The following is a 57,223-nucleotide window of genomic DNA, read 5'->3' as shown; positions in this document are numbered from 1 at the left end:
TTTGATAATGCGCGCCGGGTTTCCGACAGCGACCGAGTACGGCGGGATATCCTTCGTCACGACGGCCCCGGCCGCTACCACCGAATGCCGGCCAATGGTAACGCCTGCGGTGACAACGGCGTTGGCGCCGATCCAGCATTCGTCCCCGATGACGATCGGGGCTATGCTTACGCCTTGTTTATGAATGGGTTGCCGGATGTCCTGGTAGTTGTGGTTGAGGCCGCTGACAACGATATGCTGCGCGAGGATCACGTCGTTGCCGATTGTCACCGGACCGATTATGACATTGCCCAGGCCGACCAGGGAGTTGGCGCCGATGTGTACCGCCCCCACGCCATTGTTGATTGTGCTGAAATCTTCGATCATCGAATTATCGCCGATCGAAAACGGATTGAATGGCAGCACATCCATTCTGACCCGCCTGCGGATGACGACATTTTTGCCCTTATGATGAAAAAAGCGGTTCAGGAAAACCCGGACCCACCACCTGGGCCGCGCCTGATTGGTCGGGACCAGCATCCAGTGGACAAATTTTTTCAGTCCCGGACTGCTCCGGATTTGGTCAGGTAAGGACATTTTACCTAGATTAGTGAGATGTAGTAATATTTTTATCCAAAAGTATTTTGTATTACTACAAAGTCAATGAAAGTGATTTATAAATAATGATAGTTCCCTGATATGCCGATTAAATATGCCGCTTTGGGGCTCCTGCTTTTATGCTCGGTCCCGAGCGCCCGTGCCCAGGAATCTTTGAGCAAAGACGTCGATTATGCCTACCTCGACAAGCTGATCGCGATCTGCAAGGCCAATTATCCGAAGATCAAGATGTACCAGGCACATGTCGACGCGGCTGAAACGGGCGTCAGAAAAGCGAAGCTTTCCTATTTCGATATCTTCAATTTCTCCTACCTGTACAATCCAAAAAATAACGGAACGCCGGTATCCGCCTCATTTCCTTTTACTTATCAGTTTGGTTTTTTCGTCAATATCGGGGCCATATTGCAAAAGCCGGCATTGGTGAAGCAGGCCCGGAGCGAGCTTGCCTCTGCGGAGTACGACAAGCAGTCGTTCGACCTGAATATGGAAGCCGAGGTGAAGAAGCGCTATTTTACCTATATCCAGAAAAAAGCGGTGTACCGCGTGCGCTCGAATGCCGCGCTCGATGTCGAAAGTATGCTCGACCATGTGAAAAAGCGCTTCGAAACGGGACAGGAGACATTGGAGAAGTATAACCAGGTGCTCATCATGCAAACCGACCACGCACAGAACCTGCTGAATTCCGAAAGCGAGGTACTGGTTGCCAAGAGCAGCCTGGAAGAATTGTTGGGACAAAAACTAGAAGATATCAAATGACCGAGGTTGTACAGTTTTTGAGGTTGTTGCAAAGGAATAAGCTCGCGCTGATCCTCGTTCCGCTGATTACCGTCATCGTCTGCTATTTCCTCGTGAGACGGCTGCCGGACACCTACGAATCGCACGCCCGCATCGCCACGGGGCTGGTCGACAAGACCGACCAGGTGGTAACACGCGCCAGGGATGAGCAGGACCAGCAGATCGCACGCAAGTTCGAGAGCCTGATCCAGGTAATGCGTCTGAAGAGAACCCTAGATCAGGTATCCTACCGGTTGATCCTTAACGATTTGAAAGGCTCGAAAGACTCAACCTGGCGCGAGCCGGTGCGCGAACTGGAAGAGATGGGCAAGGCGGAAAAAGCCAGGGCCATGGCGCTCATCGGCGAGAAATACCGGAAACGGGAGGAGCTGTTCCTGTGGAAGCCGGAGGAGAAAAAGCTTAACGACATTATCGTGGACATGGGCTACGGAGCCAATGCGCTTCGCGAGAAGCTGATTATTTACCGCACGGGGGTAAGCGACTATATCGATGTCGAATACGAAGCGGAACACCCCGATCTGGCTGCCTATGTGGTCAATACGCTTGCGCAGGAGTTCATTTCGGACAATTCGTCACGCGTGGTGGGCAACAACAAAAGAACCATCGACTTTCTTCACAGTTTTATGCAACGGAAGCTCGATGTGCTGAACGAGCGGATGAATACTTTGAAAAATTTTAAAATCCAAAACCGGGTGCTTAACCTGAACGAGCAGGCCAAGAGCATTTACGGGCAAATGGCTGATTTTGAGACCCGCCGACAGATTGCGCAGAAGGACATTATCGCCTATACGGCCGCTATCGGCAATATCGACAAGCGTTTCAATCCCACGGAACGCAAGTACTTCGAAAGCGCGCTCACCGACATTAACCAGAAGATTATCGCCACCAAAAGCAACCTGAAAGCCCTGAACGAGCGCTACATTTTGAGCAATTTCGACAGTCGCATCAAATTCAGCCTCGATTCGCTGCGCAGCCGGCTATCGGAGGAAATCGATGAGGCTGCGGATAAATACGCCTACAATCCGATGGCTGTTAAACAAGACCTGGTAACGCAGAAACTGGGCATGGAGATTTCGCTCGAATTGGCCAGGAACAGCGTATCGTCCATCCAGGCCGAGCTCGATCGCCTTAACCGAAAGTTCGACGGGCTGGTGCCCAACGAGGCGAAAATCCAGGAATTCGAAACTTCGATCGACATCGCCAGCAAAGAATATATCGAGGCGTTACAGCGCTACAACGAAGCCAGCCTGGAATTCAGTTTCCCCGTATACCTCCGCCTGATCGAACGTGCGATGCCCGGCGAAGTCCAGGCGTCGAAGAAAATGGTCCTGGTGATCCTGTCCGGGGTGATCAGCTTCACATTCTGCGTATTCGTGTTCTTTATCCTTTTCTACCTCGACAAATCGATCCGCTACCCGTTACAGCTGGCGAACGAAACCGGCAAGCCTGTACTGGGGTATCTGAATGCGTTGGATAAGGATTCGAACCTCAGCCTGTCGGGAATGAATGCATCGGACGACAAGTCTGTCAGGCTCTATAAAAACCTGGTGCGGTCCATTCGGTACGAGCTCGATAACGAAATGGCCGATCCCAAGATCATTGCAGTTACGAGCCTGGGCTATGACGTGGGCAAAACGGCGTTTGTGATCGCATTGGCATGGGCATTTTCCAAAATCAATAAGACCGTACTGATCATCGACGGTAACTTCGGCCAGCCGGACATTTCCCGGCTGAACCCGGATAGTACGCCATTTGAAAATTTCATAAAATCAAACAACCTGCCGGAGGCGATGCGGGGCCAGATCAGCATCCTCGGCGCGAAGCCCGGCGACATCTCGGTGCTCGAACTGGCCGAAGAGAAAGTGATCGGCGAGCGGTTGCAGGCATTGAAAGCCCGTTTCGACATTGTCCTTATTGAAACCGATTCGCTGATGGCCATGAACCGCGCCAAGGAATGGGTGATGTTCTCGGATTTGGTGGTTGCGGTTTTCGCGGCGGGACGGTCGATAGGACCGGGAGACCAGTCGAAGATTCAGTATCTCAACGGCTTGCATGGAAAATTTGCTGGTTGGGTATTGACCAACACCGGGGATATTCCCGAACAGGCCGGAAAGGTGGCTAAACCCGTGGAAGCATGAAAATCTTGGAATGGACAGGATGGGCGATCCAGCTCATGGTCGGGTACAATCTCGTGTTCCCGGTGTTTTTATTGCTGCTTTATGGTTTAAGGAAAACGGCGGGACCGCGGCATACGTGCCAGGCAACGGCCGGTATGCCCGATTACGGCATTATCGTGACGGCCTATGAATACACTGCGCAGCTGCCTGCGGTTGTCGCTTCGCTGCTCCGGCTGGATTACGACCGTTACCATATTTACGTGGTCGCCGACAAATGCGATATCAGCAACCTGAATTTTCAGGATGATAAAGTGCTTTTGTTGCGCCCCGACAAGGTTTTGGGCAGTAATACCCGCTCGCATTTCTACGCAATACGCCGCTTTGTGCGCCCGCACACGCACCTGACCATCATCGATAGCGATAATCTCGCCGATCCGGGCTACCTGAACGAGCTGAATGTGTATTTCAACAGGGGGTACGAAGCTGTACAGGGCGTTCGCGAAGCGAAAAACCTGGACACGACTTATGCCTGCCTCGACGCGGCGCGCGACATCTATTACCATTTCTACGACGGCAAAGTATTGTTCGGGGCCGGTTCTTCAGCCACGCTGGCCGGTTCGGGGATGGCGTTCACGACGGCATTGTATGAAAGCGTGCTCGGGCCCCTGGACGTAACCGGCGCGGGTTTCGACAAGGTGCTGCAGAAAGGCATCGTAAGCCGCGGTTACCGCATTGCATTTGCCGAAAAAGCTATTATTTACGACGAGAAAACCACCGGTTCCGACCAGCTCGTGAAGCAGCGGGCAAGATGGCTCAACACGTGGTTCCGGTATTTCGGATACGGTTTCAAACTGTTTTTCAAAGGCATAATACGCTTCGACTTAAACCGGACGCTGTTCGGATTGGTGTTACTGCGGCCACCGTTGTTCCTGTTTCTGCTGCTTTCGATGTTTTTTATGATGGCCAACCTGCTGATCTCGCCGATCGTATCGCTGATCTGGCTGGCTGCACTCATGATATTCGTGATGGGATTTTACATTTCGCTGAAAAGCTCGCCTACCGACCCGAGGATTTACCAATCGCTGGTGAATATTCCCAGGTTCATGTTTTATCAGCTTACCGCGCTGATGAACGTGCGGCGGGCCAACAGGATTTCGGTGGCTACCCGCGGGGAAAACGAAAGTACCGGCGATTAACGCAACACTGTTATGAAAATTTATCCCGAAAAAAAGGTTAGCGGGCGGGCATCCGATTTGAGCGGGCTTACGCCTTTGCAACGCACAGCACGCCTGGCGGCCCTGTTGCTGGCGCTGGCGAGCGTGTTCGTGTGGTTTTTTAAAATCCTTTTCTTTTAATGAAAGATATTCGGATACATATTCCCGGAAAGAGTCACGAGCGCCTCGGCGGCATCGAAAAGCTGCGCGTGCTGCTTGACGGCCGGTTGGCGGGGCTGGTTGTGTTGCTGCTCATTTCACTGGTATTCGGCGTGTTAATCGCTTACAAGGGCATAGTGGCCGGTGCGGGCATTCTGGCGCTGATGATCGGGCCGCCGGTTGTGTATGGTATTGTAGCCTATCCCGAATTCGGCATTACCGTATTGCTGACCCTCGCTTATCTGCTGTTTTTCATCGGCCGGCTGGGTATCGACTTCCCGCTCGGAACGGTCATGGACGGAGTACAGTGCCTGCTCATTCTCGGTTTTTTTATACATCAGAAACGACGTCCCGACTGGAAGGTATTCGGCGGGCCGGTCAGCGTGATGATCCTCGTCTGGATCGTGTATAACATTGCCCAGGTCGCCAACCCGGCCGCGGAATCACGGCTGGCGTGGGTGTACACCATCCGGGCTGTGGCGATCGTGATGCTGACCTACTTTGTATTTATGTATCAGATCCGAAGCATCCGGTTCCTGCGGTTTATCTTCAAATTATGGCTTGGTCTGGCGCTGTTTGCGGCATTGTATGCCTACAAGCAGGAATATATCGGTTTTTCGGCAGCCGAAGACGCGTGGCTCCATTCTGAAGGCGTCGAGGATTTGCTCTTTATCGCCGGGCACTGGCGTAAATTCTCCATTTTTTCCGACCCGGTCGCATTTTCCTACAATATGGTGGCAAGCAGCATTATCTGTATTGCGCTGCTGACCTTCGTGAAGAAAACCTGGCAGAAACTATTGCTGGTGCTGATGCTGGCGCTGTTTTTCTCGTCGATGCTTTTTTCCGGCACGCGGGGCGCCTATGTGCTTATCCCGGCAGCGATGGTACTTTTTGTGATCCTTCGCATTAACCGACGCGTTTTGTTTTTTACCGGTATAGCGGCGCTGTTCTTTTTGTTCCTCGTTTTTGTACCCACCACCAATTCCAACATTGTAAGGTTCCAGACCGCCTTTAAACCGAACGACGACATTTCGTTCCAGGTGCGGAAAAACAACCAGAAGCGCATTCGACCCTACATTCTCACACATCCGATCGGCGGCGGGCTGGGGGCGACAGGGGCCTGGGGACAACGGTTTGCGCCTCAATCCTACCTGGCTAATTTCCCGCCGGACAGCGGTTATGTCCGCATTGCGGTCGAGCTGGGGTGGGTGGGGCTGCTCCTGTTCTGCCTGCTTATGTTCTTTATTCTGAGGGAAGGTATCGGCAACTATTTCCTGATCGATAACCCCGAGCTGAAAACCTATTGCCTTGCGATGGTTTTAGTGATATTTGCTTATAATATAGGTAATTACCCGCAAGAGGCGCTGGTGCAGTTCCCTTCGAATATTTACTTCTATCTGGCCGCCGCGATTATCAACATTACCCGCATCCTGGACGAACGGGAGCGGCAGAAGCCTGTGGTATGAAAATAGCCCATCTGATACTCGCGCATTCCGCCCCGGCGCAGCTGGCGAGGCTGATCGGCGCACTGGAAGATCCCGATGCCTGTATTTTTGTACACCTCGACCGCAAAACCGACCTGGCTGCATTCCCTTTCCTGACAAACGGGGAGCGCATGACGCTTGTCGCCGACCGCGTAAATGTGGCCTGGGGCGCTTACAGCATTGTGGAAGCCACGGTACGGGGTTTTAAGGCCATTGCCCGGTCCGGCCAGGATTTCGATTATGTGAATCTCCTCAGCGGGGCGGATTATCCGGTCAGGAGCGGCAGCGAAATCAGTGATTTTTTCGCCCGAAACCATGGAAAGAATTTCATGGAATATTCTCCCGTACATCAGGACTGGCAGGAAGCGATTCCCAGAATTACGGAATACCATCTCACCAATTACCATTTTGCGGGTAAATATCTGGCCCAGAAATGGCTTAACAGGCTGCTTCACGCGCGTAAGATGCCAGCCGGCCTGGAACCTGTGGGGCGGTCGCAATGGATGAGCCTGACGATGGATGCCGTCCGGTACGTTCTGGAATACCTTGCAAACCATCCGGAGGTTGTACGTTTTTTCAAACTCACCTGGGCACCCGACGAGATGATATTTCAAACTATTTTGTATAATTCGCCTTTCCTGCCTTCTCTGGTCAATGATAATTTGCGGTATATTGACTGGTCGAAAGGCCAGCCGAGCCCGAAGATATTGACGGAAGAGGATTTGGAACGGGTCCTGGCGTCGGGGAAACTATATGCGCGGAAATTCGACCTGGCCCGTTTCCCCGCCGTGCTGGATGCCCTCGACGGGGCGATCCGGCACCGCCAACCATAAGTAATTCCCAACGAAAGCGGGGAGCACCCGCGCATTAGCCGCAGCAATATGGACATTGTCATTACCGGGCAACAGGCCTGGGATGTTGAAATTGGAAGCAATTGCAAGAACATCGCGCTGGAGTTCGCCAAAAACCACAGGGTATTGTATGTCAATTCCCCGCTCGACCGCATCAGTCTGCTCAAAAATGGCGATGATCCCAAGATTGTCAGGCGGAGGGCGGTGGTTCACGGTAAGGCCGACGGTCTCGAAGAAGCGGGAGAGAACCTCTGGATCCTTTACCCCGACAAGATGATCGAGTCGATCAACTGGCTGCCGGACATGCTGTTCGATATTCTCAACAAAAGGAACAACCAGCTTTTCGCCGGTTCGATCGCCCGTGCAACGCGAAGGCTCGGTTTTACGAACTATATTCATTTCAACGACAATGATATGTTCCGGAGCTTTTTCCTGAAAGAACTGCTCAACCCCCGCCTTTCTATTTACTATTCCCGTGATTTTATGCTGGCCGTCGACTACTGGCGGAAGCACGGCGCGCGCCTGGAACCGCGGCTCATCGCCAAAAGCGACCTTTGCGTAACCAATTCCACCTACCTGGCCAACTATTGTGCCGGATACAACAGGCATTCTTACTACGTGGGCCAGGGTTGCGACCTCGGCATCTTCATGGCCGGCAACGAAACCCCGGAGCCGGCCGATATCCGGCCTATCGCCCGCCCGCGCATCGGGTATGTGGGCGCATTGCAGAGTATCCGGCTGGACATGGAATTACTGCTATACATTGCCGAAACCCGTCCAGGCTGGAACATCGTGCTGGTAGGCCCGGAAGACAATGAATTTCTTCAAAGCAGCCTGCACAAGCTGCCCAATGTAACCTTTACCGGTTCCCGCAGCATCGCCGATCTGCCGGCGTACATCAACGCATTCGACGTATGCTTGAATCCGCAGTTGCTCAACGAGGTCACAATCGGCAACTACCCGCGTAAAATCGACGAATATCTGGCCGTTGGCAAACCGGTCGTAGCTACTGCCACCGACGCCATGAGCGTATTCGCCGGGCATGTGTACCTGGGTAAAAGCAAGGAGGATTATGTGAAGCTGATCGAACGGGCGTTGGCCGAAAATTCGGACGAGCTCGCAGCCGCCCGCCGGTCGTTCGCGAGCTCGCATACCTGGGAGAACAGCGTAGGAGAAATCTACAAGGCGATCAGCAAGGCGGGTGCTTCCCTGTGACCCATTACGACAGGTTTTTAAGCTGCGACAGCCCCGTTTCGGATTCGGCTTTCAGGTCGGTCAGTTTCTGGTCGAGCTCGCTATTCCATTCGCCTTGTTTCAGAATGGCTTCCAGTTCCTTGTACTGATTGGCGGTGTTCAGTAACCCTACCGAAAACAGCGATGACCGGAATTTGTGAATGGCCTGGCGGAGCCGCTCGGGATCATTGTCCCGGGCTGCCCCGGCGATATTGGCGAGCTGGACCTGGCTGTCTTTTTCAAACATGGCAATCAGTTCGTCGCGGAGCTCCTGGTCGCCTCCGGTGATTTCCGTGAGGTACTCGAGATTGAGAATTGAGTCTGTCATTTTAGTTACAGGAGGTTGTTGAGCAAAGTCTTTGCTTTGTGATGTTCCGTAGTTTTCCTTGTTTCCAAGATGTGCAATGGCGTATAAAAGTTCGCTTTCCTTAAACGGTTTCGAAATATAGCTGTTCGCGCCGATACTCAGGCATTCTTCTTTTTCGCCAACCATCGCGTGGGCCGTCATGGTGATGATCGGAAGGGTGGGGGGAAATGGTCCGCCTGATCTCCCTGATGGCCGTGTAGCCGTCCATTACCGGCATTTGAATATCCATCAGCACCATGTCGAAGGTTTCCTCGCGCAGCTTGCCGAGTGCTTCCTGACCATTGTTGACGATGGTTAACGGAATGTTCAGGCGTTCGAATATCGCCTTCAATAGTTTCTGATTGAGTGTATTATCCTCCGCGGCTAGAATGTGCAGCGACGTTACCGAAGCATTGATATCGATCTCCTGCTCGATCTCCTCCTGACGGTCGGCGTTCTTTACCACTTTGAAAGGGAAATCCATCGTGAATACCGAACCTTTGCCCAATTCGCTTTCCAGATTTAACGTGCCGTCAAAAAGTTGTACGAGGGATTTTACGATGCTCAGCCCCAGTCCGGTCCCGCCGAATACCCGCGTTGTGCTTTCGGTGGCCTGTACGAACCGGTTGAAGACCTCCTCGATCTTGTCCTTTGGAATGCCTATGCCGGTATCCCTGACCTCGAAACGGATATTCTGGATGTTGTTCACCGCTTCGCCGACGGGCGTGACACAGAGTTTTACACTGCCATGCTCGGTGAATTTGACAGCATTGCCACATACATTGAGCAATATCTGTGTCAGCCGCAGCTTGTCGGTTTCGATGTATTCCGGCAGGCCTTCTTTGAGAACAGCCTCGTAAGCAATGCCTTTTTCGACCGCGCGGTGGTGCATAATCGCTGAAATCGAATCGGCAAGTTCCCGGATGGACACGGGCGCTTTTTCCAGGTGCACCTGCCCGGCCTCGATCTTCGAGAAGTCGAGAATGTCGTTGATAAGTTCGAGCAGGTTTTTGCCCGCATATTGAATATAACCTACATATTCGAGGCTCTTCTGGTCGGTTACCTCGCCCAGGAGCAGGTTTGTAAACCCGATGATCGCATTCAGCGGCGTCCGGATCTCGTGACTTACATTGGAAAGGAAAATGTCCTTTACGCGCACCGACTTTTCGGCCAGGATGCGCGCTTTTTCCAGCGCTGCCTCGTAATTGGCGCGTTCGGTAATGTCCCTGAAAACAGTAATGGCGCTGGTAATCCCGCCGTCGAGACCGATTACCGGCTGTACATTTGTTTCAAGGTGGTAAATTTTGTCGTTCTTGACCAGGTCGATCTTGTTGCCGGTCAGTTTTTCGCCCTGCAATGCACGGGTCACAGGCAATGTGTCGGCCGAAAAACGTACATGGTAATGCGTCGGGTCGAGCAACTTAAGGCGTTTTACCTGTTCTTCGAGTGTTTCGGGTCTTTCGCCCTCCACACCGAGGATTTCCCTGCCCGATTGGTTCAACACCTCGATCTTCCGTTCTTTATTGATCACCATGACGCCGTCGGGGATGGCTTCGAGATACTGGCTTACAGTCCGTTCCTTTTCGTTGATTTCCTTTTGTAAAAGCTGCTGCTTGCGTTTGTCGAGGTTCAGGAAAATAATGGAAAGGATCGTGAGTACGAACCCGACGGCGCCGGTGACGAAAATGAACATGACCGAGTTCTGCTGCGTATCGGAAACCAGCTTGCGCCGCTGGTCCAGGTTATGTTTTTCATAATCGTCTATTTCGTTGATTTTGCGCGAGAGCAGGTTATTGAGCCGTATTCCTTCGCCTTCCTGGATTTTGGCGAATGCCTGGTCGCTTCCCTGCGTACGGTAAATGCTGATGATGTTCTGCGAATAGGCGACGATCTGCCCCGAAATATGCAGCAATTCCTTCACCCGCCCCGTCTGGACCGGATCTGTCTTGACGAGGTTGAACAGCGTGTCGGTAATGCCCACGAGCTGGATTTTCTTATTGTAATTGTCCGAAAGCAGCTGCTCGCTCTGCGTGATCAGGTACCCGCGCATATTCGACTGGAAATCCTTGGTTACCAGCCCGAAATTGGCCGTCTGGTTCAACACGCCGATCGTCACATTCAGCCGCTCGTTATTCAGCGAGAGATCGCGGACGTTCTTGTAGGTAAAATACTGGGAACCGAAAATGAGTGCCAGTCCAAGGTAAATACTCGCGTAATACCATCTGAATGAATCGTTTCTGGGGCTGGTCGGCATATGTCAGGGAATGGGATGTTGTAGGTTGAATGAGATCGGGTTCAGTATGAACCGACAGGATATTCAGGTCAGGTAGTCAAAATTAAATTTCAGGTGCCGGTAAAGGTGCCGCATTTGCGTCAGGAAGAAGTTACTGCTTTCGCGGAGCCTGTTTCTCCTCATCGTGCTGGGTTCCGCTTCGGAGTTCTTCTGTACAAACAAACCGGTGAAATCCTTGTAAAAATAGGCTTTGCCCTTGTTTTTAAGGAACGACATCATCATCCGGTACTCGGTGACATCACCCTTCCGGCCTTCCGCGTATCTCCCGAACCTTTCAAAAAAGTTGCTCCTGCGCAAGTGCGGGTGGTCGCTGTACGCGTAAAATTTGCGGTAGCCGGGCTTCCAGAGGCGGAAATCCATCTGGTAATACCCGTGCTCGTGATTGCGCAGGTAGGGATATTCGAAATAGGCGTAAAACCGTACCACATCGGTTTCCGGTTTCTCCCGCATAATGTCCAGCGCGTGCACGAAACTGCCGGGAAAAATGGCGGTGGGCGTAAAATCCTCCTGCACGTACAGCGTCAGGGGCGTCTGTACGGCATCCTGGCCTTTGTTGATATTGTTGCCTAAACCTTTGTTCTGTGGTGTGGTAATGAGCCTGAACCCGTATTTTTTCTGTAACCGGAGCAGGTAATCGATGTGCTCCGCCTTGCTGCCGTCGTCGGACACGACAATGTCGCCAAAGCGGCAATGCAGCGCTTCGAACGAAAGGAGCAGCTGTTCCAACGACTGGCTCCGGTTGTAATGCGTAATGAGCAGTGTCACTTCGCCGAAGAAATATTCCTTGTTCATACGGGTTATGGCAGGTTTATTTCATGAAAACCAGGTCCAGGGTATTCTTCACCCAGCGGTAGCGCAGGTAGCCCAGGCGGGCAAGCCTGACGAACGGGTTTTCACTGAGCTTCCAGTCGGCGCGCTTCATGGTACTGGGTTCGTCGGATGAGTTTTTCTGGTAAAACAGTTTTGTGAAATCGTTGAAAAATAGGCCCTTGCCTTTTTTTGCAAAAAACGGACAGCCATTTTGTATTCGGTCAGGTCGCCTTTGATGCCTTCCGGGTACCGGCCGAATTTTTCCGGAAAAGTGCTCCGCCGCAAGTGAGGATGGTCGCTGTAACAGTAAAATTTCAGATGGTTCATGTCCCAAAAGCGGTACACCATTTCCGAATACCCTTTTTTGAATGGTTTCAGCGTCGGGTAGGCGAAATAGGCGTAAAAACGGACAATGTCCCATTTCGAGTCCTCGCGCATGAATGTAAGCGCGTCCCTGAAATGCGCGGGGAAAATGTCGGACGGTTGGAAATCCTCCTGTACATATAATGTGTATTCCGATTGCACGGCGTCCTGGCCTTTGTTGATATTATTGCCCAGGCCGCGGTTTTCAGGCGTGGTAACGAGCCGGAAGTTGTAACGACCGCCAAGTGCCCGCACTTTTTCGAGGTGTTCCGGCCTGCTGCCGTCATCGGACACGACGATGTCGGCAAACCGGCATTCCAGGGACTCAAAAGTCGCCAGCAGCCGTTCGAGCGAGCCGCTGCGGTTATAATGGGTGATCAACAACGTTGTGTCGGGAAACTGGTATTGCATAATGCCCTGGTATTACGAGAGATAGTCACGCATGCCTTGCAATTGCCGCCTGGCCCGGTTGAAAAACGCCCTGGAAATGCTGCCGTCGTCGAGCAGGCGACGCGGCGATGTAAAAACCGTGGCTTTCGGGCTGGTGACCTGTTTCAGGTCGCCTTCTTTTTTGAGGTTCAACGCCATACGGCCGTCCTCGGCCTCGTTTTCGAAATCACTGCCGACAATATTGGCATAAACCCTGGAACCACTTACCTTGAAACCGCCCGTCCGGCGGCCTACTTCCGTCACGAAGCCCATATTGAAGCCATAGACGTTGAGGTATTCCCGGTTTTTCTTTCGGATTTTGATCATCAGTCCTGCAAATTTTTCGTAAAGCCAAAGGCCGAGCCGTCCCTGCCCGGGAGGCGGAATGAAGGCGTAGTTGCCATACACGCCAGTAATCCGGGGATCGTTGGCCATCGGGGCCACCATCAGATCGATCCAGTCGGGCGGGTAGAACGTGTCGGAGTCGGCGCAGAGGTGGAACCTGCCACGGGCGTGATCGAGGCCCATTTGCCGCGCAAATGGCGTTCCCTGCACGGTTTGCAGGTAATTGCGGACGCCCAGCGCGTCGAGCACCTTCTGGGTGCCATCGGTAGAGTTGTTGTTGACAACGACGATTTCGACCCTGTATGCCGTGTTGCTGGCCGAAAGCGACGACAGTGTCCGATAGATATTGTTCTCTTCGTTCCAGGCGGGGATTACCACCGAAACTTCCGGCTCTTCGTCCTTGAAGCGGCCGATACGTTCCCGCAACGCCCGGATTTCGCTCCCGGTAAGGTCTTCGAATCGCTTGTTTGTAAAAAGGTGCGGTAAAATCCATTCAGGTAAGCCCAATAAACCCATATTCCGGTAATCAACGGTTCGTACTTTTACAAGCAGGCAGTCCCGTGTGCGGGAGTACGAGGAAAGTTAAAACATTATTCCAGCTTAGTGCAAAAATATTGTAAAATTACTTCGCATATTGCGTTTGGCTCCAACTTCGGGAAAAGTTAAGTGATCGGATGGCCATTCAGCTGTTACAGAAATTACGGAACAAGCATTTTCTTTCGCTCGCCGGAAACGGGATCATGTCGGTATTGGGAATGCTCAACATGATCATCCTGTACCGTGCGTTGCCTGTTACGGGCATCGGGATGTGGGTGTTCTTTCTGTCGATCCTGCTGCTGGTGGATACGTTCCGTTCGGGGTTCCTGACGACGGCCTTTATCAAATTCTACGCGGGCGCGACCGCCGCACGCAAGCGCGAGGTAGTCGGTTCGGCCTGGTTCATCGGTGGGGCCATCACCGGCATTCTGGCGTTGATCAACATTCCCGCGTTCCTGTTTTCGGGTTGGTTCAAAAATCCGTCGGTGATATTGTTCGTGGAGTGGTTCGGCATTATCTACATCGCATCGTTGCCCTATTTTATCGCTTCCTGTGTAGTGCAGGCCGAGCAGCGGTTCGACCAGCTGCTTTGTATCCGCTTCCTGAGCCAGGGGTTTTTCATCCTTTTCGTGATGGTCATGGCATTTACCGAAACCGCCGACTTACAAAATATCATTTACGCATACCTGGGTGGTGCCGCGTTGACGAGCATTTTCACGATCGCGATGGGCTGGGCAAGGGTCGGCGATTTCAGGTACCGTACCGGCGGCTGCATCCGGGAAATCTTCCATTTCGGTAAGTTTTCCGTGGGCACCACATTGAGTTCCAATCTTTTCGGAACGTCCAATACGATGATCATCAACTTCATGCTCGGCCCGGCCGCCCTGGCGGTATTCAACCTCGGACAGCGGCTGATGGAAATCATCGAAATACCCCTTCGAAGCTTCGCCGCTACCGGTATGCCCGAGCTCTCGGCCGCCTACAACGAGGGAAACCGGCCCAAAGTGATCGAAACCATGAAACGATATGCCGGGCTTATTACCATGGCATTGTTACCGGCCTGCATCGGGGCGGTAATCCTCGCGGACGTAGCGATCCACATCATAGGCGGCGAAAAATACGTGGGTTCCGAAGCTGCCAACATCATGCGCCTGTATATGACATTCGCGCTCCTGTACCCGCTCGACCGCTTTTTTGCATTGACACTCGATGTGATCCATCAGCCCCAGATCAATTTTATCAAAGTCCTGATCATGCTCGCAGGCAGCGTGATTGCCTCGGTAGCGGGTATTTATATTACCGGCAGCATTTACGGCGTGGCCATGGCCGGCGTTGTCCCGACACTCATCGGCGTAGGCATTGGTTACTGGGGACTCAGCCGTTTCCAGCCATTCAGCGTCCTGAGCGTGTTCACCACGGGCTGGGCCGAAGCCGCGGGCCTGGCGAAGGTATGGTGGAGAAAGCTCAGGGCGTATGGTAAAAATTTCTAAATTACAGGTTAAACGCCGGAAGCCCGCATGGTCCGGTACCGGTGTAAACCTCTTGAATACGCTCTGCCAATGAAACTGAAAGGACATCAGATTCTGATCCTGGGCTTTCCCCGATTTGACGCGTCCGTCCGTTCCGTCAGCTACGCGACAGCGAGGTTGCTTGCCCGGGAGAATGAGGTGTATTACATCGAGCACCCGTTTACGCTGGGGGGATTTTAGAACGGCGCGGCGTGCGCATTTTCCGAACACCGGGCATTCTGTGGTCGAAACCGATATATCGACCCTGAAAGTGATCATTCCGCCGTTGCTGCTACCGGCGGGCTTTCTTCCGGAGAGCGGGCTCTTTCGTGCCGTGCTGCGTTTCAACGAGTTTCTGATTCGGACGAAGCTCAAAAGCATTTTCGAGGTGCACAGGATCAGAGATTATATTTTTATCAATTCTACCAATTATCATTACCCCTCACTGACCGACGGCCTCACACCCGCGCTGAAAGTTTACCAATGCCCCGATGGTCCGGCGCAATCGTTTCACAGGCACAGAACTGTTTCGGAGGATATTCTGGTAAGACAGAGCGATGTGGTCATTTGCGGCGACAGGCAGTCGTTTGAGGAGAAAAAGAAGCGGAACGCATCGACCTACCTAGTGGCCGGCGCGGCCGATCTGGGCCATAGCAGCAAGGCTTTGAATGAGAATTTACCGGTTTATCCGGCGATTGCGGCATTAAAAAGGCCGGTCATAGGGTATTTCGGTGCCATCGATCGCCGGCTGGACTACGAGTTGCTGCAAAAAGTAGCCGAGGCGAACCCCGACAAGAGCTTTGCGTTCGTCGGCCCGGTTTCCAAAGGGGCTGTACCGGGTTGGTTTTTCACCGCCGGTAATGTCCATTTTCCCGGTCAGGCCGGGTATGACGATATGCCGGCGGTTGTCAAGGGTTTTGACGTAGCGCTCGTGCCGTTCAGGAAGGACGTAAACCGCGACATCGTACCGCCGGAAATGTTCGAATACCTCGGCGCCGGCAAATCCGTCGTTGCTACGGATTTCAATCCCGATTTAAAGGAGCTTACCAAAGGCACGGTCGCATTTTGCCTGAATGCGGAAAGCTTTTCGGGGGCGATCGGCACCGCATTGCGGGCCGACCATGCCGGGCTGCGCAAGAACCGCCTGGCCATTGCGGCGGAAAATAGCTGGGAAACCCGCATCGAAGCTGTCGCCGACATCATCGACTACCATCTCGAACAGGTGATCCAGCCTTGAAAGGCGCTATTTGCGGGCTATTTCTCCTTCATGTACTTTTTTAGGTGATTTGTACTGAAAGCGCATTTCGATATGCCTGTACGTCCACGCCGATACGAAGTAAATCAGCAGGAAATTGAATAGAAAAAGGTAAGAATACGCTTCCGGCGGAAATTTGAGTATCCTGATGAAAAGTACATTAAAGAGGCTGATCAGCAGCGCGTGCGTCATATAGATCGAGTAGGAGTATTGCCCAAGCCTGTGCAGCACTTTCGCGCTTTTCAGCGCTTTTGAAATAATCCCTTTTTCGAATGAGAATGTGTAAATGCAAATGAAGAAGAGTATTTCAAATGCGGCGCCCCAGGGCTTCATCGCCTCGCCGTTATAAATACTGAGACCTATCAGGAGCAAAGCCGTTATTTCTGCAACCGAAAACCATGCAGCTGGCCATTCCCGCACGCCCGTATGCGTGTGGCTGAACAGGTTGAAGCAGAGCACACCGGTAAAAAATCCCAGAATACCCCGCAAAAAGCCGTAATCGAAGCTGTAATTGATCCGAAAGCTGTTTGAAACCGACCATAATAGGGTGAGCGAAACGACGATCGTCAGGGCGTACCAGGCATTCCGGGCGCGGAATTGTCCGCTCCGGTGGAGGTAAACCACCAGGCCTCCGAAAACGAGGTAAGCCATCATTTCGGCGCTGATTGACCAGCTGGGAATGTTCCAGCTTACATCTTTTACCCCTGGTACCGGTGTGGAATTGATCAGAAAAAGCGAAGTGAAGAATGTGTAAATGTTGTTCGCCGGATTCACCAGATTGTTGACCCTGATGTACGGAGCAAGCAGGTTTTTGGCCATTTCCATTCCCACAAATGCGAGCAGCATGAACAAATGCAGCGGATAAATGCGATAGAACCGCTTTTTAAGAAAGAGTCCGAACTGCGTCTGATTGGCGAGCGACTGATAACTGTACGCGATGACGAAGCCGCTGAGTACGAAGAAGAAATCCACGAACATGTCGGAATTTTCGACAAAGCGGTTGTTAAGAACAGGCGTGTTCGCGAATGGTCCGAGGTGGAACAGGAAAACGAGCGACGCGAACAGCCCCCGGAAAATGTCGAGAACTTCGAAACGGTGTTTCATGCCGGAGGATTGAGGTAGAATATGCTGATAAAGCGGTTGAGGCCCGTGTCGGGATCGTGTTCGTAGGCAAATTCGTCGGAGGCTTTGGTCATGATCAGCAGCCCGAAATGCTCGCTGGTGTCGGACAACAACGCGGGCATTTCCATTTCGGCCAGTTGCTCGATAAAGAATACCGCCCGGCCCGATTGATCGGTACGCACGCACAGCGAATCCATGCCATTATGGTAAATAGGGAAGTCGACCGGCCGCGCCAGGTGTTCGAGCGGCCACATGATTTTCTTTTTATCCTGCCCTACAAGTATGAGAGGCTTGCCGTAATCCTCTTTTTCGAGGATGAGCGCGTCCGCTGTGAGCCCGATTTTAAGCACCGTTTCCCGCTCGCCCGAATGCTTGACGGCATTGGTAAGCAGCTCCATGATCACCCATTTTATTTTGGCCATCAGATCTTCGCCGGGTTGCGAAGCGCCGGCTTTTCGCCGGATATGGTCGAGGCACAGGTTCAACGTACCCGGAATCGCCTCCCGGCTGCTCTTGAAAACTATTCGAATGTGATCAGAATCCTCCCTCATACGTTAGCCCAGTGATCCCATCGCCTCTTCGAAGTTGCTGAATATCCTGAATACCTTGTCCATCCGGATGAGCGTCAGCAGGTTCTTAACGTCCGGTTTCAGAGAAACCAGGTAAATGTCCACATTGCGGGGCATGGCGTATTTCAGCGCGACCACCAGGCTGCCCAGGAACGAGCTGTCAATGTAGTTCACATTTTCAAAACTGACGATTACCAGGCGAATCCCCCGTCCGATAACCGAGATCATCTCTTCCTTGAAAGCATCCGCATTTCCCAGACTTGCTTCTTCCGGCAAAATCGTGGCTTGTACCACGCGGTTCATTTCCTCAACTTTCAGTATCATAAAGAACTATTGTTTTTCTATAAAAATGATGCTCGCATCGTCCATCTGGTTGCTGTCGTCGATAAGGTCCAGAACGTGCTTGCTGATCAGCTCGAAACTATCGGCCTGCCCCAGATAAGGGGTTATTTTTTCTACAAAAAACGGGTAGTCGCTTTTCTTCGAACCGTTAGCGGGAATGTCGATCATGCCATCGGTAAAAATTGCAAGCTGGTCGCCGGGTTGCATCCGGATAACCCGACTGTCGTAGCGTCCGTCTTCCAGCAGCCCGAGCAGTAATCCTGCCGATTGAATTGTGGAAGTCCGTCCGTTCTTCGGAGAATGGCTGACCAGCGGCAGGTCGCCCGCGCCCGTGTAATGCACCTCGCCCGTGCGCGTGTCGAGCAGGAGCAGGGAAAGGCTTGAAAGGATATTCTGAAGGCTTTCGTCGAGATAGATCAGCTTATTGATCTTCTGGACGATAGTCGCGAGGTCGAAATCCTGATCGAGTACGCAGAAGCGGATCGCCGCCCGGATGTAGCTCAGGAAGCCGAATGTGAAAAACCACGCCTTCCATTTTTTACCCATAATATCGCCCAGAAACGCGAAGCAATAGCGGCTGTCGACTTGCACGAAGTCGATAAAATCCCCGCCGGGATAGCCACGGTAACCCCGGTGCCAATAGCGGATCCGGTAGCCGCTTACGACGGGCGCTTGGGTAGGGACCGACTTTACATTCAGCGCCTCGGCCGCCACTTTTAACTCCCTTATCGACCTTACGTGTTCGTTTTCAAGGGTTTTGATAATGTTATTCAGCTTGGAAATGATCACCGGGATTGGTGTTTCCTTGTTGATGAAATCCAGTGCCGACATATTCAGGCCTTCGAGCACCAGCTTGTTGTCTGTAAACGATGTAAGGAACACAAACGGGATGTCGCTGATATCGGGGTTCAGCAGCACGGCCTGCCGGAAGTCGAAGCCGTTCATTTCGGGCATATCGTAATCCGAAAGTATCAGATCGGGCGTTTCTTCGTGCAGTAGTTCCAGGGCTTTGGTCGCAGATTCGCTCAGGACGCAAATGTACCCCGCTTTTACCAGCGCATTTTCCACCACCTTGCGGAACAGCAGGTTGTCCTCTACGAGCAGGATCTTCTTGACGGTGGCCGGCGGGTCGGGGAAACTGGTCATTTCCAGTTGAAATTTAATACAAACATGAGCACGCCACCGAATATGACCAGCAGTGACACGAGGTCCATAATCGTTACACCGTCGTCGACATTGAAGTAATATACCGTGAAAAGCTCGAAACTGGGCGGGGCGGGCATGATGATCATCGCAAACCCGGAAACGATCAAAAGAATCGCGATAACGAACATCAGGCCTTTTTGTACGATTTTCCCCCGTTTGGGGGCGTTCATCCGGCTATCGATCCGGTGCTCGGCCAGCAGTTTTTCCAGGCCTTCGAGCAGCTCCTCCCGGGAAAGATTATTATCCTGATCGAATTCCCTGAACGGCGCGATCCTTTTCCGGGTTTCGGACGAGCGCTGGAACGCATCCGCGATCCGTCGCTGGTATTGCCGCGAATGGTGCGCGTCGATGCCAGCCTGCTCTATCACTTCTATCAGTTCCGCTACCTTCTTTTCCACGCGCACCAGGTCCTGTCCTTGCGGACCGGGCCGGTTGTCGCCGGGTTCGGGGTCGTTGAGCAGACGGTTGAGTTTCACGCTGGGAAATCGTTTGCCGACCGGGAGGCCGTCGGGAATGCTTTCGGAAATGTTTTTTACAAAAACGGGCAGGTAACCCCGGATTTCGGTTAAAGCTATGGTTTTATTGTTAAATTTGAAATAATTCTACAAATCAATTAAAATATTCGTTCATTTCGGCGCTTTACCGGCCTGTTAGTGTGCATGAAAAAAGTTTCCATCGTGACGGTGAATTTCAACCAGCCGGAGGTTACCGAGGACTTGCTGAGATCGCTGGCGGGAGTCAATGCTTATCCCGATCTGGAAATCATCGTGGTCGATAATGGCAGCAGAGTAAATCCTGTGCCGGATTGGGAGAAGCGTTATCCGGGCATGACATTCATCAGGTCGGAGTTAAATACGGGCTTCGCGGGCGGCAACAACATCGGCATGGCGCGGGCAACGGGCGATTACCTTTTCCTGATCAACAACGACACCGAAGTGACCGCCGACCTCATCGGCAAGCTTGTGAGCTCGATGGAGGCCAATCCCGGAATCGGTATAATTTCACCGAAAATCCACTATTTCGACCAGCCCGGAATGCTGCAATATACCGGATATACCCCTATGGATTACTACACATGCCGAAACGCATGTATCGGGCAGTTCGAGCAGGACCGCGGGCAATACGATGCCCTTACCGGCCCGACCGGCTACGCGCACGGGGCAGCCATGATGATCAGCCGCGATGCCTGGCAGAAGGCCGGTGGAATGGCCGAAAACTATTTCCTTTACTACGAAGAGCTCGACTGGTGCGAGCGCGTCAGGAAAGCGGGCTACGAAATCCATGTTAACCCCGACGCATTGATTTACCACAAGGAATCGGTGTCGGTGGGCAAGCGTACCGCCCTGAAAGAGTTTTTTATGAACCGGAACCGCATTCTGTTTATCCGCAGAAATGCGCCGGGCCGCACGTTCTTCGTCTTCTGCTGCTATTTTATGCTGGCCGTTGTGCCGAGGAATGTCATTCGGTATATCAAAAACAGGGAATACCATTTCATTCCGGTACTGTTCAGGGCCATTGCCTGGCATTTCAGAAATAAACCCGATAGCGAAAACCCCGGCTTTCCATTGCCCCGCTGATTTATGAAGATACTTTTCTGGCTCAGCCTGTTCATCGTTTTCTATACGTTCCTCGGTTACGGCATCGTGCTGTATGTGCTGGTGCGCATTCGCAGGGTATTCAAAGGCAAAAGACGGGTGCCGGAAACGGCCGGGGATTTTCCGACACTCACGCTGGTAATCGCCGCTTACAACGAGGAGGACATCATTGAAGAGAAAATCGTCAATACGCTTGGTCTGGCGTACCCGGCGGGCAGACTCAGATTGCTGTTCGTCACCGACGGATCTTCCGACCGTACCCCCCGAACTCGTGGCTAAATATCCCGGGATCAGGCTCATGCATACGCCTGTGCGAAGCGGGAAAATCCTCGCCATGCACCGCGCAATGGACGAAGTGGATACCGAAGTGGTGGTATTTACGGACGCCAATACGCTTCTCATCAAGGACGCATTGCTGCTCATCGCCAGGCACTACGCCGACCCGCGGGTAGGAGCGGTGTCGGGTGAAAAACGGGTAATGCACGACACGCTTTCGGATGCGACTGCCGGTGAGGGTTTTTATTGGAAATACGAATCGACATTGAAAAAGTGGGACTCTGAGCTGTATTCGGTGGTGGGAGCGGCGGGAGAGTTGTTCAGCGTGAGGCGATCGCTCTACCGGCCGGTAGAGCGGGATACGATCCTGGACGACTTCATGATTTCCATGCTCATCGCAGAAAAGGGTTATCGTATCGTATATGAACCGGATGCCTATGCGTCGGAGCTTTCATCGGAGAACATTAAGGAGGAATTGAAACGGAAAGTGCGCATTGCGGCCGGCGGCATTCAGTCGATCCTCAGGCTGAAAAAACTCATGAACCCGTTCAGTAACCCGTTGCTCTCGTTCCAGTTCATTAGCCATCGCGTGTTGCGCTGGACGGTTACTCCGTTTCTCATGGTTGCGGCTTTGGTATTGAACGGCATTATAGTATTCACTTCCGGGGGTGTTATTTACCAGGTCCTGCTGGCGGGACAGGTGCTATTTTACCTGCTGGCATTGGCAGGGTGGGGGCTCGAACGACGGAGGATCAAGGTAAAGGCGCTTTTTGTGCCTTATTATTTTTGCATGATGAATTATGCCGTACTGGCGGGCATTAACCGGTATTTCAGAGGCTTGCAAAGCGCGGCCTGGGAGAAGGCGAAAAGGAAAAGCGCATAGCCTTCCGGCAATGCGCCCCTATTTCCCGAATGGTATTTTTTATAACTGTTTCAACCGCTCCGACTCCGATTCCAGAATAGGGGCCAATTCGTCGATCTCCGCCGAAATCGACCGGTACATCTCCATCAGCTTTTCGGCCGGTTCGTCGTTTTTGATGGCTTTTTCGAGCTCTTCTACTTTCGGTCTCAAGTAGGTAAGCCCTGTCATCGTAAACGAGGGTTTCAGTCCATGCACAATGCTGGCCGATTCCTGGAGATCGCCGGCTTCCAGCGCGTTTTGCAGCGAATGCCATCGCGGGAGGGAGTCGCTCAGGAACGCGTCAAAAATCATGTACAGGATTACAGGGTCTTCTCCGTAGGCCTGGTCGATGTAGGCGAGGTCCAGGGCGGGATTGAGTTGTAAGGCCATCGGTTTGTGTTAAAAGTTTTCAGAAGCTCGATTAGCGGGAGTAAGGTTTCGAAGAAATGCTTCGATCACATAACCTGTTTCCGCAAAACTATCACATTTATTGGTTCTCCTGCTCTTTTACGTCCTCTTTGGCCGGTTGCTTGGCTTCTTCTTTTGCTTTTTTGCGGAAATATCTGCGGAAAAGGAAGTTCGAACGCAACGCGGTCATGTTTTCGTCCAGCTTTTCTGTGGTGCTTTCCAGGTTTTTCAATGTCTCTTTCAAGTTCGCGGCGGTGGCTTCATCATGCAACAGCACACCCAGCGGACTGGTTTTGTTGGAATTGAGATCGGCGCTGGCGGTTTTCAGATTGTTCACCATCACATTCGCCGATGAAACCGTTTCGTTCAGCCTGGCAATGCTGCTGCGCAGGTCTTTCATGATCACCGTGTCGGTCGCAAAGTCGTTGGCGAGCCCGCCCTTTTCGTTCAGTTTGGCAGTATAGCCGGCCAGCGAGGCGGTCAGTGCCTGCGCATTGACGGATGCTTTTTTCATGGCGCCTAACGTCTGGTCGAGGTCGTTGTACAAACGTTCGTCGTTAAGCAGCATGCCCACGGTACCTTTTCCTGCGAGAATATTCTTGCTGATGGTCTTGAACGCGCTGGTGATGCCCAGCAGGTTTTTGTTGTTTTCCGAAAGCACGGCCAGCATTTCTTCGGTACTTTCGATTTTCTCGACGAGCAGTTCGTCGCCGTCTTCGATGGAAGGCACTTTTTGTGTGCCGCCGTAGATCACGATGATCTTGTTACCGATCAGTCCGTCGGTGCTTACCTTGGCTTTCGCGTTTTTACGCACGAACTCCTTTGACTTTTCCTCGATGTTCAGCATCACTTCCACCTTCGAGTTGGTCAGGAACCGGATGCTTTTCACCGTCCCGATCTTCACCCCCGAATACCAGATGTTGTTGCCGGCTTTGAGACCGTTTACATCGTCGAAGATGGTTTTTACGGTAATAGTGGAAGAAAAAACCTTTTTCATGCTACCGATAGTGAGTATTCCCACCACGAAAATGAGAATACCTATGACGACGAAAAGGCCTACTTTAACAGATCTTTGGGTTGATGTTGCCATTACTACTGGATAAAATTATAATCGTAAAAACTCTTGATCCGCTCTTCGTCGGTATCGAATACTTCTTCAAAAGTGCCCGTTTTCAGGAACTTGCCGTCGAGGAGCATTGCAATGCGGTCGCCCGTCGCCCTCGCGCATGTGAGATCGTGTGTGATGATGATCGAGGTGGTCTGGTACTTCTCCTTTACCTCGTTGATCAGCTCGTTGATTTCCAGGCAGGTAATGGGGTCGAGTCCGGCCGTCGGTTCGTCGTAGAGAATAATCTCCGGTTTCAGGATCAGCGTCCGTGCGATGCCTATCCGTTTGCGCTGGCCGCCCGAAAGCTCGGCCGGGACCTGGTTGATCGTCTGGAGCAAGCCTACGGCGTCGAGCACATATTCCACCTGCTCGTCGATTTCCGCTCGGCTAAGGTTCGGGATATTCCGGACGAGCGGGAATTCGAGGTTTTCGCGTACCGTCATACTGTCGTATAAAGCACTGTTCTGGAAAGAAAACCCGATTTTCAGGCGCAGGTCGCGCAAATCGCCGCCCGACAGGTTGGAGACTTCTTTCCCCAGTACCACACATTGCCCCCGGTCTTGTTTGAGCAACCCCACCATTATTTTGATCAATACCGATTTCCCCGTGCCCGACCGGCCCAGTACAACCATATTTTCGCCTTTATTGACGGTCAGGTCCACGCCTTGCAGCACATGCAGATCGCCAAACGATTTATACAGGTCGCGTACCTCGATTACCGGCTCGCCGGGTTTGAAATCTTCTTCCATTTTAAACTCTGAAATAATTGGATACCTGTACGATGATCACTTCCTCGATGAAAATGAGGAACATCGAGATCACCACGGCCGAGTTAGCCGCCTTACCGACGCCTTCCGTGCCCTTGTTCGCGTTATATCCCTGGTAGCTGCCCACGATGCCGATCGTAAAACCGTAGGCGATCGCTTTCGCAACCGATGTCCAGATGTCCAGGAAGGTGATTTGTTCGAATGCATTCTGGAAAAACGCTATGAAACTCGTGCCTTCGTTCAGGGTAACGTTCAGGAATGCACCCAGCAGGCTCACCAGCGCGCAATAGAACATCAGCACGGGAATAGCGACCGTACATGCGATCACCCGGGTGACAACCAGGAATTTAAACGGATTTACAGCCGACACTTCCATCGCGTCGATCTGCTCGGTTACCCGCATCGAACCCAGCTCGGCACCAATACTCGACCCGATCTTGCCGGCACTGATGAGCGCCGTCACCAGCGGCGCGAGCGCCCGTACGATTGCGATGGCGACAAGGGAAGGCAGCCAGGAAGTCGCCCCGAACTCGGATAGCGAAGGGCGGGATTGCTTGGTAAACACCATCCCGGTAATAAAGCCGGTGAGGCTGATCAGTACCAGAGACCGGTTGCCGATGGCGTAGCATTGTCTGACGATTTCCTGGAATTCCATTCTGCCGCGAAAGATCTCGCGAAAGAAGCGGATGAAGAAAATATATCCATTATAAACTGCCAGAAGGCCGTTATCCAGACTTTTGCCGTATATGTACTGCTTTTTCTTAGCGCTCATTCAATGGGTTACAAATTGCATTTAACTTAGTTTATCGGGTTGTCGGGGAAAGCAGTGTTCTTTCTCCTCCCGGCATCCGCTCTTCGAACCACCGCATCCGGTAGGCATTCATAGCGTTTTTCCCGAGCTGGTCGAGGAGGCGGTAATTCACGATCACGCCTACGGCCGCGCCGATCCCCGGGATCAGCTGCGCCATTTTCGCGAGGTCGATGTAATCACGGTATTCCTGCTGGAATGTCTTCCAGTTAAACTGGTGAATGTCGTCGGGCAGCTCCCTGCTGCGCTCGTCCCACCGGATCATTTGCGAAAATACCTGTTGCCTTCCTTTCTGGCTCGAAAAAGTCAGCTGGAAAATGTGGAGTATAAAAAGCCGTTCCCGGTAGTCGTTAACTGGCCTGCCGTAGAGCGCGGCTATTTCAAAAAGCAACTTGATTTTGATGCCTATCAGGATCGGGAACTCGGCCAGGGCCAGCCAGAATCCGCCCGCACCGGTAATACCCCCTTCGGCCGCCCCCGCCTTTTTATAGAAATCGATTTTTCTGCGGACAGCGGTTTCGATCTCTTCGAGCGAAGCGCCGGGAGTGCTTTGTGTGGTAGTGTACTCAGCGCCGGTCAGCACGCCGCGGACCATCTGTTTGATCGTGCCTGTGATTACCTGATGTACCTTGTCGGGAATGATGTCGTTGATTTTGTCCTGAACTTTCTTGGAGGTCCTGTCGATGAAATTAGGCCGCTTTTGCATTTTGAGTTGCCATTTGGTCAACTCGGGTTCAATCTGTTCTTCATATCTGCTGATGTGCATGTCGTTCAGGGCTAATGTCGGACGGGTAGAGAAACGGTGGTTTTGCCATTGTCAGCAAAAATCATTCCAATAACGTATAAAGTCAAAAACAGCCATAAGAATTCCCGGTACAGGCTGCACGTTACAGGTTTTCGGCCGTTTCCGCCGCGGCAACGCTTATTGTTATATGTTTAAATTACCTGACCCATAGTTTTTTAGCAAAAACCCGGTTCCCTTTTTCAAACTGGATAAAGTGTACTCCCGTAACATGCCGCGGGACGGTGAGCCTGCTTTCTCCGCCCGAAACCTTTTGCCCCGATAAATAACGGCCATGCAGGTCGAAGAGGCCGATAAGGCCCGTCGCCGGCGTCGCAAATTTAATAGTGACAGTTTCACCGCGCTGCGCCGGATTCGGAAATACTGTAAAATTTGCCACCGGATCTTCTTCCGTTCCCAAAATCAGCGTCGGTGCTACTTCGGCATAAGCCGGCCCGGCCGATTCCGACACCTCGCTCACCGCAGTAATGCGGTAGGTGATCGTCAGATGCGTTTCGCCCGGCGTGTCAGTCCATTCGGCGACATTACCCGCCACCCGGGCGAGCATTGAAAAATGGGTCGCATCGCCAAATTTCCGTTCCAGAATATATCCCGTGGCGCCGGGCACCGCATGCCAAGAAAGCTTAACGCCCCCGCTGCTGTCGCTCCGGGCGGTCAGAACGGTCCCGTCCAGCGCGTTGGCGATGGGGAAGTTGAAAAACGTGAAAGCGCGCATGCCCGTTGCGTTGGTAATACACGGGCCCAGGAATGGGAAATACGGCCCTCCCTGCTCGACATAAAGCGGCAGGTAGTTGAGCGTAGAGGCATTTTGCGGGCTGCTCAGGTCGAGGGTGACCCGGTTGCCCTCTGCCCGCCCGCCAGTAACAGCCCCCGCCTGGCCATTCAGGAAGAAGAAGTCTTTCATGTCCAGTAACGGGCCGTCTTTGTGCTTGTAAGGTTCCGGGTATTTCAATTGCTGACTTTCGTCGAATACGAGCGTGAGCCTATTTTTTTGTGAAGAATAAAAGACTTTTTTAATGCTCGGCGACGTGATGTTGAACGTGTCGGCCGATGCGTAAAAGTCGCGAAGCATAAGTCTCGAAAGCTCGACTCCGCTTTGTTTGTTGCCTTCGCGGTTATAATGCAGGCCGTCGAAACCGGTGGTGCCGACCGTGGCGAGCGTGACGATGTCGGGATAAATATCAGGCAACCGGCGCTGGTAATCGCGCAGGATGGCTCCTGCAAACGACGGGTAGTAAATGACATCGATTTGAAAGACATAAAACTTTTGCAATGCCGGAAAATCGGATTTGAGGTGTTTATACAAAATATCGAAATTCCCTTCCCAATCGCCGCCCTCGTTGTAGGCTTCGCTTTCGCCCTGTCTGAAAATATATGCTTTTACCGCGTGGTCAACGCCCGCTTTCCGGGCGCGGTAGAGCATGCGGCCGTAGCCGTTCGTGAGGTCTGTAGGGTTGTTTTCTGTCCGGCGGGAATGGGAATAGGCCGATGACCAGTGGTAGCCCGCGTTGATGAGGCAATTGGGTATTCCCGAATGCTCCATCAGTTGTTTCTGGATTTCAAAGCCCATTGTTCCTACGCCGTTATTGTAGGAATGCATATTCGAAAGCGTCCAGAGCGTGTCGGCGGGGTCGTATGTCGCGGTATTGAGGATATCGGTAATTTTTCCGAAAGTCCTGCAAAACATGCTGGTATCCGGCTCACCGAAAAAACAGGTGGCATTGGACTGGCCCGAGAGAATATACACGTCGCCGCTTACCACCCGGGTACGTGTGACGACCAGCGTCGAGTCGGTGTCTTTGCAGAGGTATACCTTGAAATCATAATTGGCCCGCTCGGCCCTGATGGTCGCCTCCGTGCCGAAAACACCTTTTTCGCCGGATCCGTATTGAATATTTCCCTTGCAATATTGGAAGGGTTGGTTATTGCGGAATACCTGTACCGAAACATACTTCCAGCCCGGAGTTTCCACCACTCCCGCTATGGGCACTTTTGCCTCGCTGTTACCGTCGCGCGGATAAAGCTGGTAGTCTTGCGGCAGTTTACCGAAAAGCACCGCATCGAAACGCTGCCCCGCACCATAAGTAACTGCAAGGAGCATTAAAACGGCCGATAACAGGAGGGTGGCGGCGGGGCCCTTTGCCGGGGACACGCTTCGGTAGAGATTTTTCAGCACAGGGTTTAGTTCAGTTTAAACGAACGGCTTTGACGCCCTCTTTGGTGATTTTCACCGGGTTGATCATGCCCTTTTCGTCGAATGTCATCACATCGATACAAGTTTCACGGTGGTTGCCGTCCGTCTCGGTCAACGGGCGGCGGTGGTAAACGATATACCACTCATCTTTTCCCGGCACCTGGATGACGGAATGGTGACCGGCACCGGTTGCTACTTTGGGGTCCTGTTGCAGGATTTTCCCCACGCGCTCAAACGGCCCGAAAGGCGAATCCGCCACTGCGTATGCCACCGAGTAATCGGGGCCGGTCCAGCCGCCTTCCGACCACATGAAATAGTATTTGCCGTTACGGATAAACATGAACGGGCCTTCCACATAGCCTTTGGGGGTGATTTCGCGGAATATGGTACCATCCTCGAAGGGAATAAAGCCGGTAAAATCGCTTTTCAGCCGGGCTACGTTACAATGCCGCCAGCCGCCATAGAAAAGGTAATGCTGGCCGTCCTTGTCTTTAAACACAAACTGATCGATAGGCTGCGCGCCGTTATGGAACTTGTCGATCAGGGGTTTACCGAGGTAATCCCTGAATGGTCCCTCGGGTCGGTCGGCCACCGCTACGCCGATACCGCCCTTTTCATTGTCGTTCTGGATGTCGTTGGCCCCGAAAAACAGGTAATATTTCTTGTCTTTTTCTATGATTGAGGGGGCCCACATAGCCCTTTTGGCCCATTTGATGGCCGAAGTGTCGATAATGCCGGAATGTTTGGTCCAGGTGATGAGGTCCTTCGAAGAGAATGCGTCCATATGCACCTGCTTGTTGTAAGGTGCTGAATAAGTAGGGTAAATCCAGAATGTTTTGTTAAAAATGATTCCCTCCGGGTCGGCGTACCAGCCGGGGAATACGGGATTCCCCGATGTTTTGGATTGTGCGAAAGTTTGGAAGCAAATCAGGTTCAGAAGCGTTAATGCAAACAGTTTTTTCATGATAAGGTTTCGGTATGTAACTGCCGCAAGTTCCAAATTTTTACCCAATTAATAAACCTCACCTGCACCCCCGCCACCGAAATTGCCCCCGCCGAATTCAAGTCCCTGTTCACCGGGCGAGACCCCGAGTTGCTGTGCCGCGATGATTGCCTGAAGATTTGCCAGGCTATTCCTGCGATCCTGCTCGTCGGAAATTCCACCTCTGGGTGTTTTCAAATATTTAATGAGTGCTATTGCGGCGGAGATCAGGAGTGTTCCCGCGAGCACAAGCTCCTGCGAGGCGCTGAGCGGGCTGAAATAGTTAAGATAGGTATAAGCGGAAAAGGCGAATGCGACCAGCCCGACGATCAAAAGTATACGGTCGGCATTCTTTAATCCGAATATTACGTACGCTACCGGGATAACGAACGTAAAGAAATAGAACAACGGGGCAAAGGCGATTTGCGGTGCAACGGATAAGTTCAGGCCGTTGATCACCGCATTCAATTCCCTTACCACGAGATAGTTGCCGCCGAGATAGAATGTGGCGAGCGACAGCACTTCCAAAATCTGACGACATTCTTTATAATAAATATCCCTGCTTTGCCGTGCCAGCACATAAATGCTTCCCGACAAAATCATTACCGCAAACGGCAAAAGGGCTTTGCCTGCCGTAAACTTCATCATCAGCTCGGCCACGATCGTGAATACCAGGCCAAAAATGGCAATCGGGCCGAGAAGGTCGGCGTAGCGTAATGTGGCCGGGATGACGAGAGCCAGCGCGATAACGCAGTACAGCCACAGCGGCGCATGTTCAAAAAGCAGGAAAACAGGCACCATGGCGGCAACGACGGCGGCATACAACAATGCATTATCGACGCCCGAATGAAAGAGATTTTTGGTTCTAATCAGATATTCGAGATAGAAAAGGAAGCAGGCGCAGCAGATCAGGCTCGCGGTGGAGAAACTGACATCGGAGCCCGTGTCACCCACGAACAGAGACAGCAAACCGGCGAAAAACGAGCAGGCGATAACAGCGAAGAAAAACAAGCCGATTTTCACAAAAATGCCCGGGCGGTAAAACTTTTCGGGTAGCAGCGCCTTTACCTGCTCTTCCTGGTCGGCGGTAAGGAGATTTTTAGATTTCCATTCCGAGGCCCGGCGCTGAATGTGCAGGTTTTCAACCCAGGTTTGGTTGTATGCCTTTATCATTTTTTAATTCCCAGGAATTTTTTAAAGTTCAACAGAAAGTAGATTACGCCCACACTCGAAAAGAGGAAATAGAAAATCCCCAGACCCAACGCCGCATCCGCCCCGAGATTGGTGAAGATGACATATGTGACAATACAATAACCGTAAACAGTGCCCATGAGCAGGAACAGCAGCGACTGGGCCCGACGGGCTCGCAGCACAAAGAAACAGCATAGGGCTATGCCGATAAAAAAATATAACAGTTTCGCGCTATGGTTGAACAGTTCGATCTGCGCGGCAATGCACGCCAGATTGCCGCCCATGAGCATGTACGTGAACGCGAAGTGTTTTTTTACGTTTTGCTCCTCCGAAATCCAGCCCACGGCCGTCAGCACGGAGCCCAGTGCAATGGCCGGGATAATCAGTTTGCCGTCCGAAAAATCATTGGCCGACAGCACGGAAAGCGGCGCGATTGTGAGTCCAAGCCATGATGCGAGGCCGGTAATCGCCATCGACAATGCACCGCGGTGATCGAAACGATAGGCACAGAAGAAAAAAAGGGCCGTGGGAATAATGGCCGCAAGGCCATAGCGCGTTCCGAAAAGGTTATACTGGAATTGCAGATAACCTTCCAGCCCCAAAAACGTCGAACAGCCCAGCAAAAGCACATAGCCGACCAGCTTGTTCGGGTCGTCGGCCTGCCCGTGGGTATAGGGTTGGCTGTGCTTGTAGGTGTAATAAAAACAGCCGGCCGTAATGAGGGCGATCGCGGCGATAATGGCCTGATGCCCGATGGTGTCGATGTTTTCATAGATCAGGACGCCAGCGCCCGAACTGAAAAGCAGAATCCCCACATACAGGATAGCGCGCAATTCGCCGTGAACGGAAAAAGCTTTTTCGCCTTCGAACGAGGCAATGCTGTCCGCCTGCTGTGCGGAAATGATTCCCTTGCCGGTGAGGGAGTTAAGGATGGATTTTGTAGTCATGGAAGTTGAGACGAGAGGCGCAAAATAGCAAACTTTGCCATGAACCCGGCTTCGCTCAGCGTCTGTAATTATCCAACGGAATGTCTTAATATTTAACGGTAAAATATTAAAATCTGAGCGTGAAGTTCTCCTTCGCTTGCTCGCTCCGAAAGAACACCAGTCCGATCCAGAACAGGTCGACTGTTACAGTTACTTTGGGATGTGCTTTGATATATTCCCAGGCCTGTGTCATCTCAGCGGACCAATATATGTCGTCAAAAATGAACAGCGAGCCGTTCTGAATGTGCGGAAGACATTGCTCGAAGTAGCGGACGGTCGGTTCGTACCGGTGGTTGGCGTCGAAATACGCGAAGTCGATGGGGCGGTCGAGCGATGCGAGGCGCGCGGGCAAGGTCTCGTCGATATTGCCCAGCACTACTTCGATATTAGTCGCATTCTGCCGCCTGAAATGCTCCTGCGCCTTGCGCGCGGTTTGGGGGCAACCCTCGAAGGTGATCAGCTGCGCGTCGGGCCCGGCTTTGGACATATATAATGTAGTCAACCCCAGGGAGGTGCCGAGTTCGAGGATCGTCGCCGGTTGAAAACGCCGGATTAGCCGGTAGAAAAGGCGGCCGAATTTTGCGGGTTTTTCTGCGTTTTTTGCGATCGTTTTAATCTCCCGCAGGTTCGATTTGTTGATGCGCGAGCCTGCGCCGAGGTCGAGGATTTCGATTTGCTCCCCGGAGCGCAGCAGCTCCCTGCGCAGCGAGCGGATCGCCTCATATGCCGGATTGGTGTCCCTGCGGACGGCGATCACATTGTTGTAAAGCTCAAACAGGAAGGGAGAATGAATGGAATGCTCGTTGCCCGAGCGCAAAAGGTACTTAATGTAAGCAGCAATCAATGCAGTGGAAATTTAGGATCGGATTCCCCGATGATTCAGTTGAGGCGATAAGGCGCTACGAGCGAGAATGCGGGAATGACGACGCGGAACTGCCGGCCGTCGAGCACGCGCTCCATCAGGTAAGTCCCCGCCATCTTGCCCATGTCTGTCCGCAGGTTGCAGCCCGAAACGTAATCGTGCACATCGCCGGGTTCCAGCACCGGTTGGAGACCCACAATGCCCGCGCCCTCGACCTCGCGCACGGTTCCGTTGGCGTCGTAAATCAGCCAATGCCTTCTGAGAAGCTTCACGGTATGCTCGCTGTGGTTCTCGATCAGGATTTTGTAGGTAAACACAAAATGATCCTGACCCGGATTGGAGTAGTCGGGCTGATATTCCGTTAAAACGGTGACTTTGACACCATCTGTAACTTTGGAAACCATATGGGTCGAGGGTGTTGTAAACGACTGGGACTATATGAGCAGCGGCAAATATACCGGTTTGCGCCTCACTGTTAACGAAAATAGTAATCAATTGCTGATAAAACCAAATCAAAAAACACATAATTTGGTTTCGAAAACAAAATCGATAGCATGGATGTAAAAATTGAGCAGTCGTGGAAAGAGCGGCTCGCTCCCGAGTTTGAGAAGCCCTATTTCGCCTCGCTCACGGCTTTTGTAAGGGAAGAATACCGGACAAAACAGATATTCCCGCCTGCCAGGCAGATATTCAACGCATTCAATTATTGCAGTTTCGACGATTGTAAAGTGGTGATTCTCGGTCAGGATCCCTATCACGGGCCCGGGCAGGCGCACGGCTTGTGCTTTTCGGTAAACGATGGCGTCCGTATGCCGCCTTCGCTGATCAACATTTTCAAGGAAATCCAGGAGGACCTGGGCAAACCATTCCCACAATCAGGCAATCTCGAACGCTGGGCGAAACAGGGAGTGCTGCTTCTGAATGCGACCTTGACCGTGCAAAGCGGTGCGGCGGGTTCTCACCAGGGCCGCGGCTGGGAGCAGTTTACCGATGCCGTCATTAAATGCGTTTCTGACGGGAAAAGTAATGTCGTCTTCATGCTATGGGGCAGGTACGCGCAAGAAAAAGGTGCGGTGATCGACGCTTCGAAGCATTATGTATTGAAGGCGAAACATCCCTCGCCGATGTCGGCAAACGGGGGCGGCTGGTTCGGGACGAGGCATTTCAGCAAGGCAAACGCCTATCTGGTCAGCAAGGGGCTCGACCCGATCGAATGGTAGGAACGTCAAAAAAAGAGAGCCGGGATGCCCGGCTCTCTTTAAGATTTTCACTCCTATTACTATTATTAATTACTTTTCGATATTGGAATTCATCTCCAATACTTTGTCCCATTGACCTTCGTTCGCCTTCACAAATGCCAGCCTGTCGGCATTTTTAGTGTATTCCTGCGCGGCTTCGTTCGTGCGGAAAGTGAGGTAATGGATCACGTCAAATTCCCCGCTGCCGTTATCCGACTTCTGAACGTGCCCTGCTGAATACGCTACGACATCCTTCACCGCTTTTTTCATCGTCGCAAAGTCGCGCATGTGTTTTTCGACTTCCTGCGTGGTAGTACCAGGTTTAAACTTGATACAAACCACACGCTGGATTTCGGCGGGCTTGTGTGGTACGTAGGCTCCGTAAATGACCAGCATGAACACGCAGAGCGCGAAGATAGGGACTAAATAGCCCAATGTTTTATTTCCGGTTCTCATTATAGCAAATCAATAAAATGCGCTTGTTTATTTCCTTGCTACAAATGTAAAACATTATCTCATAATTGCATTATTTGAATAATAAATATAAATAATTTTGAAAATTTAATATTTAAGAAAAGAAACAACCCTTGAAAATCTACTTTCCGAAATATTATTTGGAGAATATTTTTTTGTAAAATTTACGAGAAGTGCTGTCTAATCAGCGAGCAGGGATGATCAATAGCGCTAAAAATCGACCGTTTGAAAAAAATTGGTGTCAAAAAATCGGATTTACGTTACTTTTTTTGCAAATGACGTCTCAATAGGTGTAAAAACGTTAACAAACACCTTCCGAATATTGTATGGCGTCACCAATCCGGTTAAAGGAAAAAAAATCCGGAAAAATCCGGTGTTTTTTCAAAAATGTGCTGAATTTCAGCCTGCTTGTTGTATTCCTAATGTTTCAAAGCGGTGCAAAAACCCATTGGGGCTTTTGGGCACATAAGCGGATCAACCGCCTGGCGGTGTTCCGGCTCCCCGCGGAAATGCAGGTTTTCTACAAGAAGCATATCGACTATCTTTCTGAAAACGCCGTGAATCCCGATAAGCGAAGGTACGCTGTGGTGGGCGAAGCGGAGCGGCATTTTATCGATCTGGATGTGTACGGCGATAGTGCACTAGTGACCCTTCCGAAGTATTGGCAGGCCGCGGTGGCGAAAATGGGGGAGGACAGCCTGCGCAAGCATGGCATCGTGCCGTGGCACATTCAAATCGCCGCTTCGCAGCTGACGAACGCATTCAGGGAGAAGAGCGCCAGCCGTATTCTCCGGATTTCAGCCGATCTGGGGCATTATGTCGCCGACGCGCACGTGCCCTTGCACACCACCCGTAACTACAACGGCCAGCTGACCGGCCAGGATGGTGTCCATGGTTTTTGGGAGTCGCGGCTGCCGGAGCTTTTTGCGGAGCAATACGACATGTGGCTCGGATCGGCCGTGTACAGAAATGACCTTGCCGGCGATACCTGGCAGGCCATAAAAAACTCACATTGGGCAATGGATTCCGTATTGCGTTTTGAGAAACAGCTTACGGAAGATTTCAAAACCGATAAAAAATATAGCTTCGAGCTCAGGAACAATGTTCTCACCCGCATGCATTCGCGCGAGTTTTCGGAAAAATACCATCGGATGCTTGCCGGGCAGGTCGAACGGCGGATGCGAGCCTCGGTGCGAATGGTGGCGGATGCATGGTACACCTGCTGGGTGAATGCCGGGCAGCCGGATCTTGAACAAGTCATGAAAGCTGCGCCGGAAGGCACGGAGGAAAAAACAGAAACCGCCGAAAGGCAAAGCTGGTTGCAACGGCTTCTGCATGTCAGACCCGAGCCCGACGACGGGAATTGAGGGGCGGCCGGTCTTACGTCAATGATCGGCGATGAGTACTTTCGCCGTAACCAGCAGCTGCCCTACATGCCGCTGCGTGTGTTCGGCGGCATGAAACAGCAGGCCCAGGTGCGTCGATGGCACCATTGCCCGTCCCACGTAGCGGATTTCGGTTAATGTCTCCGGATCGGTTTCGCGAAGTTGTTTCAATGCAATGTCGAGCTGTGCACCGAACTGGTCCAGAAGATGACTGTACGTGCATTCCTCATAGGGCTCTCTGCCCTCGCTTTTGAGGTAGGCCATCTGACTTTCGCTCAGCGATTCCCCGCGTGCGTAGGTAAACAGGCGGTCAAGTACCCCTGCGAGGTGCTGCAAATGGAAGCCTACCGAGGCCACGCCCGCCGGTTTTTCCCAGAGTAGTTTGTTAGGAAATGTGTTGGTGAATATGCCCAGCTCCTCGCGCGCCTGTAACAATGCATGCGCGACGGGTTGGAGCAAATCGGGAACGCCGGGAAGTGGTCCCCGGAGCCATACTTCGAGTTGATCGTTGTTTTGCATGGCTGAAAATAAACGAAAAAGGGACCCTTTTACAAGTCCCTTTTCGCACTAATTAATTGTTGTCAGAATTTATTTTGCAATGTCGATCTGCACCGGCTTGCCCTTGATGGTGTTGCCGTCCATCGCACGCAGTACCGCGCGCGCGTCGCGCTCAGGTACGTCCACGAACGTGAATTTGTCATAAATATCGATGGCGCCGATGGTTTTGCCCGGGATATTGGCTTCTCCGGCAATGGCCCCCACAATGTCCTTCGGCATAATGTGGTCCTTGCGGCCGAGGCTCAGGAACAAGCGGGTCATGCCCGGCTCGGGAGCGGATTGACGGCGTTCGCCACGGTCACCGCGCTCGCCACGGGCGAAACGGTCACCTCCGCGATCTCCCCGGCGGTCGTCACCGAAACGGCTACCTTCGCGACGGTCGCCAAAGCGGCCGCCTTCGCGACGGTCGCCGCGTCCAAATCGGTCGTTACCGCCTTCGCGACGGTCGCTGCGACGTTCTTCCCATGCGAGGTTGCTGTCGGAATACTCGTTTTTCTGAACACCCATGATCTGTTTCGCCATTGCGCCCACGATCTGCTCGGTGGTAAAGCCGCTGTGGTGCAGCATTTCGAGTACGTCGTTGTAGAGATCCTGGTCGTCGCTGTCTTTGATGGAGTTCGAAATATTCTCTACAAAACGTGCTTTACGAACGCCCACGATGTCTTCGAATGAAGGGATAACGCCTTTCTCGATCTTTACTTTGGTATAGCTTTCGATGGATTTCAGACGGTATTTTTCGTCGCGTGCCACTAGGGAGAATGCCTTTCCGGACATCCCCGCACGGCCTGTACGGCCGATCCGGTGTACGTAATATTCTTCGTCCATCGGAATGTCGTAGTTGATTACTCCGTCCAGGCCGCTGACGTCGATACCTCGGGCGGCAACGTCGGTTGCAACCAGAATGGTGGTTACGCCAGCCTTGAATTTGCTCATCACATTGCTGCGTTGCTGCTGGCGCAAATCGCCGTGGATACCCTCGGAGGCATAACCGCGCAATTGCAGGTCTTCCACGATCTCGTCCACTTTGCGTTTGGTATTACAGAAAACCAGCAGGGATTTGATGTGGTACATATCGATCAGACGGGTCATTACCTCGACTTTCGCCTGTGGTTTCACTTCGAAATAAACCTGCTCGATATTCTGGTTGGTCAGCTCGTTGCGAACTACCTTTATTAACGTTGGGTCGTTCAGGAAGCGCTTGGTGATGGACATGATCGGCTTCGACATCGTTGCCGAGAAAAGGATCGTCTGGCGGTCCTCCGGCATATCGGCCAGAATGCTCTCGATATCCTCGCGGAAACCCATATCGAGCATTTCGTCGGCCTCATCGAGCACCATCATGCGTACCTCGTCGAATTTCAGGGTGCGGCGCTCCATATGGTCCATGACACGGCCCGGAGTTCCTACTACTATATGTACCCCTTTTTTGAGGGAACGGATCTGCCGGTCGATCGAATCGCCGCCGTAGATGGCTTCGATGCGCACGCCACGCATAAACTTGGACAGGCGTCCCAACTCTTCGGACACCTGCACCGCCAGTTCGCGGGTAGGGCAGAGGACCAGGGCCTGAACTGCGTTAACAGACGGATCTATTCTTTCCAGCACGGGAATACCGAATGCCGCAGTTTTACCGGTACCGGTCTGTGCCTGACCAATCACGTCAGATCCAGCCAAAACTGCCGGGATTCCCTGTGCCTGTATCGGTGAGGGTTTTTCAAAACCCATTTCTTGCAAGGCTTTCAGGATGTTTTCGTTGAGTCCGAGCTCTTCGAAAGTTTGAAAAGTTTCAGTTGTCATTCTATTGCTTTTAGTATTAATTCTTGATTTGAACGAATAAACCGGATGGAGGGCGATAGCGGTTCGGTATAACGCAACGACCTGCGGGATAAAGCCCAACACGTGCATTGGTTCCAATCCAGTTGGAGCATATTACCAGCATTCCGGGTGTAATCGGTAAATAATTGAAAGGGATCGCGCAAAGCCCACCACAAACCATCCGTGGGGCTCTGCATGTGAACGGTAGGTCCAACCGGGACAAATTTCTAAGGTTGGCAGGTGATCGAAAAAGTGCTAAACCGTTTATGAAGCAGAGAAGCGAACGGATGTTCCTTCAAATTTGATGCAAAATTAAGAACAATTTTTCGCAATCGCAATGCACTCAGGAAAGTAATTGTAATATTTTTAGAAGACAAAAACCCGGCACATGCAAAATGGCCGGGTTGGTTTAGTCAGGTTTGCTGATTCAGAATAATTCTTTGACGTCCATGTAAGGCAAATGCCAAGCCTCGGCGACGCCTTTAAATACTACTTTTCCGTGAACAACATTCAGTCCTTTCCGCAGTTCCTCATTGGTTGAGCACGCTTGTTTCCAACCCTGGTTGGCCAGTTGCAGCGCATAGGGAAGGGTGGCATTGGTAAGTGCCAATGTGGAAGTGTAAGGCACCGCGCCCGGCATATTCGCGACGCAGTAATGTACTACGCCGTCGACTTCATAGATAGGATTCTCGTGCGTGGTCGGTTTCGACGTTTCGAAGCAACCGCCCTGGTCGATCGCCACATCCACCATCACGGTACCGGGTTTCATCAGTTTGAGCATATCGCGGGTAATGAGAGACGGCGCTTTGGCGCCGGGGATCAGCACGCCGCCGATGATCAGGTTGGCACTCTGGATCAGTTCGCGGATGTTGTATTCATTGGACATGACGGTGTCCACATTCGCCGGCATAATGTCTTCCAGGTAACGCAGCCGTGCGAGGCTGATATCGACGATCGTCACATTTGCGCCCAGTCCCGCGGCCATTTTCGCGGCTTGCGTTCCTACGATTCCGCCTCCGAGCACGAGCACATTCGCCGGTTTTACGCCAGCCACGCCGCCCAGCAGGATACCGAAGCCACCCATTGGTTTTTCGAGGTATTTGGCGCCCTCCTGGATCGCCATGCGCCCGGCCACTTCGCTCATCGGAACGAGCAACGGAAGGCTCCGGTCCGTTTTCTCGACGGTTTCGTAAGCGAGGCAAACGGCCTTGCGTGCAATCATGGCGTGGGTGAGGGGCTCGGAGGAAGCGAAGTGGAAGTAAGTGAAGAGGAGTTGACCTTCCTTAATAAGCGGGTATTCGCTTTCGATAGGTTCTTTGACCTTGATGATCATTTCGGCGACCCTGTAAACTTCTTCGATCGTGGGGAGAATGACGGCTCCTGCGTGTGTGTATTGTTCGTCGGTAAAACCGCTGCCTTTTCCGGCTTCCGTCTGCACGTACACCGTGTGTCCGTGCTTACGCAGCTCTGTGGCTCCTGCGGGCGTTAAAGCTACCCGGTTCTCGTTGTTTTTGATTTCTTTCGGAACACCAATGACCATCGGTATGTGTAGTGTTTATAGTTTAGATTAATGAGGTCAAAATTAAACTGCGGCAGAAAAACATACCAGAACGGCGTAAAAAGAGAGAAAAGAAAACTATTTTTGATCCAGCCTGTAAGAAAAAGATCTCCCGGGAACGTAAACACCCTATACATAGCCATAAAAAATACTTTATGCAGCCCGACCAGACCGACCGTAAAATCCTGGACCTGTTACAAAATAACTCCCAGCTGACGATCAAGGAGATCGCCAGCAAGATCAACTTGTCGGTCACACCCGTACACGAGCGCATACGAAAGCTTGAAAAAGAGGGGTTTATCGATAAATATGTGTGCCTGCTCAACCGGCGGAAGCTGGGGAAGAGCCTGGTCGTTTATTGCAATGTGACCCTGGACAAACAGCGGAAAGAAAGCTTCGAGGATTTTAACCAGGCCATTGTGCATATGCCCGAAGTACTCGAATGCTCGGTCGTTTCGGGGAACTTCGATTATATGCTGAAAGTGGTTGTGGAAGACGGCGAGGCCTACAATCAGTTCTACCAGCATAAACTTTCTGCCCTGTCGAGCGTGTTACACATCAGCAGTTATTTCGTAATTTCCGAGATCAAGTACACGACGGGAATCGCTGTATTGTAATTACCAACGCTATTTAAACTGATCGTCAGGCCCGTAGGCACGCGCTGATCGTTGAATGCCCAGCATATGAACAAGAATTTTAAGGATGGCCTGAACCTGATGTCGAAGGTGACCGTGAAGCGCGCCTGGAATGCGATGCAGATATTGGGGAGCTATTTTTATTCCAAAATGACCGGAAACCCGGTGCATTGGGGAATGCCGATAGCCATTTCTTTCGAACCCACCACATCCTGTAACCTCCGCTGCCCCGAATGCCCCAGTGGCCTGCGCTCGTTCACCCGGCCGACGGGGATGATGGAAGAAAAGTTGTACAAAAGGACCATCGACGAGCTCGCGGATACCTTGCTGTACCTGATATTCTACTTCCAGGGCGAGCCCTATCTGCATCCCAAATTCTTCGAACTGGTTAAATACGCCCACGACAAGGGCATTTATACCGCCACTTCCACCAATGCGCATTACCTGACTGACGAGAAAGCACGCAAAACCGTTGAATCGGGGCTGGACCGGCTGATTATTTCTATCGACGGTACCACGCAGGACGTGTATCAGCAATACCGCGTCGGCGGAAATCTCGAAAAAGTGCTCGAAGGGACGCGCAACATTATCAAATGGAAGCGCGAGCTGAAATCGGCGACGCCGCATGTGATATTTCAGTTTCTGGTCGTGAAACCCAACGAACACCAGATAGAGGACGTTAAAAAGCTGGCCGAGGAAATGGGGGTGGATGAAGTGGGGCTGAAAACGGCGCAGATCTACGGTTACGAGGAAGGTTCCGACCTCATTCCGACCATCGAAAAGTACTCGCGCTACCAGCGGCAGGAAAACGGTACCTATTCGATCAAAAACAAATTCGTAGACCACTGCTGGAAAATGTGGCACTCGTGCGTGATCACCTGGGACGGTGCGGTGGTGCCCTGCTGCTTCGACAAGGATGCCGAATACAAGCTGGGCGATATGAAAACTTCGACATTCCGTCAGCTCTGGAAAGGGAAAAAGTACCGCGATTTCCGCGCTTCGTTGATCAGATCCCGTTCAGAGATAGAGATGTGCAAGAACTGTACGGAAGGTACGCAGGTGTGGGCGTGAAACACTTTGCCGATTTTTCTCCCAATTTATTTTTAATTAAATAATAATATCATTGAAGTATCTCATTGTCAGATAGTTTGATGTTTTCTTGAAAACTCCGTGGAACATTTTTTGGTGAATTGCCCCGAATAATGGAAATTTGACATTGGTAACTCAAATGAATACATGGGCAAAGTAATTGCAATTGCAAACCAAAAAGGAGGAGTAGGGAAGACCACCACTGCTATTAATCTTGCGGCGAGTCTGGCCGCGCTAGAATTCCGCACACTCATCATCGATGCCGACCCTCAGGCCAATTCGACGTCGGGGCTTGGTTTCAACCCGCAGGAGATGGAAAACAGCATTTACGAATGCATGGTGGAGCAGGCGAAGACTTCGGAAATCATCCTGCAAACCGATTTTCCTAACCTGAACCTGCTGCCGTCGCATATCGACCTGGTGGGCGCGGAGATCGAAATGATCAACCTCAAAAACCGGGAGCACCGGATGAAGGACGCCATCGCCGAAGTGCGCGATGAATACGACTTTATTATCATCGACTGCTCGCCTTCGCTCGGCCTTATCACGATCAACAGCCTTACCGCCGCCGATTCGGTGATTATCCCCGTGCAATGCGAATATTTTGCACTGGAAGGTTTGGGTAAACTGTTGAATACCATTACGATCATCCAATCGCGACTGAATACCAGCCTGATCATCGAGGGCATCCTGCTCACGATGTACGATCTCCGCCTGCGTCTGTCCAACCAGGTGGTGACCGAGGTTACCAACCACTTCGAATCTCTTGTTTTCAATACCATCATACCTCGTAACGTACGTATCAGCGAGGCACCGAGCTTCGGGATCCCTGTCATGGCGCAGGATTCGGACAGCAAGGGGGCCGTCAGCTATCTGAACCTTGCAAGAGAGATTCTTAGTAAAAACGGTTTGCTCTCATCCGACAGGGTAAACTGATCAACGATACTACGAACAGGCAATGGAGAACAGCAGCAAGACGAAAAAAATGACCGGACTGGGAAGGGGATTGGGCGCTCTTCTGCAGGACTCCGAGAAAATCAACGCGCCCCGAACCAGCACGCGCATTTCGCCAACCGAGGTCATCGGTTCGATGAACGAGATCGACGTGAGCCAGATCGAGGCCAACCCGTATCAGCCGCGGACGAAGTTTGACCAGGAGTCGCTCGAAGAACTGGCCGATTCGATCCGCGTACAGGGGATTATCCAGCCCATTACGGTGCGCCAGCTCTCCGAGGATTCGTACCAGCTGATTTCGGGCGAGCGCCGTCTGCAGGCTTCCCGGCAACTGGGCCTTACTACCATTCCGGCGTATATCCGGACGGCCAACGACCAGCAGATGCTGGAAATGGCGCTGATCGAAAACATCCAACGCGAAAACCTGAATGCGATCGAGATTGCATTGAGCTATCAACGGCTGATCCTGGAATGCAGCCTGAAACAGGAAGAACTGGGCGCACGCGTGGGCAAGAACCGGACGACCGTCAATAACTATATCCGCCTCCTCAAACTGCCCCCGGTTATCCAGGCAGCGTTGCGTGACGACAAGATCAGTATGGGCCATGCCCGGGCGCTGATCACGATCAACAGCGACCAGGCACAACTGAAAATTTTTAACCAGATCATCGAGGAAGGATGGTCGGTGCGGAAGGTCGAAGATGAGGTACGGAAGCTCGGAATGGTGAGCAATATCCCTATCGAGGCTAAAAAGCAGCCGACAATTAATCAGGAAATAAAGTCGTTACAGTTCCAGCTTTCGTCCTTTTTCGGGGCGAAGGTGTCCGTGAAGGCCAACGAGCAACATAAGGGAGAAATCAAGATCCCTTTTGGCTCTCAGGACGAACTGAAAAGGATTTTAGAAACACTGAAATTTAAATAAACGTTGAAAAACTGGGTTTTGTTAGGGCTGATTTTGCTGGTATCGGGTCGGATCGCAGCACAGACGGAAGATAAAAAAGACAGTCTGAAAACCGAGAAATTACCGGCTGTCGCAATGGACAGCATCACGCTGGCCCAGGCCGATTCGTTAAAAAAAGTTAAAAAGAAATGGATGCCGGTGCCGAAAACGGCCACACGACTGGCGTTCATACCGGGAGCGGGACAGATTTACAACCGCGATTACTGGAAGGCGCCAATCGTGTACATTGCATTCGGGGGAGGGCTTTACACTTATTATCTGAATACGATAAAATACCACGATTTCCTGGACGCGTATAAGTCGTTTTATATCTGGGACAAAAGCAGTCCCGATTATGGTACCAAGAAGAAAGAGCTGCAAAATGCCGATGCCAAGGTGCCGGTGAGGGTTCGTAATCTTCTGAATACCAGTAGCGAGTATGTCAATGCGACCGAAGATCAGATTATCCGGCAAAAAAACTACTGGCGCAGGAATAGGGGTTTCGCCCTCATCGTAACCGGGCTGATTTACACGCTGTCAATAATAGAAGCCAATGTAGCGGCGCATTTAAAGACATTTGACCTTTCGGACGACCTTACCCTGAATGTGAGCCCGAAGCTGAACCAGCCCTCGATGACAACTCCGACGCCGGGTGTGCGACTGGTTTTTAATATGAAATAATATATTGAATTTCAAATACTTGATTAATGAGAATACTATTACTGGGCTACGGCAAGATGGGTAAAACAATCGAGCAGATTGCCCTTGACCGGGGACATTCGGTCGTCGGGAAAATTGATGTGCAAAACCGCGCGGAAATGGATGTGCTAGGCGCTGGCGATGTGGATGTCGCAATCGAGTTCAGTTCGCCGGAATCCGCATTTGAAAATATCACTTACTGCCTTAAAAAAGGCTGGCCGATCGTATGCGGTACCACAGGCTGGCTCGACCGCCGTGCCGAAGTGGAGGAGCTTTGCAAGGCACAGTCCGGCTCATTCTTTTATGCATCGAATTACAGTATCGGCGTAAACCTGTTTTTCCGGCTGAACCGGCATCTGGCCCGCCTGATGAATGGGCGCGGCTACCAGAGCTCGATGACGGAGGTGCACCATATCCACAAACTCGATGCGCCGAGCGGTACCGCCATTACGCTCGCTGAGGGCATTATCGAGGAAACGGAAAACATCGAAGGCTGGAAGCTGGCTCCCGAAAATGAGGAAGGTTACCTGCAAATCCTGGCCGAGCGCCGGGGAGAAGTGCCCGGTACCCACATCGTCCGGTACGAATCGGAAGTGGATACCATCGAAATATCCCACACGGCCCACAACCGCCAGGGCTTTGCATTGGGCGCGGTGGTGGCCGCCGAATGGCTTCCGGGCAAATTCGGGGTGTTCGGGATGAACGACCTCCTCAAAATTTAAAGTATTCTAACTATCAATCATCGCATGGCTGTTAATAAAGAGTTGACTTCCAGTTCAGTTGAATCCAAAAAGAAGAAATCACCGGCACGGGAGTGGTTCGATTCCATTTTGTTCGCGGTAGTAGCCGCTACGCTGATCCGTTGGCTGTTTTTTGAAGCATTTACCATTCCGACGCCTTCCATGGAGAACAGCCTGCTTGTGGGCGATTTCCTTTTCGTGAGTAAACTGCATTATGGCACCCGCACCCCGAAAACCCCTTTACAGGTGCCGCTGACGCACCAGACGATCTGGGGAACGAACATCCCTTCCTACACCAGTCTCATCCAGCTGCCGCAATACCGCCTGCCGGGTTTCAGCGAGGTGAAGAGGGGCGACGTGGTGGTGTTCAACTATCCTCCTGAAATGCAACATCCGGTCGATCTGAAGACCAATTATATCAAACGCTGTGTGGGTATTCCGGGCGATAAGGTGGAAGTGCGTGATTTGCAGGTTTATGCCAACGGTAAGGCTATGGAAAACCCGCCGCGCATGGAAAACGAATATTTTGTGGCGACAACGACAGCGGTGAACGAAGAAAAAGTGTTCCGTGAAAACGGTATTTCGGAATTCAACTCCTACACAGAGGGCGACAACGATACGATCAAAGGCAACGAGCAAATGGGTTACCTGGTTTTCACAACCACGGAAATCGCCGCAAAGCTCAAGACCTACGATTTTGTAAAAAGCATTACGCTCGTGAAAACGGATAACGGCATTACCGAGCCGATGCTCTACCCGAATTCATCCCTTTTCAAATGGAACCGCGATAATTACGGGCCGATTACCGTTCCCAAAAAAGGTATGACCGTACAGCTTACCCCGGAAAATATTGCGACTTACGGTCCGGTTATCAAAAATTATGAAGATAACGATGACGTCGTGATTGATGAGAAATCGGTGAAAGTAGGGGGCAAGCCCATTACCAGCTATACCTTCAAGCAGGATTACTATTTTATGATGGGCGATAACCGCCACAATTCGGCCGACTCGCGTTATTGGGGCTTTGTGCCGATGGGCCATATCGTAGGCAAAGCAGTTTTCGTGTGGATGTCAATCGATCCGAATCCGACGAGTTTCTTTAACAAAATCCGTTGGAGCCGCATTTTCCGCACAATCAACTAGTTTCGAACCCGAACATAAAGAAAGGGAAGGAATCAGGCGATTCTTTCCCTTTCTTTTATTATATATAAATTATCATTATATGATTGTTTTTATATTATAATAATTGATAGTATATTGGGGCAAGAAAGTCCGTAACCACATTTCTATTTGAGGAGGGCGGCTATCGAAACGTTTAATCACTATCCCATGCTGGCGCCGCCTGTTGATAAACCTGTATCCGTTCCGAAAAAGAAAACCGCGTTCCGGGAATGGCTCGACTCGGTACTTTTCGCGGTAATCGCCGCCACTTTGATCCGCTGGTTGTTTTTCAGCGCATTCGTTATCCCCACGCCTTCCATGGAGAACAGTTTGCTGGTAGGCGACTATCTTTTTGTGAGCCGGTTGCATTATGGCACTACCACACCAATCACGCCTTTGCAGGTGCCGTTGACGCATCAGACGATCTGGGGTACCGATATCCCATCGTATCTCGACTGGATCCGGCTTCCGCAATACCGGCTGCCGGGATTTACGGACGTGAAGAATGGCGACGTAGTCGTGTTTTACCTGCCCGTGGAACACCCCGACGCATACCGGAAGTTCGGGAATGTGCTGCCCGACCTGCATCCGCACCCGACCGACCTGCGTTCGAATTATATTAAAAGGTGTGTCGGGATTCCGGGCGACAGGCTTGAAATCCGTCGCGGGGAGGTGTATGTGAACGGCCTTGCGCAGGCATTGCCCCCACGGATGCAAAACGAGTACTTTGTGTCCGTGAAAACGGCGGTGAACGAAGAAAACGTTTTTCACAAGAATGGCATCGTCGATTATTCACGGTTTACCGAGACCTTTAGCGACAGCATTGCCACGAATGACGAGTTTGGGTACATTGTAAAAACGACCGCCGCACTCGCCGGGAAACTGAAAGCCTATGATTTCGTCAGGCGCGTAGTGCCGGTGTTTATGGAGAAAGGTCTGAAAGAGCCTTTCCTGTTTCCGGCCAGCGACGCTGTCGACTGGAATAAGGACAATTACGGGCCGATAGTTGTGCCGAAAAAAGGGATGACAGTACCGCTGACTACCCTGAATATCGCTTTGTATCGGGATGTTATCCAAAATTATGACGGCAATGGGCACGTTTCGATAGAAAACGACAAGGTCTGGATCGATGGAAAAGTCGTTACCAGCTACACGTTCAAGCAGGATTACTATTTCATGATGGGCGACAACCGCCACGATTCTGCCGATTCGCGGTACTGGGGTTTCGTACCCAAAGACCACATTGTAGGAAAAGCCGTTTTCGTATGGATGTCGATCGATCCGAATCCGGTCAATTTTCTCAAAAAAATCCGCTGGGACCGTATTTTCAGAACCGTTCGATAATGCAAAAAAGAGGCGCGAAGGCCTCTTTCGCATTATTATTCCATTCGTCCTTCCTCCGTTGTTACTCTTCCTGCGAGAAGATCAATGCCGAATAGGGAGGTATCTGCAATGCACCGAATTGTCCGCAATTGTCCATGTCGCCTTGCATCGTTTCGATGTCGAAAACACCCAGGTGGGAGAAATCCGGGTCGTAATTTTCGTTGTCGCTATTGAAGCGCAAATGCCATTTGCCCGGCCGTGGGAACCCGACCTTGTAGTCGGAGAAGGTTTCGGTCGAGAAGTTCAGTACAATCACGACGCTATCTTTGGGCCCGCCTTCCGCCCAGCGATGCATTACGATCACTTTCTTCTCATTGTCCTGCCGGATAATTGCTACATTCTGGCCCTGAAGCCCTTTCGTTACACCGAACCAGTTCCGGCGGATATGGATCATATCGCGGTGCAGGGTTGCAAAGCCGCTGAACTTCTCGAGCCGTGACCAGTCGATCGGATCGCTGTCGGAAAACCATTTGTCTTCAAGCAGCGGTTGTCCCTGAAAGATCATCGGAATGCCGGGGGAAGTCAAAACCAGTGCTACCCCAAGGGCGGCCCGCTTTTTGGAATACCAGTTATTGACATCGCCTTCGGCTATTTCCTCCGCCACACGCGCTTTGCCGTTGGCTACTTCATCGTGCGATTCGGTGTAGATAATGCGCTGGAACGAGTCGTTGTTGTACCGGTTGGTGATGGCGGCCACTACTTTGTTCATGTCGCGGTCCTGGTCGTTTGCGGTAATAATCGCGTCGCGAACGGAATGAACAAATTCGGCGTCCCACTGAGAGCCGTAGCCCAGGCCGCCATTTTCGACCGAATTCGTAATGAAGTCCAGCGAATGCATGTCCTCGGCGATGGTAATGCAGTTATGGCAGCTGTCACGGATATCTTTATTGATCCATTGAATGAGCGTCATGCCTTCCACGATGTCGTCACCAGGATTACCGTTGGCCTTCACATTGCGGATATAAGGCACCATATCCATCCGCAAACCGTCGACGCGGTAGTCGCGGATCCACATCAATGCATTGTCGTGGATATATTGCCGCACTTCGCCTCGACCGTAATCGGGGCGGGTATTGCCCCAGGGCGTTTCCGACCGCCAGTCGTTGTAAAAGTAAATGCCTCCGCCATTGTTTTCCTGCCAGCCGTCGAATTGCCATAAATCCAGGTCCGACGGGCCGAAGTGATTGTAAACCACATCGAGGATCACGGCGATGCCTGCTTCATGCGCCGCTTTGACAAACGCTTTCAAGCCGTCGGGCCCGCCGTAATCCGATTCGATAGCAAACGGGTTAGCGGGGTTGTATCCCCATGAGCGGGAACCGGGAAATTCAGAGCAAGGCATTACTTCCACCGCGTTGAAACCCATGTCCTTTAAATAGGGAATACGCTCGATGGCTGTGTAGAACGTCCCGACCTTCCCTGCTTCCACGACATTGAATGTCCCCACATGCATCTCGTAAATCACCAGCTCGTGCCAGCCCGGCATTTGGAACGTAACATTCTGCCAGTCGAACGACTCGTGGTTATAAACAATGCAATTACCTGCCGAATTGGTCATTTTCAGAGCATAAGGGTCGTTGCGGTGCAATTCGCCTGCGGGTGTTTTGAGCAGGAATTTGTACTCGTCCCCTTCTTTCGAATTTTCGACCAATGCGCCCCACATGCCGTTCTCTTCCGCTTGTAACGGATTGGCGCCGGCATCCCAGTTGTTGAAACTTCCTATGACCGAAACACTTTCCGCATGTGGCGCCCAGACGCGGTAATAAACTCCTTCCGGATGGCAAGTGGCACCCATGCCTTCATAGTGCTGTCCCGTTTCAGCAACCTCCGTTTCGACGTTTTCCATATTTGGTTTTCAGATTATTGTTTATTTTTGAAATGACTGCTGACGTATATGCGCAAAATGCATGCCAGCGTACGGCAAAAAAATCTCAACCAACACACTATACCATGGAAACACTTTCCGACGCGGAAAAAGTCTGCATTCTCGCGCTTATGCACACCCCCGGGATCGGCGCCGTGACTATCAGGCAGCTGATCAGCTATTGCGGCGGTGCCGAGAATGTTTTTCAGGCCGACTATAAAAGGCTTATTAAAATCCCCGGAATAGGGGACAAAGTTGTGAAAGCGGTTCTTGGTAAAAACACGATGGAACTTGCCGAAAGGGAGCTTTTGCAATGCAGGAAGACCGGCACGCAGCTCCTTTTCTTCACCGATCCCAGCTATCCGGCGCGCCTCAGGCCACTTTACGATGCCCCTATCGCCTTATATGCCAAAGGGAATACCGACTTCAACTGGCCGCGTACGGTAGGGATAGTCGGTACCCGAAAAATCAGTGAATACGGAAAGGCGGTGACAGAGCAGATCGTCCGCGAGCTCGTGCCTTACCAGCCGCTTGTGGTGAGCGGGCTTGCATATGGTGTGGATATCACTGCACACAGGCATTGCATCCGCAACAACGTGGCCACACTGGGCGTCATGGCGAGCGGCGTCGATGTGATATATCCGGCCGTACACCAGCGCACGGCTTTGGAGATGCAGGACAATGGCGGGATAGTAACGGAAAATGCATTGGGGACCAAGCCCGATTTTATGAGATTTCCCGCGCGTAACCGAATTATTGCGGGCCTTAGTGATGTTACGATAGTGGTGGAGTCGGGCCGGACCGGCGGAAGTCTGATCACCGTTGAATTTGCGCAGAACTATCACAGGGAGGTTTTCGCGGTGCCGGGAATGATCGGCGAGGCGCAATCTGAAGGGTGTAACTTTCTGATCCGTGACAACAAGGCGGCGATTTTTACGTCGGTGCCGGATATGGCCGACGCGCTTGGCTGGATAGCGGGTGTGCCGGAAGCCGCTCCCGTGGTGGCTATCGAACCGATGTCATTCGAAGGCTTCACACAGGACGAGGGGCAGGTATTGGCATTGCTGAAACAGTGGGGAGCAATACAGATCGACGAACTTGCCTGGCAATCGGGCATTCACCTGAACCGGCTGGCTACCTTGCTGCTGAACCTGGAATTTCAGGGTATGGTGCGATCGATGCCCGGCAAGAAATATGGGTTGATTTAAATGCATGAATAAGAGTATCATTCAACTAATTAAAGAAGGAGAGGGGCTGACGACCGAGTTTAAAAGGACGGTGGACAGTCCTTTTAAAATTGCCAAAACGATTGTGTCCTTCGCCAATACGTCGGGAGGGGACCTGCTGATCGGCGTCGCCGACGACGGGGCCGTGCCGGGGATACAATCTGAGCTGCGGGAGTTGCAGAGGCTCGAAAAAGCGTTGGTTAAACTGATCGAGCCGGAACTGACCGTGCAGATCAAGACAGAGAACCTGGATGGCCGGAAAGTGCTTTGGGTTGCGGTTAACGAAAGCGAGGCGAAACCGCATCGTGCATTGAACGAAAAGGGCGAGCGGATCATCTACATCAGGGTGAAAGACAAAAGTATGCCCATTCCACGGCTTCTGTTGTACAACGGTACCGATGCCGAAACGGAGAAATTACTGGCCACACGCCATGTCAGGACATTGATCACCTATCTGAAAGAAACAGATTCCGTTACCGCGAAAGTCTTTTCCCGAATCATCAATATCTCGGAAAAAAGAGCCGAACGAATGTTGCAAGATCTGGCCGCGCGGCAGATTTTGCTTAAATTATCGAAGGGCAAACCGGAGAGTTTCAGTCTGAAATGGACGGAATAGAAAATGCGGCTGACATCCGGTTGTGCCGGTCATCAGCCGCATTCGCGCTTCAACGGGTAATTAGTTGATACCCATTAGTTCCAGTTCAAAAACAAGGTCCTGCCCTGCCAGCGGGTGGTTAGCGTCCAGTACCACATAGGTGTCGGTTACCTCTTTCACGACCACCGGGATAACCTGGCCGCCATCCTGATGCATATTCAAAGTGACGCCCACTTCCAGAGGAATATCGGCAGGGATTTGCGCGCGGTCGAAACGAACAACCATATCCTCATTCACCGGGCCGTAAGCCTCTTCGTTAGGAATATGGATGGTTTTCTTGTCGCCGATCGCCATACCGGTCACGCCATCATCAAATCCTTTGATTACCTGTCCGCTGCCCAGAGTGAAGCTCAAAGGCTCACGTCCCTCGGAGGAATCAAAAAGTTGTCCGTCCGGCAAGGTACCTTTATAATGTACCTGCACTTTGTCACCAGCCTTTGCTTGACTCATAGTTTTGTATTTAGATGGTTGGAAAAAGCACTCGCGAAATGTTTTCGGGAAGCGTTTTCCGCAGGGAACCTCCGCGAATGCATGAAAAATGAAAAATCAGTATGCCCGGGCAAATACTACACGTCCTTTCGACGGCCTGCCCGAGTAAATACAAACGCCCTCCTCGGCCTCCTGGTTCAAAGGAATGCAGCGGATCGTCGCCTTCGTCTCTTCCTTGATCTTCTCTTCGGTCTCGGAAGTACCGTCCCAGTGCGCCAGAATAAATCCGCCTTTGGTATCGAGTATATGGTTGAATTCTTCGAATGAATCCACTTTATGCGTGTTTTCCTCGCGGAATCGCAACGCCTTGTTGTAAATCGACTGCTGAATGTTTTCAAGCAGATTCTGAACATAAGCTGCGATCCCCTCTACGGAAACCGTCTCCTTCGTCTTGGTATCGCGGCGGGCTACTTCCACTGTACCGTTTTCGAGGTCGCGGCCGCCCATGGCAAGCCTTACCGGCACGCCTTTCAGTTCGTATTCAGCAAATTTGAAGCCTGGCTTCGCATTGTCACTACTGTCGTATTTTACGCTGATACCCAGTTTTTTCAGGTCTTTTGTGATTTCGGCTACTTTTTCGGAAATCTGGGCAAGCTGTTCGTCGTTTCGGTAAATCGGAACGATTACCACCTGGATAGGCGCCAGTTTCGGGGGCAGGACGAGGCCGCTGTCGTCGGAATGTGCCATAATGAGTGCACCCATCAGGCGCGTGCTCACGCCCCATGAAGTTCCCCATACATAATCCAGCTTGCCTTCCTTGTCCTGAAACTTCACGTCGAATGCATTCGCGAAGTTCTGGCCCAGGAAGTGGGAAGTTCCGGCCTGCAATGCCTTTCCGTCCTGCATCATCGCTTCGATACAATAAGTGTCTTCTGCACCGGCGAAACGCTCGTTAGCTGTTTTTACCCCTTTGATAACCGGCACGGCCATCCATTCTTCGGCAAATTGTGCGTAAACTTCCAGCATTTGCTTCGTTTCGGCAATCGCCTCTTGTGCGGTGGCGTGTGCGGTGTGGCCTTCCTGCCACAAAAACTCGGCCGTACGGAGGAACAGGCGTGTGCGCATTTCCCAACGCACCACGTTTGCCCACTGGTTAATCAGCAACGGCAGGTCGCGGTACGACTGGATCCAGTTTTTATACGTGCTCCATATCACCGTTTCGGAAGTAGGCCGTACGATCAGTTCTTCTTCCAGTTTCGCTTCCGGGTCCACCACCACGCCTTTGCCGTTCGGGTCGTTTTTAAGGCGGTAATGCGTCACCACCGCACATTCCTTAGCGAATCCCTCCACGTGTGAAGCCTCCTTGCTCAGGTACGATTTGGGGATGAAAAGCGGGAAATAGGCGTTGGTATGGCCGGTTTCCTTGAACATGTCATCCAGCGCACGCTGCATTTTTTCCCAAATGGAGTAACCGTACGGCTTGATCACCATACAGCCTCGCACCGGCGAGTTTTCGGCCAGGTCGGCGCGTTTCACTAATTCATTGTACCATTCGGAGTAGTTTTCACTTCGTGTTGGCAAGGCTTTACTCATTACTTTGTATTATTTTGGAATTGAAATGGAGTTTTACATTAACCGGAGCCTGTTTTTCAAGGGAGTTGCAAAGATAGTTTTTTATGTTAACTTTGGAATTAATGTATGGCTACGGTCGTTTACTTCATAGCGGGAATGCATTTTTTACCTATATTAGCAACAAACTTTTAAATCCTTAGAAGCCATGAGTATGTTCAATAAAGCAAAATATTTGTCTTTGCTGGTGCTGTTGGGAGCTTGGGGATGTACTTCGAACCAGTATGCGTCGCGCTCGGGTGGCGATGATCTCTACGGAGGAAGCTCAGGCGGAGGCCTCGTACTGACAGACCGGGGCGGCGACCAGGAAGTCTCCCGTTCGGATAACCCGGATTATGCTTACACCGGTAATTATTCCGAAAACGGCACGGCGGACTATTACGATGAAAATTACCTTTCTTCCAGAAGCGTAAGGCGTCAGGTCTCGACAGACGTAGGCTACAATGCCGGTTTTGTCGACGGCTATAATTCCGCAAGCATGAACAACATGTATTACGGGGGCCTGGGCTCTTACTGGCCCGGAAGCTACGCAGGTCTGTCGCTGAACTTCGGATACGGTGGTTTCAGGATGCGTCCCTACGTCGGGTTCGGTTTCGGGTCGATGTTCGGATATTCGCCATGGAGCTACGGCAGTATGCTGAGCTGGGGGTATGATCCATTTGGCTATTATAACCCGTGGGGATATTCGCCATGGGGCTACAACAGCCTGTACGGATGGGGCGGTTATTACGACGGTTTCTACGGCTACGGCTATTCGCCATGGGCATACAGCCGCCCGGTGATCGTGATCAACAACCCTGAAAGAGGTATTGCCAGAACCTACGGCCCCCGGGTGGTGGATGCGAGCAGAAGCCGCAGCAACGAGCGTTACAATTCCAATTTTGTAAACTCGTCGCGAAATCGGACTGCAACGGGCACAACAAGAGGAAGCCGCGACGGCAACCGTGTTGTTTCAGGAGATACTTATGCTTCGCCCAGAACATCGAGAGGCTCGTACCGTGGCGATGCGGCATCTGCCGGTGGACGGACCAACGGCGATTCTTACAGCTCACGCGGCGTGATCGACGCGGGCAATACTTACTATTCGCGTCCGCGTTCGACCAATTCGAGCAACTACTCATCTGAAAGCGGCAACTCAAATGGAGCGAGCTACTATTCGACACCGCGCTCGTCGAGAGGCGCTTCTTCTTACAGTTCGCCATCTTACAGTGCACCGTCGAGAAGCCAGTCAGATTACAGCGCGCCTTCAAGAAGCTATTCCAGCCCAAGAAGCGAATCTTACAGCGCACCGAGCCGCACCTACAGTGCTCCGTCGTACAGCGCTCCTTCGAGAAGTTATAGCGCACCGTCGGGTGGCGGAGGCGGCAGCACGAGCCGCTCTTCAAGAGGCCCAAGATAATCTGCGACTGTCCTGAAACACAGATAGTCACGTCGAACCCTGCAAGATGTCATAATTTTGCAGGGTTTTCGTTTAAATTGTATTGAATTAAGTATCAACTGCCATGTCGAAAACATACTCAGGAATCGCACTCATCTTTTCGCTGCTTGCTTCGTCCGCAGCATTTGCACAATATGCTACCGATGCACTCCGGTACTCGGAAATCAACCAAACCGGCTCAGCCCGATTTCAGTCTCTGGGCGGCAACCATGCAGCCATCGGAGGGGACCCCAGTTCTATTCATGGCAATCCGGCGGGCCTTGGTTTTTATAACCGCTCCGAATTTACGTTCAGCCCGGCGGTAACGATCGCCGGCACGAAAGCGAATTATCTTGGGAATGACACCAAGGAGAGCAACGGTCTGTTTAATATTCCGCAGGCGTCGTTGGTTTTTACCAGCCAGCCGGGATTTCAACGGAAATGGAAGCGCTCGGCATTCGGCGTTTCGTTTTCCCGCCAGCAGTCGTTCCAGAATGGTTACGCCTACGGAGGCCGAAATAACAACAGCGCCTATATCGACAATGTGATCGAGGGCGTGAACAACGCCAAAACATCGATAAACGATCTCGAACGGGATTTCGACAGCGGTGCAGCCGGGGGACCGGTAGCGTACAGCATCCCTGCCGCCTATTATCAAATGTATCTGATTAACCCTACAACCGCAGCCGGGCCGCCTTACAGGGCGCTGGATGCGAACAGCCTGGTAGACCAGAGCGGAACATTTACTTCCAAAGGCGCTACGTCGCAATGGACGTTCGCTTACGCAGGAAACTTGAACGACAAATTTTACCTCGGTGGTAATATCGGTTTTAGCCGGATCCGGTACGAATATTCATCCACATTCAGCGATGATTACGTTGATAGCCCCGAGCTCACTTACATTGACCAGTTCGAAGACTTTACGGTCCGTGGTTCCGGCTTTAATTTCTCACTGGGCGCTATTTACAAGTTCAATCCGATGTTCCAGATCGGCGGAACGCTCATCAGTCCGACATTCAGCGCGCTGAAAGAGACGTTCAGCCAGCGTGTGGCGGCGGGTTATGTAGATGGAAAAGTGACCGGCCCCGACGGCAATCTCATTACGCCTCCGTATACTTCGTTGCCCATTGCCCCTAACGACTTCGAGTACAGTCTCATTGGTCCGATGCGAGGGAATGTGGGCGCTACGGTTTTTTTCCAAAACAAAGGCTTTATCACAGGAACCATCGAATATGCGGGTTATAGCGGCATGCGCGTCCGTACGAGCTACCTAGCCAGTGCCGATAACCAAGCATTCAAGGACGACGTTAAGAACGAAATCACCGACACATTCCGCAATGCCGTCAACTTCCGGTTGGGCGGCGAGATCAGGGCGGGCATCTTCCGTGCACGACTTGGGGGGAGCGTATATCGCAGATCCCTATCGCGAGCGGACGGATGGTATCGATCGCAGCAAAATCCTCGCTTCGGCGGGTGCAGGCGTCCGCACCGACCGCTTCTTTGTGGACCTGACAGGTACGTTTACCACCTACAAATCGGCTTATACACCTTATTATCTGGATAATCCCAATAACTATGCGTCGGTGCAAATCACAAACCGGCCGGTGAACGTCATGGTGACGGGCGGGGTGTTCTTTTAAGCAACGCCTAGAGTTATAACCAAAAAACCTGCGAGAAGCAGGTTTTTTGGTTATAACAGCGGGATAATCACTTCGAGCAGGTGCCCGACGTCGATTTCGCCTTTCAGTGTAAAGTCAGCCTGGGTGTAGTAGGGGAGCCTGTCGGTAATGCGGTTCCGCAGCGTATCCACCAGCGACGCGGCGCCGGAAAGGATAGGGCGGTCGTCCTTGCCGTGGTTTTCGATTCTTTTTGCGAGGTCCTCCGCGGGAACGTCCAGGAAAATGCTAATGCCCATTTGTTTGATTACCTGCATATTATCGAAGAAACAGGGCGTACCGCCGCCGGAGGCGAGCACGATTCCCTTTTGCGTAGCCGTTTCTTTCAAAATCCTGCTTTCGACCTCCCTGAAATAATCTTCGCCTTTTTGCTTGAAAATAGCGGAAATCTCCATTTCCTGGTCTTTCTCGATCAGCTTATCGAGGTCTACGAACTGGTAGTTCAATGCACGTGCGAGCTTTTTGCCTAACGTGGTTTTGCCGGACGACATCATTCCGACGAGGATAACATTCTTCATGAAAACTTTGGCGGTCGGTTGTTTACCTGGCGAGTTCTATCACTTCTTCGGCAGCGGGAGTGTCGTTATAATGCCATTTACCTTTCACGACGCCGTCTTTCAAAAGCCACAAACCGGGATTTGAACGTGAAATGGTTTTTAAAACCGTTGCGTCTACATAATAGTACGGGGCCGTGAGCTGGTGCTGCGAGAGGAAGTTCTCAATATCCGCGCTGTTGCCCGAAGTCAGAATGATTGGTTCGATCCCTTTGCCTTTTACCGCGTTGATGAGCTTGTTGATATCCGGCAATGCGGCTGTATTGATGTCGGTCAGGCTCTTGATGATAAGGAAAAGCTTTTTGCCCTGGAACGTGCTTTCCGTAAAATCCCCCGCGTCGTTCCATACTTTATAGTCGGTAATTTTAGGTTTGGCGTCCTCGTTCAAAACAACCATCTCTTTGAATTTCAGCGTCGTATCGCTTGGGTATTGCTCATATTCAAGCGTTTTTCCATCTTTTTCGAAAATATACATATATCTCAGCGGCTCCGAAGGTTTCATCTGCGCCGGAATACTCGCGCCCACGCGATAAGGCAGCAAATCCACGATGGGCAGGTGACGTAACGAATAAACGGCGATACCCAGTGAAACGAGTGTCGAAATGACCACGATAATGCCGGTGGGATAGGATTCGAATTTTTTCCGGTAGTATACGATCACCAGTATCAATATCAGCAGGAATACGTCT

56 protein-coding genes and 1 pseudogene (2 of these 57 cut by a window edge) are annotated in these 57,223 nt (G+C 51.8%); 26 read left to right on the top strand and 31 right to left on the bottom strand.

Features of this window, described 5'->3' with window-relative positions; all coding sequences use genetic code 11:
- Positions 1-576, bottom strand: partial view of an acyltransferase gene (locus ABV298_RS02730; RefSeq protein WP_353720664.1) — the 5' portion only. Its footprint begins 42 nt before the window's first position; 576 of the gene's 618 nt are visible here — the first part of the coding sequence; it begins with the start codon at positions 574-576; its stop codon lies beyond the left edge, outside the window.
- A 102-nt stretch (positions 577-678) separates the two neighbouring features.
- Here ABV298_RS02730 and ABV298_RS02725 point away from each other — a divergent pair, with 102 nt between their 5' ends.
- Genes ABV298_RS02725 through ABV298_RS02695 form a run of 7 tightly spaced genes read left to right on the top strand, consistent with a single transcriptional unit; the run spans position 679 to position 8,432 of the window.
- Positions 679-1,353: a TolC family protein gene (locus ABV298_RS02725; protein ID WP_353720663.1), complete on the top strand. Its 675-nt coding sequence runs from the start codon at positions 679-681 to the stop codon at positions 1,351-1,353.
- Entirely contained in the window at positions 1,350-3,530 is a 2,181-nt protein-coding gene (locus ABV298_RS02720) for a lipopolysaccharide biosynthesis protein (RefSeq protein WP_353720662.1), read from the top strand. The genes ABV298_RS02725 and ABV298_RS02720 overlap by 4 nt, the downstream gene beginning before the upstream one ends.
- On the top strand, positions 3,527-4,705 hold the full coding sequence (locus tag ABV298_RS02715; RefSeq protein ID WP_353720661.1) for a glycosyltransferase: 1,179 nt from the start codon (positions 3,527-3,529) through the stop codon (positions 4,703-4,705). The genes ABV298_RS02720 and ABV298_RS02715 overlap by 4 nt, the downstream gene beginning before the upstream one ends.
- A 12-nt stretch (positions 4,706-4,717) precedes the next feature.
- On the top strand, positions 4,718-4,864 hold the full coding sequence (locus ABV298_RS02710) for a hypothetical protein (protein ID WP_353720660.1): 147 nt from the start codon (positions 4,718-4,720) through the stop codon (positions 4,862-4,864).
- Entirely contained in the window at positions 4,864-6,348 is a 1,485-nt protein-coding gene (locus ABV298_RS02705; protein ID WP_353720659.1) for an O-antigen ligase family protein, read from the top strand. Before ABV298_RS02710 ends, ABV298_RS02705 begins: the two co-directional genes overlap by 1 nt.
- Positions 6,345-7,199 carry a beta-1,6-N-acetylglucosaminyltransferase gene (locus tag ABV298_RS02700; protein WP_353720658.1) on the top strand — a complete coding sequence of 285 codons (855 nt, stop codon included), beginning with the start codon at positions 6,345-6,347 and terminating at the stop codon, positions 7,197-7,199. The genes ABV298_RS02705 and ABV298_RS02700 overlap by 4 nt, the downstream gene beginning before the upstream one ends.
- A gap of 48 nt (positions 7,200-7,247) precedes the next feature.
- Entirely contained in the window at positions 7,248-8,432 is a 1,185-nt protein-coding gene (locus ABV298_RS02695; RefSeq protein ID WP_353720657.1) for a glycosyltransferase, read from the top strand.
- A gap of 4 nt (positions 8,433-8,436) precedes the next feature.
- On the opposite strand, the gene ABV298_RS02690 is transcribed toward ABV298_RS02695, so the two are convergent.
- From ABV298_RS02690 to ABV298_RS02670, 5 genes are all read right to left on the bottom strand, one after another.
- Positions 8,437-8,943, bottom strand: coding sequence for an Hpt domain-containing protein (locus tag ABV298_RS02690; RefSeq protein ID WP_353723129.1), 507 nt, complete (start codon positions 8,941-8,943; stop codon positions 8,437-8,439).
- Positions 8,879-11,050: an ATP-binding protein gene (locus tag ABV298_RS02685; protein WP_353720656.1), complete on the bottom strand. Its 2,172-nt coding sequence runs from the start codon at positions 11,048-11,050 to the stop codon at positions 8,879-8,881. The genes ABV298_RS02690 and ABV298_RS02685 overlap by 65 nt, the downstream gene beginning before the upstream one ends.
- 63 nt (positions 11,051-11,113) lie before the next feature.
- Positions 11,114-11,881 carry a glycosyltransferase gene (locus ABV298_RS02680; protein WP_353720655.1) on the bottom strand — a complete coding sequence of 256 codons (768 nt, stop codon included), beginning with the start codon at positions 11,879-11,881 and terminating at the stop codon, positions 11,114-11,116.
- Positions 11,882-12,007: 126 nt separating this feature from the next.
- Positions 12,008-12,673, bottom strand: coding sequence for a glycosyltransferase (locus tag ABV298_RS02675; RefSeq protein WP_353720654.1), 666 nt, complete (start codon positions 12,671-12,673; stop codon positions 12,008-12,010).
- Between the two features lie 12 nt (positions 12,674-12,685).
- A complete protein-coding gene (locus ABV298_RS02670) occupies positions 12,686-13,552 on the bottom strand; it encodes a glycosyltransferase family 2 protein (protein WP_353720653.1) in 867 nt (288 codons plus the stop codon).
- Between the two features lie 158 nt (positions 13,553-13,710).
- On the opposite strand from ABV298_RS02670, the gene ABV298_RS02665 reads away from it, so the two are divergent.
- The 3 genes from ABV298_RS02665 (at position 13,711) to ABV298_RS02655 (ending at position 16,318) form a co-directional block, all read left to right on the top strand.
- Positions 13,711-15,063, top strand: coding sequence for a lipopolysaccharide biosynthesis protein (locus tag ABV298_RS02665; protein WP_353720652.1), 1,353 nt, complete (start codon positions 13,711-13,713; stop codon positions 15,061-15,063).
- A gap of 69 nt (positions 15,064-15,132) precedes the next feature.
- Positions 15,133-15,282, top strand: a complete 150-nt coding sequence (locus tag ABV298_RS02660) for a hypothetical protein (protein ID WP_353720651.1) — start codon at positions 15,133-15,135, stop codon at positions 15,280-15,282.
- 40 nt (positions 15,283-15,322) lie between these two features.
- A complete protein-coding gene (locus tag ABV298_RS02655) occupies positions 15,323-16,318 on the top strand; it encodes a glycosyltransferase family 1 protein (protein WP_353720650.1) in 996 nt (331 codons plus the stop codon).
- Positions 16,319-16,324: 6 nt separating this feature from the next.
- Here ABV298_RS02655 and ABV298_RS02650 read toward each other — a convergent pair whose 3' ends face one another.
- Genes ABV298_RS02650 through ABV298_RS02630 form a run of 5 tightly spaced genes read right to left on the bottom strand, consistent with a single transcriptional unit; the run spans position 16,325 to position 20,051 of the window.
- A complete protein-coding gene (locus ABV298_RS02650; RefSeq protein ID WP_353720649.1) occupies positions 16,325-17,440 on the bottom strand; it encodes an acyltransferase in 1,116 nt (371 codons plus the stop codon).
- Positions 17,437-18,009, bottom strand: a complete 573-nt coding sequence (locus ABV298_RS02645; protein WP_353720648.1) for an anti-sigma regulatory factor — start codon at positions 18,007-18,009, stop codon at positions 17,437-17,439. Before ABV298_RS02645 ends, ABV298_RS02650 begins: the two co-directional genes overlap by 4 nt.
- A gap of 3 nt (positions 18,010-18,012) precedes the next feature.
- The gene (locus ABV298_RS02640) at positions 18,013-18,351 is read right to left on the bottom strand and encodes an STAS domain-containing protein (RefSeq protein WP_353720647.1); all 339 of its coding nucleotides are present in this window, start codon (positions 18,349-18,351) and stop codon (positions 18,013-18,015) included.
- Between the two features lie 6 nt (positions 18,352-18,357).
- Entirely contained in the window at positions 18,358-19,515 is a 1,158-nt protein-coding gene (locus ABV298_RS02635; protein WP_353720646.1) for a response regulator, read from the bottom strand.
- Complete coding sequence (locus tag ABV298_RS02630) at positions 19,512-20,051, bottom strand: hypothetical protein (RefSeq protein ID WP_353720645.1); 540 nt, start codon at positions 20,049-20,051, stop codon at positions 19,512-19,514. The genes ABV298_RS02635 and ABV298_RS02630 overlap by 4 nt, the downstream gene beginning before the upstream one ends.
- A gap of 183 nt (positions 20,052-20,234) precedes the next feature.
- On the opposite strand from ABV298_RS02630, the gene ABV298_RS02625 reads away from it, so the two are divergent.
- Complete coding sequence (locus ABV298_RS02625) at positions 20,235-21,152, top strand: glycosyltransferase family 2 protein (protein ID WP_353720644.1); 918 nt, start codon at positions 20,235-20,237, stop codon at positions 21,150-21,152.
- Between the two features lie 3 nt (positions 21,153-21,155).
- Positions 21,156-22,329: pseudogene (locus ABV298_RS02620) on the top strand (glycosyltransferase family 2 protein).
- 39 nt (positions 22,330-22,368) lie between these two features.
- On the opposite strand, the gene ABV298_RS02615 reads toward ABV298_RS02620, so the two are convergent.
- The 11 genes from ABV298_RS02615 to apaG all read right to left on the bottom strand — a co-directional run bounded on the left by ABV298_RS02615 (position 22,369) and on the right by apaG (position 32,859).
- Complete coding sequence (locus ABV298_RS02615; RefSeq protein ID WP_353720643.1) at positions 22,369-22,737, bottom strand: Hpt domain-containing protein; 369 nt, start codon at positions 22,735-22,737, stop codon at positions 22,369-22,371.
- 97 nt (positions 22,738-22,834) lie between these two features.
- On the bottom strand, positions 22,835-23,845 hold the full coding sequence (locus ABV298_RS02610; protein WP_353720642.1) for an MlaD family protein: 1,011 nt from the start codon (positions 23,843-23,845) through the stop codon (positions 22,835-22,837).
- A 2-nt stretch (positions 23,846-23,847) separates the two neighbouring features.
- On the bottom strand, positions 23,848-24,612 hold the full coding sequence (locus tag ABV298_RS02605; RefSeq protein WP_353720641.1) for an ATP-binding cassette domain-containing protein: 765 nt from the start codon (positions 24,610-24,612) through the stop codon (positions 23,848-23,850).
- Between the two features lies 1 nt (position 24,613).
- Positions 24,614-25,402 (bottom strand): ABC transporter permease, encoded by a 789-nt coding sequence (locus tag ABV298_RS02600; RefSeq protein ID WP_353720640.1) that lies wholly within the window; start codon positions 25,400-25,402, stop codon positions 24,614-24,616.
- Positions 25,403-25,433: 31 nt separating this feature from the next.
- On the bottom strand, positions 25,434-26,204 hold the full coding sequence (locus tag ABV298_RS02595) for an EcsC family protein (RefSeq protein WP_353720639.1): 771 nt from the start codon (positions 26,202-26,204) through the stop codon (positions 25,434-25,436).
- A 175-nt stretch (positions 26,205-26,379) separates the two neighbouring features.
- Positions 26,380-28,416 (bottom strand): sialate O-acetylesterase, encoded by a 2,037-nt coding sequence (locus ABV298_RS02590; RefSeq protein WP_353720638.1) that lies wholly within the window; start codon positions 28,414-28,416, stop codon positions 26,380-26,382.
- A gap of 10 nt (positions 28,417-28,426) precedes the next feature.
- Positions 28,427-29,398, bottom strand: coding sequence for a glycoside hydrolase family 43 protein (locus tag ABV298_RS02585; RefSeq protein ID WP_353720637.1), 972 nt, complete (start codon positions 29,396-29,398; stop codon positions 28,427-28,429).
- Positions 29,399-29,446: 48 nt separating this feature from the next.
- Positions 29,447-30,589, bottom strand: a complete 1,143-nt coding sequence (locus tag ABV298_RS02580) for a hypothetical protein (RefSeq protein WP_353720636.1) — start codon at positions 30,587-30,589, stop codon at positions 29,447-29,449.
- The gene (locus ABV298_RS02575) at positions 30,586-31,554 is read right to left on the bottom strand and encodes a DUF2157 domain-containing protein (protein WP_353720635.1); all 969 of its coding nucleotides are present in this window, start codon (positions 31,552-31,554) and stop codon (positions 30,586-30,588) included. Before ABV298_RS02575 ends, ABV298_RS02580 begins: the two co-directional genes overlap by 4 nt.
- A 106-nt stretch (positions 31,555-31,660) precedes the next feature.
- Positions 31,661-32,437 carry a class I SAM-dependent methyltransferase gene (locus tag ABV298_RS02570; protein WP_353720634.1) on the bottom strand — a complete coding sequence of 259 codons (777 nt, stop codon included), beginning with the start codon at positions 32,435-32,437 and terminating at the stop codon, positions 31,661-31,663.
- Positions 32,438-32,472: 35 nt separating this feature from the next.
- Positions 32,473-32,859 carry a Co2+/Mg2+ efflux protein ApaG gene (apaG, locus tag ABV298_RS02565; protein WP_090386807.1) on the bottom strand — a complete coding sequence of 129 codons (387 nt, stop codon included), beginning with the start codon at positions 32,857-32,859 and terminating at the stop codon, positions 32,473-32,475.
- Between the two features lie 150 nt (positions 32,860-33,009).
- Here apaG and ung point away from each other — a divergent pair, with 150 nt between their 5' ends.
- Positions 33,010-33,675, top strand: coding sequence for a uracil-DNA glycosylase (ung, locus tag ABV298_RS02560; protein ID WP_353720633.1), 666 nt, complete (start codon positions 33,010-33,012; stop codon positions 33,673-33,675).
- A gap of 69 nt (positions 33,676-33,744) precedes the next feature.
- Here the strand turns inward: ung and ABV298_RS02555 are convergent, their stop codons facing one another.
- Complete coding sequence (locus ABV298_RS02555; protein WP_353720632.1) at positions 33,745-34,128, bottom strand: Dabb family protein; 384 nt, start codon at positions 34,126-34,128, stop codon at positions 33,745-33,747.
- A gap of 428 nt (positions 34,129-34,556) precedes the next feature.
- On the opposite strand from ABV298_RS02555, the gene ABV298_RS02550 reads away from it, so the two are divergent.
- A complete protein-coding gene (locus ABV298_RS02550; protein WP_353720631.1) occupies positions 34,557-35,534 on the top strand; it encodes a zinc dependent phospholipase C family protein in 978 nt (325 codons plus the stop codon).
- An 18-nt stretch (positions 35,535-35,552) separates the two neighbouring features.
- On the opposite strand, the gene ABV298_RS02545 is transcribed toward ABV298_RS02550, so the two are convergent.
- The 3 genes from ABV298_RS02545 to ald form a co-directional block, all read right to left on the bottom strand.
- Entirely contained in the window at positions 35,553-36,071 is a 519-nt protein-coding gene (locus ABV298_RS02545; protein ID WP_353720630.1) for a DinB family protein, read from the bottom strand.
- 69 nt (positions 36,072-36,140) lie between these two features.
- Positions 36,141-37,907: a DEAD/DEAH box helicase gene (locus ABV298_RS02540; RefSeq protein WP_353720629.1), complete on the bottom strand. Its 1,767-nt coding sequence runs from the start codon at positions 37,905-37,907 to the stop codon at positions 36,141-36,143.
- Between the two features lie 445 nt (positions 37,908-38,352).
- Complete coding sequence (gene ald / locus ABV298_RS02535) at positions 38,353-39,465, bottom strand: alanine dehydrogenase (protein ID WP_353720628.1); 1,113 nt, start codon at positions 39,463-39,465, stop codon at positions 38,353-38,355.
- A 173-nt stretch (positions 39,466-39,638) separates the two neighbouring features.
- Here ald and ABV298_RS02530 point away from each other — a divergent pair, with 173 nt between their 5' ends.
- The 8 genes from ABV298_RS02530 to lepB (ABV298_RS02495) all read left to right on the top strand — a co-directional run bounded on the left by ABV298_RS02530 (position 39,639) and on the right by lepB (ABV298_RS02495) (position 47,045).
- Complete coding sequence (locus tag ABV298_RS02530) at positions 39,639-40,100, top strand: Lrp/AsnC family transcriptional regulator (RefSeq protein WP_353720627.1); 462 nt, start codon at positions 39,639-39,641, stop codon at positions 40,098-40,100.
- Positions 40,101-40,166: 66 nt separating this feature from the next.
- A complete protein-coding gene (locus ABV298_RS02525; RefSeq protein WP_353720626.1) occupies positions 40,167-41,189 on the top strand; it encodes a radical SAM protein in 1,023 nt (340 codons plus the stop codon).
- 165 nt (positions 41,190-41,354) lie between these two features.
- On the top strand, positions 41,355-42,143 hold the full coding sequence (locus tag ABV298_RS02520) for an AAA family ATPase (RefSeq protein ID WP_353720625.1): 789 nt from the start codon (positions 41,355-41,357) through the stop codon (positions 42,141-42,143).
- A gap of 22 nt (positions 42,144-42,165) precedes the next feature.
- The gene (locus ABV298_RS02515; protein ID WP_353720624.1) at positions 42,166-43,083 is read left to right on the top strand and encodes a ParB/RepB/Spo0J family partition protein; all 918 of its coding nucleotides are present in this window, start codon (positions 42,166-42,168) and stop codon (positions 43,081-43,083) included.
- A gap of 3 nt (positions 43,084-43,086) precedes the next feature.
- A complete protein-coding gene (locus tag ABV298_RS02510; protein ID WP_353720623.1) occupies positions 43,087-43,782 on the top strand; it encodes a DUF5683 domain-containing protein in 696 nt (231 codons plus the stop codon).
- 26 nt (positions 43,783-43,808) lie between these two features.
- Entirely contained in the window at positions 43,809-44,522 is a 714-nt protein-coding gene (dapB, locus tag ABV298_RS02505) for a 4-hydroxy-tetrahydrodipicolinate reductase (protein WP_353720622.1), read from the top strand.
- A gap of 24 nt (positions 44,523-44,546) precedes the next feature.
- Entirely contained in the window at positions 44,547-45,683 is a 1,137-nt protein-coding gene (gene lepB, locus ABV298_RS02500) for a signal peptidase I (RefSeq protein WP_353720621.1), read from the top strand.
- Positions 45,684-45,869: 186 nt separating this feature from the next.
- The gene (lepB, locus tag ABV298_RS02495) at positions 45,870-47,045 is read left to right on the top strand and encodes a signal peptidase I (protein ID WP_353720620.1); all 1,176 of its coding nucleotides are present in this window, start codon (positions 45,870-45,872) and stop codon (positions 47,043-47,045) included.
- A gap of 61 nt (positions 47,046-47,106) precedes the next feature.
- Here the strand turns inward: lepB (ABV298_RS02495) and ABV298_RS02490 are convergent, their stop codons facing one another.
- A complete protein-coding gene (locus ABV298_RS02490; protein ID WP_353720619.1) occupies positions 47,107-48,930 on the bottom strand; it encodes an alpha-amylase family glycosyl hydrolase in 1,824 nt (607 codons plus the stop codon).
- Between the two features lie 104 nt (positions 48,931-49,034).
- Between ABV298_RS02490 and dprA the strand changes: the two genes are divergently transcribed.
- Both dprA and ABV298_RS02480 read left to right on the top strand, forming a co-directional pair.
- Positions 49,035-50,156: a DNA-processing protein DprA gene (gene dprA, locus ABV298_RS02485; RefSeq protein ID WP_353720618.1), complete on the top strand. Its 1,122-nt coding sequence runs from the start codon at positions 49,035-49,037 to the stop codon at positions 50,154-50,156.
- A gap of 4 nt (positions 50,157-50,160) precedes the next feature.
- Positions 50,161-50,790, top strand: a complete 630-nt coding sequence (locus tag ABV298_RS02480; protein WP_353720617.1) for an ATP-binding protein — start codon at positions 50,161-50,163, stop codon at positions 50,788-50,790.
- Positions 50,791-50,850: 60 nt separating this feature from the next.
- On the opposite strand, the gene ABV298_RS02475 is transcribed toward ABV298_RS02480, so the two are convergent.
- Both ABV298_RS02475 and proS read right to left on the bottom strand, forming a co-directional pair.
- On the bottom strand, positions 50,851-51,279 hold the full coding sequence (locus ABV298_RS02475) for a peptidylprolyl isomerase (protein ID WP_353720616.1): 429 nt from the start codon (positions 51,277-51,279) through the stop codon (positions 50,851-50,853).
- Positions 51,280-51,375: 96 nt separating this feature from the next.
- Positions 51,376-52,851, bottom strand: a complete 1,476-nt coding sequence (proS, locus tag ABV298_RS02470; protein ID WP_353720615.1) for a proline--tRNA ligase — start codon at positions 52,849-52,851, stop codon at positions 51,376-51,378.
- Positions 52,852-53,035: 184 nt separating this feature from the next.
- Between proS and ABV298_RS02465 the strand changes: the two genes are divergently transcribed.
- Positions 53,036-54,286: a hypothetical protein gene (locus tag ABV298_RS02465; protein WP_353720614.1), complete on the top strand. Its 1,251-nt coding sequence runs from the start codon at positions 53,036-53,038 to the stop codon at positions 54,284-54,286.
- A 103-nt stretch (positions 54,287-54,389) separates the two neighbouring features.
- Positions 54,390-55,868, top strand: coding sequence for a TonB-dependent receptor (locus ABV298_RS02460; protein WP_353720613.1), 1,479 nt, complete (start codon positions 54,390-54,392; stop codon positions 55,866-55,868).
- 126 nt (positions 55,869-55,994) lie between these two features.
- On the opposite strand, the gene ABV298_RS02455 is transcribed toward ABV298_RS02460, so the two are convergent.
- Both ABV298_RS02455 and ABV298_RS02450 read right to left on the bottom strand, forming a co-directional pair.
- Positions 55,995-56,498, bottom strand: a complete 504-nt coding sequence (locus tag ABV298_RS02455; protein ID WP_353720612.1) for a shikimate kinase — start codon at positions 56,496-56,498, stop codon at positions 55,995-55,997.
- Positions 56,499-56,520: 22 nt separating this feature from the next.
- A protein-coding gene (locus tag ABV298_RS02450; protein ID WP_353720611.1) for a BT_3928 family protein crosses the window boundary here: on the bottom strand, positions 56,521-57,223 show its 3' portion. It continues 389 nt past the right edge of the window; only the last 703 of its 1,092 coding nucleotides appear in the window; its start codon lies beyond the right edge, outside the window — the gene reads right to left on this strand; its stop codon occupies positions 56,521-56,523.

It is taken from the genome of Dyadobacter sp. 676 (genome assembly GCF_040448675.1).
In the GTDB taxonomy this organism is placed as follows: domain Bacteria; phylum Bacteroidota; class Bacteroidia; order Cytophagales; family Spirosomataceae; genus Dyadobacter.
This window is presented reverse-complemented; position numbering and strand designations above follow the sequence as displayed.

Excerpts from the sequence above, each read along its gene's own strand:
- ABV298_RS02645 (WP_353720648.1), bottom strand. The coding sequence starts at position 18,009 with ATGAGGGAGGATTCTGATCACATTCGAATAGTTTTCAAGAGCAGCCGG.
- ABV298_RS02710 (WP_353720660.1), top strand. The coding sequence starts at position 4,718 with ATGAAAATTTATCCCGAAAAAAAGGTTAGCGGGCGGGCATCCGATTTG.
- ABV298_RS02720 (WP_353720662.1), top strand. The coding sequence starts at position 1,350 with ATGACCGAGGTTGTACAGTTTTTGAGGTTGTTGCAAAGGAATAAGCTC.
- ABV298_RS02460 (WP_353720613.1), top strand. The coding sequence starts at position 54,390 with ATGTCGAAAACATACTCAGGAATCGCACTCATCTTTTCGCTGCTTGCT.
- ABV298_RS02515 (WP_353720624.1), top strand. The coding sequence starts at position 42,166 with ATGGAGAACAGCAGCAAGACGAAAAAAATGACCGGACTGGGAAGGGGA.
- ABV298_RS02660 (WP_353720651.1), top strand. The coding sequence starts at position 15,133 with ATGAAACTGAAAGGACATCAGATTCTGATCCTGGGCTTTCCCCGATTT.
- ABV298_RS02650 (WP_353720649.1), bottom strand. The coding sequence starts at position 17,440 with ATGAAACACCGTTTCGAAGTTCTCGACATTTTCCGGGGGCTGTTCGCG.
- ABV298_RS02635 (WP_353720646.1), bottom strand. The coding sequence starts at position 19,515 with ATGACCAGTTTCCCCGACCCGCCGGCCACCGTCAAGAAGATCCTGCTC.
- ABV298_RS02530 (WP_353720627.1), top strand. The coding sequence starts at position 39,639 with ATGCAGCCCGACCAGACCGACCGTAAAATCCTGGACCTGTTACAAAAT.
- ABV298_RS02490 (WP_353720619.1), bottom strand. The coding sequence starts at position 48,930 with ATGGAAAACGTCGAAACGGAGGTTGCTGAAACGGGACAGCACTATGAA.
- dprA (WP_353720618.1), top strand. The coding sequence starts at position 49,035 with ATGGAAACACTTTCCGACGCGGAAAAAGTCTGCATTCTCGCGCTTATG.
- ABV298_RS02465 (WP_353720614.1), top strand. The coding sequence starts at position 53,036 with ATGAGTATGTTCAATAAAGCAAAATATTTGTCTTTGCTGGTGCTGTTG.
- ABV298_RS02675 (WP_353720654.1), bottom strand. The coding sequence starts at position 12,673 with ATGCAATACCAGTTTCCCGACACAACGTTGTTGATCACCCATTATAAC.
- ABV298_RS02575 (WP_353720635.1), bottom strand. The coding sequence starts at position 31,554 with ATGACTACAAAATCCATCCTTAACTCCCTCACCGGCAAGGGAATCATT.
- dapB (WP_353720622.1), top strand. The coding sequence starts at position 43,809 with ATGAGAATACTATTACTGGGCTACGGCAAGATGGGTAAAACAATCGAG.
- apaG (WP_090386807.1), bottom strand. The coding sequence starts at position 32,859 with ATGGTTTCCAAAGTTACAGATGGTGTCAAAGTCACCGTTTTAACGGAA.
- lepB (WP_353720621.1), top strand. The coding sequence starts at position 44,547 with ATGGCTGTTAATAAAGAGTTGACTTCCAGTTCAGTTGAATCCAAAAAG.
- ABV298_RS02580 (WP_353720636.1), bottom strand. The coding sequence starts at position 30,589 with ATGATAAAGGCATACAACCAAACCTGGGTTGAAAACCTGCACATTCAG.
- ABV298_RS02665 (WP_353720652.1), top strand. The coding sequence starts at position 13,711 with ATGGCCATTCAGCTGTTACAGAAATTACGGAACAAGCATTTTCTTTCG.
- ABV298_RS02700 (WP_353720658.1), top strand. The coding sequence starts at position 6,345 with ATGAAAATAGCCCATCTGATACTCGCGCATTCCGCCCCGGCGCAGCTG.
- ABV298_RS02680 (WP_353720655.1), bottom strand. The coding sequence starts at position 11,881 with ATGAACAAGGAATATTTCTTCGGCGAAGTGACACTGCTCATTACGCAT.
- ABV298_RS02705 (WP_353720659.1), top strand. The coding sequence starts at position 4,864 with ATGAAAGATATTCGGATACATATTCCCGGAAAGAGTCACGAGCGCCTC.
- ABV298_RS02520 (WP_353720625.1), top strand. The coding sequence starts at position 41,355 with ATGGGCAAAGTAATTGCAATTGCAAACCAAAAAGGAGGAGTAGGGAAG.
- ABV298_RS02615 (WP_353720643.1), bottom strand. The coding sequence starts at position 22,737 with ATGGCCTTACAACTCAATCCCGCCCTGGACCTCGCCTACATCGACCAG.
- ABV298_RS02545 (WP_353720630.1), bottom strand. The coding sequence starts at position 36,071 with ATGCAAAACAACGATCAACTCGAAGTATGGCTCCGGGGACCACTTCCC.
- ABV298_RS02625 (WP_353720644.1), top strand. The coding sequence starts at position 20,235 with ATGAAAAAAGTTTCCATCGTGACGGTGAATTTCAACCAGCCGGAGGTT.
- ABV298_RS02610 (WP_353720642.1), bottom strand. The coding sequence starts at position 23,845 with ATGGCAACATCAACCCAAAGATCTGTTAAAGTAGGCCTTTTCGTCGTC.
- ABV298_RS02690 (WP_353723129.1), bottom strand. The coding sequence starts at position 8,943 with ATGGTTGGCGAAAAAGAAGAATGCCTGAGTATCGGCGCGAACAGCTAT.
- ABV298_RS02715 (WP_353720661.1), top strand. The coding sequence starts at position 3,527 with ATGAAAATCTTGGAATGGACAGGATGGGCGATCCAGCTCATGGTCGGG.
- ABV298_RS02670 (WP_353720653.1), bottom strand. The coding sequence starts at position 13,552 with ATGGGTTTATTGGGCTTACCTGAATGGATTTTACCGCACCTTTTTACA.
- ABV298_RS02725 (WP_353720663.1), top strand. The coding sequence starts at position 679 with ATGCCGATTAAATATGCCGCTTTGGGGCTCCTGCTTTTATGCTCGGTC.
- lepB (WP_353720620.1), top strand. The coding sequence starts at position 45,870 with ATGCTGGCGCCGCCTGTTGATAAACCTGTATCCGTTCCGAAAAAGAAA.
- ABV298_RS02455 (WP_353720612.1), bottom strand. The coding sequence starts at position 56,498 with ATGAAGAATGTTATCCTCGTCGGAATGATGTCGTCCGGCAAAACCACG.
- ABV298_RS02600 (WP_353720640.1), bottom strand. The coding sequence starts at position 25,402 with ATGAGCGCTAAGAAAAAGCAGTACATATACGGCAAAAGTCTGGATAAC.
- ABV298_RS02685 (WP_353720656.1), bottom strand. The coding sequence starts at position 11,050 with ATGCCGACCAGCCCCAGAAACGATTCATTCAGATGGTATTACGCGAGT.
- ABV298_RS02475 (WP_353720616.1), bottom strand. The coding sequence starts at position 51,279 with ATGAGTCAAGCAAAGGCTGGTGACAAAGTGCAGGTACATTATAAAGGT.
- ABV298_RS02585 (WP_353720637.1), bottom strand. The coding sequence starts at position 29,398 with ATGAAAAAACTGTTTGCATTAACGCTTCTGAACCTGATTTGCTTCCAA.
- ABV298_RS02605 (WP_353720641.1), bottom strand. The coding sequence starts at position 24,612 with ATGGAAGAAGATTTCAAACCCGGCGAGCCGGTAATCGAGGTACGCGAC.
- ABV298_RS02525 (WP_353720626.1), top strand. The coding sequence starts at position 40,167 with ATGAACAAGAATTTTAAGGATGGCCTGAACCTGATGTCGAAGGTGACC.
- ABV298_RS02695 (WP_353720657.1), top strand. The coding sequence starts at position 7,248 with ATGGACATTGTCATTACCGGGCAACAGGCCTGGGATGTTGAAATTGGA.
- ung (WP_353720633.1), top strand. The coding sequence starts at position 33,010 with ATGGATGTAAAAATTGAGCAGTCGTGGAAAGAGCGGCTCGCTCCCGAG.
- ABV298_RS02640 (WP_353720647.1), bottom strand. The coding sequence starts at position 18,351 with ATGATACTGAAAGTTGAGGAAATGAACCGCGTGGTACAAGCCACGATT.
- ABV298_RS02480 (WP_353720617.1), top strand. The coding sequence starts at position 50,161 with ATGAATAAGAGTATCATTCAACTAATTAAAGAAGGAGAGGGGCTGACG.
- ABV298_RS02595 (WP_353720639.1), bottom strand. The coding sequence starts at position 26,204 with ATGCACATCAGCAGATATGAAGAACAGATTGAACCCGAGTTGACCAAA.
- ABV298_RS02540 (WP_353720629.1), bottom strand. The coding sequence starts at position 37,907 with ATGACAACTGAAACTTTTCAAACTTTCGAAGAGCTCGGACTCAACGAA.
- ald (WP_353720628.1), bottom strand. The coding sequence starts at position 39,465 with ATGGTCATTGGTGTTCCGAAAGAAATCAAAAACAACGAGAACCGGGTA.
- proS (WP_353720615.1), bottom strand. The coding sequence starts at position 52,851 with ATGAGTAAAGCCTTGCCAACACGAAGTGAAAACTACTCCGAATGGTAC.